Annotated in this window: 45 protein-coding genes (1 of these 45 running past the window's edge); 22 read left to right on the top strand and 23 right to left on the bottom strand. The window is 75.0% G+C overall.

The window, feature by feature from the left end:
• Positions 1-1241, top strand: the 3' portion of a protein-coding gene (locus ACZ6S8_RS16525) for a glycosyl hydrolase family 28-related protein (RefSeq protein ID WP_469456278.1). It extends 745 nt beyond the left edge of the window; only the last 1241 of its 1986 coding nucleotides appear in the window; its start codon lies off the left edge, out of view; the stop codon is at positions 1239-1241.
• Between the two features lie 3 nt (positions 1242-1244).
• Here the strand turns inward: ACZ6S8_RS16525 and ACZ6S8_RS16520 are convergent, their stop codons facing one another.
• Positions 1245-2849 (bottom strand): MFS transporter, encoded by a 1605-nt coding sequence (locus ACZ6S8_RS16520; RefSeq protein WP_469456276.1) that lies wholly within the window; start codon positions 2847-2849, stop codon positions 1245-1247.
• 186 nt (positions 2850-3035) lie between these two features.
• Here ACZ6S8_RS16520 and ACZ6S8_RS16515 point away from each other — a divergent pair, with 186 nt between their 5' ends.
• The 5 genes from ACZ6S8_RS16515 (at position 3036) to ACZ6S8_RS16495 (ending at position 10597) form a co-directional block, all read left to right on the top strand.
• Positions 3036-6596, top strand: a complete 3561-nt coding sequence (locus ACZ6S8_RS16515; protein WP_469456274.1) for a S8 family serine peptidase — start codon at positions 3036-3038, stop codon at positions 6594-6596.
• Between the two features lie 152 nt (positions 6597-6748).
• Positions 6749-7558 (top strand): hypothetical protein, encoded by an 810-nt coding sequence (locus ACZ6S8_RS16510; RefSeq protein WP_469456272.1) that lies wholly within the window; start codon positions 6749-6751, stop codon positions 7556-7558.
• Positions 7559-7614: 56 nt separating this feature from the next.
• A complete protein-coding gene (locus tag ACZ6S8_RS16505; RefSeq protein ID WP_469456270.1) occupies positions 7615-8130 on the top strand; it encodes a protein-tyrosine phosphatase family protein in 516 nt (171 codons plus the stop codon).
• Between the two features lie 84 nt (positions 8131-8214).
• Positions 8215-9495: a cytochrome P450 gene (locus ACZ6S8_RS16500; RefSeq protein ID WP_469456268.1), complete on the top strand. Its 1281-nt coding sequence runs from the start codon at positions 8215-8217 to the stop codon at positions 9493-9495.
• A 61-nt stretch (positions 9496-9556) separates the two neighbouring features.
• Positions 9557-10597, top strand: coding sequence for a hypothetical protein (locus tag ACZ6S8_RS16495; protein WP_469456266.1), 1041 nt, complete (start codon positions 9557-9559; stop codon positions 10595-10597).
• A gap of 97 nt (positions 10598-10694) precedes the next feature.
• Here ACZ6S8_RS16495 and ACZ6S8_RS16490 read toward each other — a convergent pair whose 3' ends face one another.
• On the bottom strand, positions 10695-12092 hold the full coding sequence (locus tag ACZ6S8_RS16490) for a GntT/GntP/DsdX family permease (RefSeq protein WP_469456264.1): 1398 nt from the start codon (positions 12090-12092) through the stop codon (positions 10695-10697).
• A 12-nt stretch (positions 12093-12104) separates the two neighbouring features.
• Positions 12105-12671 carry a gluconokinase gene (locus ACZ6S8_RS16485; protein WP_469456513.1) on the bottom strand — a complete coding sequence of 189 codons (567 nt, stop codon included), beginning with the start codon at positions 12669-12671 and terminating at the stop codon, positions 12105-12107.
• Between the two features lie 125 nt (positions 12672-12796).
• Here ACZ6S8_RS16485 and ACZ6S8_RS16480 point away from each other — a divergent pair, with 125 nt between their 5' ends.
• Both ACZ6S8_RS16480 and ACZ6S8_RS16475 read left to right on the top strand, forming a co-directional pair.
• Complete coding sequence (locus ACZ6S8_RS16480; protein ID WP_469456262.1) at positions 12797-13507, top strand: FadR/GntR family transcriptional regulator; 711 nt, start codon at positions 12797-12799, stop codon at positions 13505-13507.
• A gap of 34 nt (positions 13508-13541) precedes the next feature.
• Positions 13542-15638 carry an ATP-binding protein gene (locus ACZ6S8_RS16475; protein WP_469456259.1) on the top strand — a complete coding sequence of 699 codons (2097 nt, stop codon included), beginning with the start codon at positions 13542-13544 and terminating at the stop codon, positions 15636-15638.
• 7 nt (positions 15639-15645) lie between these two features.
• Here ACZ6S8_RS16475 and ACZ6S8_RS16470 read toward each other — a convergent pair whose 3' ends face one another.
• Both ACZ6S8_RS16470 and ACZ6S8_RS16465 read right to left on the bottom strand, forming a co-directional pair.
• On the bottom strand, positions 15646-16932 hold the full coding sequence (locus ACZ6S8_RS16470; RefSeq protein ID WP_469456257.1) for a hypothetical protein: 1287 nt from the start codon (positions 16930-16932) through the stop codon (positions 15646-15648).
• Between the two features lie 96 nt (positions 16933-17028).
• On the bottom strand, positions 17029-17595 hold the full coding sequence (locus ACZ6S8_RS16465) for a YdeI/OmpD-associated family protein (RefSeq protein WP_469456255.1): 567 nt from the start codon (positions 17593-17595) through the stop codon (positions 17029-17031).
• 192 nt (positions 17596-17787) lie between these two features.
• Between ACZ6S8_RS16465 and ACZ6S8_RS16460 the strand changes: the two genes are divergently transcribed.
• On the top strand, positions 17788-18168 hold the full coding sequence (locus ACZ6S8_RS16460) for a hypothetical protein (RefSeq protein WP_469456253.1): 381 nt from the start codon (positions 17788-17790) through the stop codon (positions 18166-18168).
• A 3-nt stretch (positions 18169-18171) separates the two neighbouring features.
• On the opposite strand, the gene ACZ6S8_RS16455 is transcribed toward ACZ6S8_RS16460, so the two are convergent.
• The 3 genes from ACZ6S8_RS16455 to ACZ6S8_RS16445 form a co-directional block, all read right to left on the bottom strand.
• On the bottom strand, positions 18172-18834 hold the full coding sequence (locus ACZ6S8_RS16455; protein WP_469456251.1) for a hypothetical protein: 663 nt from the start codon (positions 18832-18834) through the stop codon (positions 18172-18174).
• A 14-nt stretch (positions 18835-18848) separates the two neighbouring features.
• Positions 18849-19916: a DNA polymerase III subunit beta family protein gene (locus ACZ6S8_RS16450; RefSeq protein WP_469456250.1), complete on the bottom strand. Its 1068-nt coding sequence runs from the start codon at positions 19914-19916 to the stop codon at positions 18849-18851.
• Positions 19917-19990: 74 nt separating this feature from the next.
• The gene (locus ACZ6S8_RS16445; RefSeq protein ID WP_386526135.1) at positions 19991-20305 is read right to left on the bottom strand and encodes an ArsR/SmtB family transcription factor; all 315 of its coding nucleotides are present in this window, start codon (positions 20303-20305) and stop codon (positions 19991-19993) included.
• Between the two features lie 121 nt (positions 20306-20426).
• On the opposite strand from ACZ6S8_RS16445, the gene ACZ6S8_RS16440 reads away from it, so the two are divergent.
• The 4 genes from ACZ6S8_RS16440 (at position 20427) to ACZ6S8_RS16425 (ending at position 27579) form a co-directional block, all read left to right on the top strand.
• A complete protein-coding gene (locus ACZ6S8_RS16440; RefSeq protein WP_469456247.1) occupies positions 20427-21164 on the top strand; it encodes an SDR family oxidoreductase in 738 nt (245 codons plus the stop codon).
• Positions 21165-21286: 122 nt separating this feature from the next.
• On the top strand, positions 21287-22693 hold the full coding sequence (locus ACZ6S8_RS16435; protein WP_469456246.1) for an MFS transporter: 1407 nt from the start codon (positions 21287-21289) through the stop codon (positions 22691-22693).
• Entirely contained in the window at positions 22683-24161 is a 1479-nt protein-coding gene (locus tag ACZ6S8_RS16430; RefSeq protein WP_469456244.1) for a pyridoxal phosphate-dependent decarboxylase family protein, read from the top strand. The genes ACZ6S8_RS16435 and ACZ6S8_RS16430 overlap by 11 nt, the downstream gene beginning before the upstream one ends.
• A 205-nt stretch (positions 24162-24366) precedes the next feature.
• Positions 24367-27579, top strand: coding sequence for a penicillin acylase family protein (locus ACZ6S8_RS16425; RefSeq protein ID WP_469456243.1), 3213 nt, complete (start codon positions 24367-24369; stop codon positions 27577-27579).
• A gap of 89 nt (positions 27580-27668) precedes the next feature.
• Here the strand turns inward: ACZ6S8_RS16425 and ACZ6S8_RS16420 are convergent, their stop codons facing one another.
• Together ACZ6S8_RS16420 and ACZ6S8_RS16415 are read right to left on the bottom strand one after the other, a co-directional pair.
• Positions 27669-28331, bottom strand: a complete 663-nt coding sequence (locus ACZ6S8_RS16420) for an SDR family oxidoreductase (protein WP_469456241.1) — start codon at positions 28329-28331, stop codon at positions 27669-27671.
• Positions 28332-28467: 136 nt separating this feature from the next.
• Positions 28468-30369, bottom strand: a complete 1902-nt coding sequence (locus ACZ6S8_RS16415) for an ABC transporter ATP-binding protein (protein WP_469456239.1) — start codon at positions 30367-30369, stop codon at positions 28468-28470.
• 147 nt (positions 30370-30516) lie between these two features.
• Here ACZ6S8_RS16415 and ACZ6S8_RS16410 point away from each other — a divergent pair, with 147 nt between their 5' ends.
• Complete coding sequence (locus ACZ6S8_RS16410; RefSeq protein ID WP_469456237.1) at positions 30517-32550, top strand: AMP-binding protein; 2034 nt, start codon at positions 30517-30519, stop codon at positions 32548-32550.
• 102 nt (positions 32551-32652) lie between these two features.
• Here the strand turns inward: ACZ6S8_RS16410 and ACZ6S8_RS16405 are convergent, their stop codons facing one another.
• Positions 32653-34515 carry a GNAT family N-acetyltransferase gene (locus ACZ6S8_RS16405; protein ID WP_469456235.1) on the bottom strand — a complete coding sequence of 621 codons (1863 nt, stop codon included), beginning with the start codon at positions 34513-34515 and terminating at the stop codon, positions 32653-32655.
• Positions 34516-34616: 101 nt separating this feature from the next.
• On the opposite strand from ACZ6S8_RS16405, the gene ACZ6S8_RS16400 reads away from it, so the two are divergent.
• Positions 34617-35039 (top strand): DUF350 domain-containing protein, encoded by a 423-nt coding sequence (locus ACZ6S8_RS16400; RefSeq protein ID WP_351283691.1) that lies wholly within the window; start codon positions 34617-34619, stop codon positions 35037-35039.
• An 83-nt stretch (positions 35040-35122) separates the two neighbouring features.
• On the opposite strand, the gene ACZ6S8_RS16395 is transcribed toward ACZ6S8_RS16400, so the two are convergent.
• From ACZ6S8_RS16395 to ACZ6S8_RS16380, 4 genes are all read right to left on the bottom strand, one after another.
• Positions 35123-36349, bottom strand: a complete 1227-nt coding sequence (locus tag ACZ6S8_RS16395; protein ID WP_469456233.1) for an acyltransferase family protein — start codon at positions 36347-36349, stop codon at positions 35123-35125.
• The gene (locus ACZ6S8_RS16390) at positions 36346-37389 is read right to left on the bottom strand and encodes an alpha/beta hydrolase (RefSeq protein WP_469456231.1); all 1044 of its coding nucleotides are present in this window, start codon (positions 37387-37389) and stop codon (positions 36346-36348) included. The genes ACZ6S8_RS16395 and ACZ6S8_RS16390 overlap by 4 nt, the downstream gene beginning before the upstream one ends.
• Before the next feature lie 216 nt (positions 37390-37605).
• Entirely contained in the window at positions 37606-38286 is a 681-nt protein-coding gene (locus ACZ6S8_RS16385; protein ID WP_469456230.1) for a response regulator, read from the bottom strand.
• Entirely contained in the window at positions 38283-39623 is a 1341-nt protein-coding gene (locus ACZ6S8_RS16380; RefSeq protein WP_469456228.1) for a sensor histidine kinase, read from the bottom strand. The genes ACZ6S8_RS16385 and ACZ6S8_RS16380 overlap by 4 nt, the downstream gene beginning before the upstream one ends.
• Positions 39624-39694: 71 nt before the next feature.
• On the opposite strand from ACZ6S8_RS16380, the gene ACZ6S8_RS16375 reads away from it, so the two are divergent.
• Positions 39695-40639, top strand: a complete 945-nt coding sequence (locus tag ACZ6S8_RS16375; RefSeq protein ID WP_469456226.1) for an AEC family transporter — start codon at positions 39695-39697, stop codon at positions 40637-40639.
• A gap of 112 nt (positions 40640-40751) precedes the next feature.
• Positions 40752-41309, top strand: coding sequence for an SMI1/KNR4 family protein (locus ACZ6S8_RS16370; RefSeq protein ID WP_469456224.1), 558 nt, complete (start codon positions 40752-40754; stop codon positions 41307-41309).
• Between the two features lie 98 nt (positions 41310-41407).
• On the opposite strand, the gene ACZ6S8_RS16365 is transcribed toward ACZ6S8_RS16370, so the two are convergent.
• The 4 genes from ACZ6S8_RS16365 to ACZ6S8_RS16350 form a co-directional block, all read right to left on the bottom strand.
• Complete coding sequence (locus ACZ6S8_RS16365) at positions 41408-42616, bottom strand: hypothetical protein (RefSeq protein WP_469456222.1); 1209 nt, start codon at positions 42614-42616, stop codon at positions 41408-41410.
• A 551-nt stretch (positions 42617-43167) separates the two neighbouring features.
• A complete protein-coding gene (locus ACZ6S8_RS16360) occupies positions 43168-44676 on the bottom strand; it encodes an FAD-binding oxidoreductase (protein WP_469456220.1) in 1509 nt (502 codons plus the stop codon).
• Between the two features lie 99 nt (positions 44677-44775).
• On the bottom strand, positions 44776-45450 hold the full coding sequence (locus ACZ6S8_RS16355) for a class I SAM-dependent DNA methyltransferase (protein WP_469456218.1): 675 nt from the start codon (positions 45448-45450) through the stop codon (positions 44776-44778).
• A 134-nt stretch (positions 45451-45584) separates the two neighbouring features.
• Entirely contained in the window at positions 45585-47114 is a 1530-nt protein-coding gene (locus tag ACZ6S8_RS16350) for an IucA/IucC family protein (protein WP_469456216.1), read from the bottom strand.
• Between the two features lie 118 nt (positions 47115-47232).
• On the opposite strand from ACZ6S8_RS16350, the gene ACZ6S8_RS16345 reads away from it, so the two are divergent.
• Both ACZ6S8_RS16345 and ACZ6S8_RS16340 read left to right on the top strand, forming a co-directional pair.
• Positions 47233-48765, top strand: coding sequence for an IucA/IucC family protein (locus tag ACZ6S8_RS16345; RefSeq protein ID WP_469456214.1), 1533 nt, complete (start codon positions 47233-47235; stop codon positions 48763-48765).
• 242 nt (positions 48766-49007) lie between these two features.
• Positions 49008-49829 carry a GntR family transcriptional regulator gene (locus ACZ6S8_RS16340; RefSeq protein WP_469456212.1) on the top strand — a complete coding sequence of 274 codons (822 nt, stop codon included), beginning with the start codon at positions 49008-49010 and terminating at the stop codon, positions 49827-49829.
• Between the two features lie 70 nt (positions 49830-49899).
• Here the strand turns inward: ACZ6S8_RS16340 and ACZ6S8_RS16335 are convergent, their stop codons facing one another.
• The 3 genes from ACZ6S8_RS16335 to ACZ6S8_RS16325 all read right to left on the bottom strand — a co-directional run bounded on the left by ACZ6S8_RS16335 (position 49900) and on the right by ACZ6S8_RS16325 (position 52513).
• Positions 49900-50799 (bottom strand): hypothetical protein, encoded by a 900-nt coding sequence (locus ACZ6S8_RS16335; protein WP_469456210.1) that lies wholly within the window; start codon positions 50797-50799, stop codon positions 49900-49902.
• Positions 50796-51809 carry an SPFH domain-containing protein gene (locus ACZ6S8_RS16330; RefSeq protein WP_469456208.1) on the bottom strand — a complete coding sequence of 338 codons (1014 nt, stop codon included), beginning with the start codon at positions 51807-51809 and terminating at the stop codon, positions 50796-50798. Before ACZ6S8_RS16330 ends, ACZ6S8_RS16335 begins: the two co-directional genes overlap by 4 nt.
• Before the next feature lie 269 nt (positions 51810-52078).
• Positions 52079-52513 (bottom strand): helix-turn-helix transcriptional regulator, encoded by a 435-nt coding sequence (locus tag ACZ6S8_RS16325; protein ID WP_469456206.1) that lies wholly within the window; start codon positions 52511-52513, stop codon positions 52079-52081.
• 145 nt (positions 52514-52658) lie between these two features.
• On the opposite strand from ACZ6S8_RS16325, the gene ACZ6S8_RS16320 reads away from it, so the two are divergent.
• Complete coding sequence (locus ACZ6S8_RS16320; protein ID WP_469456204.1) at positions 52659-53615, top strand: SigB/SigF/SigG family RNA polymerase sigma factor; 957 nt, start codon at positions 52659-52661, stop codon at positions 53613-53615.
• 17 nt (positions 53616-53632) lie between these two features.
• Here ACZ6S8_RS16320 and ACZ6S8_RS16315 read toward each other — a convergent pair whose 3' ends face one another.
• Entirely contained in the window at positions 53633-54319 is a 687-nt protein-coding gene (locus ACZ6S8_RS16315) for a VanZ family protein (protein WP_469456202.1), read from the bottom strand.
• 362 nt (positions 54320-54681) lie between these two features.
• On the opposite strand from ACZ6S8_RS16315, the gene ACZ6S8_RS16310 reads away from it, so the two are divergent.
• Both ACZ6S8_RS16310 and ACZ6S8_RS16305 read left to right on the top strand, forming a co-directional pair.
• Positions 54682-55734, top strand: a complete 1053-nt coding sequence (locus tag ACZ6S8_RS16310; RefSeq protein WP_469456199.1) for a quaternary amine ABC transporter ATP-binding protein — start codon at positions 54682-54684, stop codon at positions 55732-55734.
• Positions 55734-57524: an ABC transporter permease/substrate binding protein gene (locus ACZ6S8_RS16305; RefSeq protein ID WP_469456197.1), complete on the top strand. Its 1791-nt coding sequence runs from the start codon at positions 55734-55736 to the stop codon at positions 57522-57524. Before ACZ6S8_RS16310 ends, ACZ6S8_RS16305 begins: the two co-directional genes overlap by 1 nt.
• The last annotated feature ends 147 nt before the right edge of the window (positions 57525-57671 follow it).

Raw genomic sequence — 57671 nt, 5'->3', positions numbered from 1 at the left:
TCGCCGCCAACGTGCTCCTCTTCGGCGCCGACCCGACCGGCCGCCGCGACTCGGCCGCCGCCTTCGACCGGGCGATCGCCTTCGCACAGCGCCACCGGCTGCCCGTCTACCTGCCGCCCGGCACCTTCCAGGTGAACCGCCACGTCATCGTGGACCGGGTCACGATCACGGGCGCCGGCAGCTGGTACACCACGGTCAAGGGCAAGGGCGTCGGCTTCTACGGCAAGGACGCCCCGGCCGGCGGCAGTCGCGACGTGCACCTCTCCCGCTTCGCCGTCGAGGGCGACGTCCGCGAGCGCGTCGACACCGACCAGGTCAATGCCGTGGGCGGCGCGATGAGCGACTCGACCGTGGACCGCATGTACCTCCACCACACCAAGGTGGGCATTTGGTTCGACGGCCCCATGAGCAACGTCAGGGTCACGCGCAACGTGATCACCGACCAGATCGCCGACGGGCTCAACTTCCACACCGGCGTCACCGACTCGCTGGTCCGGGACAACTTCGTCCGGGGCACCGGCGACGACGGCCTCGCCATGTGGTCGGAGAAGACGGCGAACGCCCGCAACACCTTCGACCGCAACACCGTGCAGAGCCCGAGCCTCGCCAACGGCATCGCCGTCTACGGCGGCGCGGACACCACCCTCTCCGCCAACCTCGTCGCCGACCCCGTCCGCGAGGGCAGCGCCCTGCACGTGGGCGCCCGGTTCGGCGCCGAGCCCTTCACCGGGTCCCTGCGGATCGCGGACAACACCACCGTCCGCGCGGGCACGTACGAACTGAACTGGAACATCGGACTCGGCGCGATCTGGTTCTACGCCCTGGACCGCAGCATCGACGGGGCCGACGTCCGGGCCGACGGGAACGCCTTCCTCGACAACACCTACAACGCGATCATGCTGGTCACCGACTGGCCGGTGAAGGACACGCACCGCATCGAACACGTCCACTTCAAGGACACCCGCGTCGACGGCACCGGTACCTCCGTGGTCAGCGCCCGCTCGGCCGGCTCCGCGACGTTCGAGAACGTCGACGCCCGCAACGTCGGCGCGGTGGGGGTCAACAACTGCGGCTCCTTCAACTTCCCCGCCACCGGATCGGAGTTCTCCCTCACCGACCTCGGGGGCAACGACGGGGGCGGCACCACCGGCCCCTGGCTCGCCGCCTGGGAGCTACCGAACACGCTCACCTGTGACGACCGCCCGCCGGTGGTGCCCCCGCCGCCGCCCTCCCGCTGGTAGGGCTCACCGCTCCGCCGCGCCGCGGGGTTCGAGCGGCGGAGCGGTGACCGCGCACTGCATACGGCACTGCGGCCGCGGGCGCGGCGTCCCGGGTGCCGGCTTCCGTACGGTCGCCCAGGCCAGTACGGAGCCGGCCACCAGGATGCCCGCGCACCAGGGCATCGCCCGGTCGAACGCCGCGTCGAACTGTTCCGCCGAGCGGTAGGCCTCGGGACCCATCCCGGCCAGCAGCGGCAGCGCCGCGACCGCGAGCAGCCCGGCCGCCCGGGCCGCGGCGTTGTTGATGCCGCTGGCCAGTCCGGCCCGGCCCGGGTCCACCGAGGCCAGCACGGTCGACGTCAGCGGCGCCACCAGGGTCACCATGCCCGCGCCCATCACCAGCAGCCCGGGCAGCACGTCCGGTACGTACGCGGCGTCCGGCCCCACCCGCAGCATCAGCAGCATTCCGGCCGCGCACAGCAGCGGCCCCACCGTGAGCGGGATCCGCGGCCCGATCCGTTCCCCGAGCTCCCCCGACCGGGCGGAGAGCAGCAGCATCAGCACGGTGGTCGGCAGCAGCGCGGCGCCGGACGCCAGGGCCGAATAGCCCGCCACGACCTGGAGCTGGAGCACGACGAGGAAGAAGAACCCGCCGAAGGCGGCGTACACGCACAGGGTGACCAGGTTGACGGCCGTGAACTGCCGGGAGGCGAAGATCTCCGGCGGCACCATCGGGTGGGCCCGCTTGTGCTCCACGTAGACGAACGCACAGGCCAGCAGGACCCCGCCGACAGCGGCGGCCGGCACCAGGGGGCTGCCGGACCGCGCCTCGATCAGCGCGTAGGTCATCAGTGCGAGCGCCGCCGCGGCCAGCACCGCGCCCATGACGTCGAACCGCCCGTGCGCCCGCGGGTCACGGGACTCCGGTACGTGCCGCAGCGCCACCGGGACGCACAGCGCGGCCACCGGCACGTTCAGCAGGAACACCCAGCGCCAGCCGGGCCCGTCCACCAGCCAGCCGCCGAGGAAGGGCCCGACGGCCGCTCCCACCCCGCCGAGTCCCGACCACAGGCCCACCGCGCGGCCCCGGTCGCCGGCCCGGATCGAGGCCTGGATCAGGGCGAGGGAGCCGGGGGTGAGCAGGGCCCCGCCGATTCCCTGCAGGGCCCGGGCGGCGATCAGCACCCCGGCGTTCGGCGCGATCCCGCACAGCAGGGAGGCCGCCGCGAACCACACCACGCCCAGCACGAAGACGCGCCTGCGCCCGAAGCGGTCGCCGAGGGCGCCGCCGACCAGGATCAGGCCCGCCAGGGTCAGCAGGTAGGCGTTGACCGTCCACTGCAGCACGGCCAGGTCGGCGCCGAGGTCCTCGCCGATGGCGGGAAGGGCCACGTTCACCACGGTGGAGTCCAGCAGGGCCATGGCGGAACCGAGCACGGTGGTCAGCAGGATCCACCGGCCGCGCGCGGAGGCCAGCCGGACGCCGGGGACCTGGTCGGGGGGCCCGACGGAGGGTCCGGCGGGGGAGCCGCCGGGGGGTCCGGACGGCGGATCGGCGGGATGCCCCGCCGTCGGGCCGACGGGGGGTTCCACGGGCGGGTCGGCGGGCGGGTCGGCGGGGGCTGTCATGCCTTCAGGCTGGCCCGCGCGGCCGGGAAGGGCCACCGGGCCGCCGCACCGGCCGCTCCACCGGCGGCCACTACGGCTCATTAGGCCCTCTTGTAATGAGCATGGCACCTCGATCACCATGACCCGCGCACGTCACACGCACATCTTTCCCGCACATCCCGCACATGGCGTACGAGGAGACAACACGTGGCACAACTCGCCAGACGACCCTTGCGCGCGGCGCTCGCCGCTCTCACCGCGGTCCTGCTCTTACCCGTCGGCGCGGGCGTCGCCGCGGCCGCGCCGGAACCCGGCCCCGCGCCGAGCGCGGCCGAGCGCAAGATCGAGCCGAAGCTCCGTGCCCAGCTCGACGAATCCGCCAAGGCCGTCTTCTGGGTCTACCTGGACAGCGCCGCCGACCTGACCGCCGCGGGTAAACAGCAGACCCGCGCCGCCAAGGCCGAGACCGTGCTGCGGACCAAGAAGGCCCACGCGGCCCGCAGCCAGGCCGACGTCCTCAAGGCCCTGGACGGCGCCAAGGCCGAGTACACCTCGTACTGGATCGTCAACGCCGTCCGTGTCGTCGGCAGCGAGAAGCTCGCCGGTACCCTCGCCCAGCGCCCCGAGGTCGCCCGGATCGACGCCGACGACAAGGTCGCCCTCCCGAAGCCCGCCGACGGCAAGCGGGAGAAGGCGGCGGCCGACGCCGTCGAGTGGAACATCGACCGGATCAAGGCCCCCCAGGTGTGGGACCAGGCCGGCGTGCGGGGCGAGGGCATCGTCGTCGCCAACATCGACAGCGGCGTGGACCACACCCACCCGGCGGTCAACAACCAGTACCGCGGCAAGAGCGCGGACGGGACCTACGACCACAACTACAACTGGTTCGACCCGGCCGGCGTCTGCACCACCGCCGCCCCCTGCGACAACAACGACCACGGCACCCACACCATGGGCACCATGGTCGGCGACGACGGCGGCGCCAACAAGATCGGCGTGGCACCGGGGGCCAAGTGGATCGCCGCCAAGGGCTGCGAGACCAACTCCTGCTCCGAGGCCTCCCTGCTCGCCTCCGGCCAGTGGATCGTCGCCCCGACCGACCTCAACGGCCAGAACCCCCGGCCCGACCTGGCCCCGCACATCGTGAACAACTCGTGGGGCAGCTCGGCGCACGACGACTGGTACCAGCAGATCGTCGACACCTGGCGCGCCGCCGGCATCTTCCCGGCGTTCAGCAACGGCAACGCCGGCCCCGGCTGCTCCACCAGCGGCTCACCCGGTGACTACGCGAGCTCCTACAGCTCCGGCGCCTTCGACATCAACAACACCATCGCCTCGTTCTCCTCGCGCGGCGCGGGTCCCGGCGGCATCATCAAGCCGAACATCGCCGCCCCCGGCGTGAACGTCCGCTCCTCCGTGCCCGGCGGCGGCTACGAGGCCTTCTCCGGTACGTCCATGGCCTCCCCGCACACCGCGGCCACCGTGGCCCTGCTCTGGTCCGCCGCGCCCGCCCTCGAAGGGGACATCGCGCAGACCGAGGCGCTCCTGGACGGCACCGCCCAGGACACCGACAACGGACAGTGCGGCGGCACGGCCGCGGACAACAACGTCTTCGGCGAGGGCAAGCTCGACGCCCTCGCCGCCGTGAACGCCGCCCCGCGCGGCGCGATCGGCGCGCTCGGCGGCACCGTCCGCTCCGGCGGCGAGCCCGTCGCGGGCGTGAAGGTCACCGCCGACGGCCCGATCGACCGGACGACGACCACGGGCGCCGACGGCAGCTACGCCTTCGCCTCCCTCTCGGTCGGCGAGTACGCCCTGACGGCCTCCAAGTTCGGCTACGGACAGCAGAGCGCCACCGCGACGGTGACCGAGAACGCCACCGCCACCGGCGACTTCACCCTCACCCAGGCCGCCTCCGGCAAGCTCACCGGCACGGTCTCCTCCGCCGCCGGCCCCGCCGCGGGCGCCACCGTCACCGTCGCCGACACCCCGGTGACGGCGACGACCGACGCGCAGGGCCGCTTCGAGGTCACCCTCCCGCACGGCACGTACACCGTGAACGCCACCCACACCTCGCGGTGCGTGACCGGCGGCTCGGCGCAGGTGACCGTCGCGGGCGACACGACCGTCGCGGTCGGCCTGCCCGAACGCACCGACGGCTACGGCTACGCCTGCGCCGCCGCCGGCGATCGCCCGTACACCCCGGGCAGCCGTCAGCTCGCCCTGACCGGCGACAACACCACCGAGCGCGTCGACCTGCCGTTCCCGCTGCCGCTGTACGGAAAGACGTACGGGCAGGCCTGGATCGGCACCAACGGCACCGTCAGCTTCGGCGGCAACAACACCGGTGACATCAACGGGGACATCCCGAGCACGGCCACGCCCAACGCGGCCCTCTACCCGTTCTGGGACGACCTCGTCGTCGGCGCGGCGGGCAGCGGCTCCGGCGTCTTCACCGCGGTCACCGGCACCGCCCCGCACCGCAGCTACGTGATCGAGTGGCGCGAGGTGTCCCACTGGTCGGCGCAGGCCGACAAGTTCTCCTTCTCGGCGGCCATCGGCGAGGACGGCACCGTCACCTACGCCTACAAGGGCACCGGCGGCACCGGCATCAAGGGCGGCTCCACGGCCACCGTCGGCGTGGAGAACGCGACCGGAAGCGACGCGTTCAAGTACTCCTTCAACACCCCCGTCATCACCGACGGCCTCTCCATCGCCTTCCGCACCACCAGGAGCGGTGTGGTGGCGGGCCGGGTGCTCGACGCCAACGACGGCAACGGGATCGCCGGCGCCACGGTGAGCGTCGGCACGGGCGACGCGGCGGTCTCGGCGACCACGGCGGCGGACGGCGGGTACGTCGTCCAGAGCCCCTCGGGCCCGACCTCCGTCGCCGTCTCCGCACCCCAGTACGAAGCCGTCACCGCGGCGGTGGTCGTCAAGGCCGCCGACGTCACGGCGGTGACGCAGTCCCTGCGCACGGGGCGCGTGACCGCGTCCCAGCCGGCCGTGGAGGTCGTCCTGCCGACCGACCGGAAGCGGACCCGGACCCTCGACCTGACGAACCCCGGCCTCGGCACGGCGTTCGGCGTGGCCGAGGACGCGGCCTGGCTGACGGCGACCCCCGCCACCGGGAACCTCCCGACCGGCGGCAAGGTGCCGGTCACGCTCGCCGTCGACACCGCCGGCCTGGCCCCGGGCACGGTCCTGACCGCCGACCTGCGGATCACCTCGGCGAGCGGCCGCAACCCGGTCCTCACCGTTCCGGTCAAGGTCGTCGTCCCGCGCTACCAGGTCGCCCTGGACGCGGGCTCCGACTACGCGGGCACGGACGCCCTGGGCGACCCCTGGTCCCCGGACCGCAAGTACACCGCCGGCTCCTACGGCTACCAGGGCAACGCCTCCGTCCAGGCCACCGGCCGCACCATCGCCGGCACGGCCGACCAGAAGCTGTACCGCAACGCCCGTGAGGGCATGTACGAGTACCGCTTCGACAACGTCCCGAACGGGACCTACACGGTCGAGCTGGGCTTCGCCGAGCTCTCCTCCACCAAGCCGAACAAGCGCGTCTTCGACGTCCTGGCCGAGGGCGCGCAGGTCCTGCCCTCCCTCGACATCTCGCTGGAGGCGGGCACCTACACGGCCCTGACCCGCACTTACACGGTCACGGTCACCGACGGGGTCCTCAACATCCGCTTCGTCACGCACGGCGGGTTCGGCAAGCCCCTGCTGAACGCCCTCCGGGTGACGGACCGCCCCGACAAGAGCTGACCGCACCGGTCGTGACGGGGGGCGGGGTGCCGGTCGGCACCCCGCCCCTCCCGTACGCCCCGCACCGCACGGCCCGGCATTCGGGTGGCGGGGCCGGGCCTGCGGCGTGACGCAGCGGGCGGACCGGTGCCGGTTCGCTAGCGTGACCGACCATGACGCTCCTGAGCGACCAGGCCGAGGACATCCGCGCGCTCGTGGAGTCCGCCGACCCCGGCGCGGTCTGGGCCGTCGGCGGACCCGAAGGCGTCCACGCGGCGTCCCACGGCCGGACCGGCGGACCCGCCGCGGCCACCGCGGCCTCCCCACGCGCTCCGGACGATGACGATGACGATGACGATGACAACGACGACGCCGCCGGAGCGGAGCCGGAGGACCTCGACGTCGACGGCCTCGCCACCGTCCTGGCCCTGTGGCCGGCCCTCGGCAGCCTCGTCGCCGACGGCGCGCTCCACCTGCACACCCCCCTGACCGCGTACGGGGACACCACGTCCGTCCCCGGCACCACCGCACACCACCTGCTGACCCACCCCGAGGGGACCGCCGCCCTCACCCGGCTCGCCGAGACCCTCGCGGGCACTTCCCTCGCCGAACTCGCCGCGACCCGCGTCTGGCAGCCCCTCGGCATGACCCGCACCCGCTTCGCCGACGGCACCCTCCGGGCCCCGCTCGCCGACCTCGTCCGCTTCCCGTGCCACCTCCTGGCCCCGGACGGGCCGGGCGTCGCCCCCGCCTGGACCGCCGAGTCCCTCCGCATCCGCACCGGTGAACTCACCCCCGCCCGCGGCCTCCTCTGGCACCCGGCGCCCCACGGGGTCTGGGCCCACCACGCTCCGGCGGCCGACGCCCCCGCCCTCTGGGTCGCCCCGCGCCTGCGCCGCTGGGCGGTCCTCCTCCCGGCCTCCGCCCCCACCCCCCTCCGCACCGCCTTCCGCGAAGCCGCCTTCACCCCACCACCAGGCTGAGCACCGCGGGCGGGCCGGGATACGCTTCCGCCATCGCGCCCGGGAGGTCCCGTCCCATGAGCAAGACCCGTCAGCGGGACCACGGGGTCCCCGACCCGACCACTCCCTGGGACGAGATCATCCCGGGGCTCTGGATGGGCGGCCACTTCTGGACCGGCCCCTCAGGCACGCTCCGGCCCGCCGTCGTGACCGACGAGTTCGACCTCGTCGTCAGCCTGCACACCCGACCCGGACACGGCCCCGGCCCGCGCGCCGAACACGTGGTCGCGGAGTTGCCGGACGCGCCGCTCACCGCCGAGCAACTGCACCGCGTCCAGCACCTCGCCCGCGCGGTCTCCCTCGCCCTCGACCTGGGCCTCACCACGCTCGTCCGCTGCCACTCGGGCTACAACCGGTCCGGCCTCGTCGTCGCCGAGTGCCTGGTGAGCCGTGGTCTGCCGCCCGACCGGGCCGTCGCACTCGTCCGGAGCAGGAGGTCCCCCCACGCCCTGCACAACGAGACCTTCACCGCCTACCTGGCCGACGGCCTGGACATCGCCGCCCTGCTCAACGGGCTGGATCCGTCGGCGTAGCGCTCGGGGCGCGGGGTGTGCCCGGGGGACGTACGGTGATCCCGATGTCACCGACCGTCCCCTTCCGGCCGTGGAGGTACACGCATGCGCACGGTCCAGGAGGCCGCCCTCGGCGGCCTCGGCGCCCTCGTCCGCGGGCTGGTCGGCACCCGGCCGCGGCGCGCCGACACGGTCCGCGCCTCCGCCGGAACCCTGCACGCCCTGCGGGCGCGCCACGGGTACGCGCCGCAGCTGCTGCGGACCCGGGCCGGCCGGACGGTCCTCGTCCTCCTCGACCCGCGGGACCTCGGCCGCTTCTACGCCGAACCCCCGAGCGTGCTCGCGGCCGAGCCTCCCGAGAAGTGCCGGGGCCCGTACGCCGCAGACCCCGCCGGCGCCGACTGCGGGCACGGGGAACCAGGCCCGGAGCGGCGCCGGATCGACGCGGAGGCGCTGGTGCCGGGGTTTCCCGTACACCCCTCGTACGAGGCGCTCCTCACCCTCCTCGCCGAGGAGGCCCGGCAGCTGACGGCCGCCGGGACCCTCGAACTCGCCCGCGCCCGGCACACCGTGGACCGGGTCGCGCGCCGGATCGTGCTCGGCCACGCGGCCGCCGGAGACGAGCAGCTCACCGGGTGGCTCCGGCAGCTGCGCGCCGGCGGCGGCCGTCCCGCACCCGGTGCGGGGCCGGGCTCGCGTGGCGGCAGGCCCCGCGCCACGGACGGCTCGCTGCGGGCGAAGGCCGACGACCGCATCCGGGAGTACGCCCGCCGCGCCGACCGCGACACCCTCCTCGGCCGGGCCGCCCTCCACCCCGGCGCCCTCGGCCGGGCACACCAGTGGCTCGCCGCGCTGGACGCCCTCCCCGAGACGCTGCTGCGCACCCTCCTGCTGCTCGGCGCGCACCCGGCGGAGCAGCGCCGGGCCGCCACGGAAGCCGCCGCCGCGGCGGCTCCGGGGGAACTGCCGTGGCTGCGGGCCTGCGTCCGGGAATCCCTGCGGCTGTACCCGGTGGTCCCCGACCTGATCCGCGTCACCCGCACCGAAACCGTCTGGCACGGCGTGCGCCACCCCGCGGGCACCGCCGTGCTGCTGCCCGCCGCCTTCCACCAGCGGGACCCGGAGCACGTACCGGCCGCGCACGCCTTCGTCCCGGGCCGCTGGAAGGACCAGGGGGCCGACCAGGACACCCGGATGGCGCCGTTCGGCCACGGCGGCGGACGCTGCCCCGGTGACCAGCTCGGCCTGATGGTGACCGCCGCGCTCTGCGCCGAAGTGCTGCGCAGCCACCGGATCGAGGCCGGGAGACCGCTCCTGGACCCCGTCGGACCGCTGCCCGAGACGCTCGATCCGCACGGGATCCGGCTGACCCTGGCCCGCCGCTGACGCCGTGCCACCGGCCCGGCCCCCGCCCTTCCGTACCCCTGCCGAACCTCCAGAGGACCCCATGCCCGACGCCGCGACCTCCGCGTCCACCGCCCCGGACGTCGTCCTGCTCGACACGCTGTGCCGCGAACTCGCCGAGACCGCCGACGCGGTGGGCAAGGCCGCCCGCTACGCCTCCGGACTGGCCCTCGGCGCCCGGCTGCCCGCGGCGGCCCTCGCCCGGGGCGGCCGTCGCCGACTGGCCTGGCGCACCCTGCTGCGCACCCTCACCGATCCGGGGGGCCTCGGCTGGGCGCCCCGGGGCCGTGGCGTCGCCGGCGCCGGCCGGTGCGCGGGGCTGCTGGCGCGCCGGGAGAGCCTCGCGGTCAGTGTCGCCGTCTGCGGTCTGCGGGTCCGCATCGGCGCCGCGAGCGCGGGCCGTCCCGAACTGCTGCTCGACCCGGGGGCCGCGGGCGTCCTCGCCGCGGCCGGCGCGGGCCGTCAGGGCGAGGCCGTCCGCCTCTTCCGGGCGATCGTGCGCGACCGGGGCGAGGGGCCCGCCTACGCGCTGCTGGCCCCGGCGTTCGCCGATGTGCTCGCCTGGAACGCGCTGACCGACGCGAACCCCTTCAACGACCACGCGGGCTGGCAGGTGGCCACCGGCCGGGCCGTGACCGCCGATCCGCTCCTCGGACTCGGCGCGGCCTTCCTGGCCCTGTGCGACCGAGACCAGGGCCTCGACCCCGCGGGCGGGGGCGGTCGGGGCGGCCGGGGCGTGCCCGACCGGGCCGCCGATCGTCCCGCGGTCCGTCCCGCCGCCCGTCCAGAGCCGCCGCGCAGCCCGGACGCGGGGGAGCCGCAGCGCCCCGCCGCGCGTCCGGCGCGGGCGGCGGCCCCGTACCGGCCCGCACCCGCGGCCGGGCTGGGGGGCCACGCGGACGCGCTGCGGGCGCGCGCCCGGCGGTTGCACGCGACCGTCACCCCGGCCGTCGCGGTCTGGCCGGGCTTGCGCTCCGAGGCGCTGCGCGCCGAGGTGACCACCTTCGCCGACCGCTGTGCCACCGCGGCCAACGGCCTCGCCCTCGCCGCCGCCCAGCTCGACGCCGACGGCGCGCCGCGCTGACGCGCCGGCGCGCCGGGTGGGTCGGCCGCCCTGTCACGTGCCGACGATCCCGGGCACGGCCGCTTCCACGGCCGCTTCCACGGCCGCGCCCGGAGGTTCACAGGACGAGCGACAGCAGCATGACGAAGCCCAGCCCGACCACGGAGATGATGGTCTCCATCACCGACCAGGTCTTCAGGGTCTGCCCGACCGTCATCCCGAAGTACTCCTTGACCAGCCAGAAGCCCGCGTCGTTGACGTGGCTGAAGAACAGCGAACCCGATCCGATCGCGAGGACCAGGAGCGCGGTCTCGGTCGTCGACATCCCCGCGGCGAGCGGGGCGACCAGGCCGGCCGCCGAGATGGTGGCCACCGTCGCCGACCCGGTCGCGAGGCGGATGGCCACCGCGATCAGCCAGGCCAGCAGCAGGGCGGGGATCGACCAGCTCTTCGACAGGTCGAGGATCATCTGCCCGACTCCGGCGTCGATCAGGGTCTGCTTGAAGCCGCCGCCCGCCCCCACGATCAGCAGAATCCCCGCGATCGGGGCCAGGGACTTCTCGACCGTCGTCGAGAGCCTCGCCCGGGTGAAGCCGGCCGCGCGGCCCAGGGTGAACATGCCCACCAGCACCGCCGCGAGGAGGGCGATCAGCGGGGAGCCCGCGACGTCGGTGACCCGCTGGACCGGGTCGGCGGGGTCGTCCACGACGATGTCGACCAGCGCCTTGACCAGCATCAGGGCCACAGGCAGCAGCACCGTGAAGACGGTGGCGCCGAACCGGGGCCGGTGCTCCAGCTCCTCGGAGGGACGCTGCGGGATCATGTGCTCCGGCGCCGGGATGTCGACCCACCGGGCCGCGTACCGGGAGAACAGCGGCCCGGCGATGATCACGGTGGGGATCGCGACGACCACGCCCAGCGCGAGGGTGACGCCCAGGTTCGCGCCGAGCGCGTCGATGGCGACGAGCGGCCCGGGGTGGGGCGGTATGAGTCCGTGCATCACGGACAGGCCCGCCAGCGCGGGGATGCCGATCCGCATGAGCGAGTAGTTGCCGCGCTTGGCCACGAGCAGGACCACCGGGATCAGCAGCACGATGCCGACCTCGAAGAACAGCGGCAGCCCGATGACCGAGGCGATCAGCACCATCGCCCACGGCATGGCCCGGCCCTTGGCCCGGGCGAGGATCGTGTCCACGATCTCGTCGGCGCCGCCGGAGTCCGCCAGCAGTTTGCCGAGGATCGCACCGAGCGCGATCAGGACGCCGACGCCGGCGACGGTGGCGCCCAGCCCGGCGGTGAAGCTCGTGATGGTCTTGGACAGGGGTGCGCCCGCGAAGACCCCGAGGGCCAGTGAGCCCAGGGTCAGGGCCAGGAAGGCGTGCATCTTGAGGCGGGTGATGAGCAGGACGATGACGGCTATGGCCGCGAGCACGGCGATCCCGAGCTGGGTGTTCCCGGCCGAGGTGATCGGTTCGCTGCCCGCCGCTGCCAGTGTCTCGACGCTGAGACCGGTCACGGTGACGATTCCTTAGTTCTGGGGGGTGCTGGGGTTCTCGGGCGCGCCGAGCCGGCGCAGGGCGGCCAGCGCCCGCGCGGTGATGTCCTCGGGCGAGCCGGACACGTCGACGACGACGCCCGCCTCGTCCGGCTGGAGGGGTTCCAGGGTGGCGAACTGCGAGTCCAGCAGGGCGGGCGGCATGAAGTGGCCCTTGCGCGCCGCCATCCGCTCCTCGATCAGCGGCCGGTCCCCGGTGAGGTGGACGAAGACCGTCCGCGGGCCCGCCGCGCGCAGCCGGTCGCGGTAGGCGCGCTTGAGCGAAGAGGCGGCGACCACCCCGCCGCCGCGTCCGGCCCGGGTGCGGATCCACACGCCGATGGCGTCCAGCCACGGCCACCGGTCCGCGTCCTCCAGGGGGATGCCGTCCGACATCTTGGCGACGTTGGCCGCCGGGTGGAACGCGTCGCCCTCCGCGTACGGAAGGGAGAGCGCCTCGGCGAGCAGCCGGCCCACGGTCGTCTTGCCCGTACCGGCCACGCCCATCACCACAATGACGCGCTGGGAGCTCACGCCGTACCTCGCTGTCCTCGTCGACATCGGTTCGTGTGGCACCACTGAAGCCTATTAAGTAGTACGTATTCAAGTAGTAGGCAGAAAACGTCGCATCTTTTGTTCCCCGGCGTACACCGGCGCGCTCCGTGCCGTCACCTACGCTTACGCCCATGACGACCGACGGAGGCCCCGGGCAGGGGCTCCACTCCCGTGTGCTGGACACCCTCGGCCTCGCCATCACGGCCGGGGAGTACCGACCGGGCAGCGTCTTGCGGACCGACGAGATCGCCGAACGGTTCGACGCCTCCCGCACCGTCGTGCGGGAGGTCGTCCGGGTCCTGGAATCGATGCAGCTGGTCGAGTCCCGCCGCCGGGTCGGCGTCACGGTGCGTCCCACGGACGAGTGGAACGTGTACGACCCCCGCGTCATCGTCTGGCGGCTGGCCGGCACCGACCGCCCCCGCCAGCTGCGCTCCCTCACCGTGCTGCGCTCCGCGGTCGAGCCGGTCGCCGCCGGGCTCGCGGCGACCCTGGCCACCCCGGAGCAGTGCGCCGAACTCACCGAAGCGGCCCTCGGCATGGTGCGCACCTCGCGCGGACACCAGCTCGACGGCTACCTCCGCCACGACGTCGCCTTCCACCGCGTCGTCCTGAACGCCTCCGGGAACGAGATGTTCGCCCGGCTCGGCGACGTCGTCGAGGCGGTGCTGACCGGCCGGACCCGCCACGAGGTGATGTTCCACGACCCCGACCCGGCCGCCGTCACCCTGCACGTCCAGGTCGCGGAAGCCGTCCGGGAGGGCGATGCGGCACGAGCCGAGGCACTGACCCGGCAGATCGCGGTGGGCGCCCTGGAGGAGCTGGACGTCCTCGCTCCGTAGGACGCGCACCCGCCCCGTAGGCCACACTGGACACGTGCTGGGACTTGGCGGGGCGAATGACGGCGGGGGCGCCACCTTCGTGGGGCGGGGCGGTGAACTGGCCGCACTGAAAGCGGCCTTGACCGACGGTCGGCTGACCACCCTGACCGGACCGGGCGGTGTCGGCAAGACCCGCCTGGTGCAGGAGGCGCTGGACGGGGCGCGCGGACTCGCAGGTCCCGACGGGCCGTTCCCCGACGGGATCCACTGGGCCGACCTCTCGCCGCTGCCCGACGACCGGCTGCTCGTCGACACCGTCGCCGACGCGCTCGACCTCGCCGACCACACCCCCCGCACCCTCGCCGAAGCCGTCCGCGAGTGGATCGGCGACCGCCGGCTGCTCCTCGTACTGGACTGCTGCGAGCACCTGGTGCCCGCCGTGCGGGCCCTCGTACGGGACCTGCTCGACGCCGCTCCGCACCTCGCCCTGCTGCTGACCAGCCGTCAGCCCCTCGGCTGCGCCCGGGAGCGGGTGCTGGAGCTCGGGCCGCTGCCGCACCCCGCGGGCGGCGGCGAGGCGCTGGCGCTGTTCACCGCCCGGGCCGCCGACGCCCCGCCGCGACGGCGGCCGCCGTGGTCGGACGGGGCGCTCGCCGCCGCGCGGGCCGTCTGCGCCCGCCTCGAAGGGGTCCCCCTCGCGCTGGAACTCGCCGCCGCGCAGCTGGCGGACCACACCGTCGAGGAACTCGCCGACCGGCTCGCCCGCCGGATCGGGCCGCTGGCCACCACCCGTCCCGTCCGGCCGCTCCGCCACCGGGCCCTGCGGACCGCGATCGGGTGGAGCCACGAGTGGTGCGAACCGCGCGAACGGCTGCTGTGGCTGCGGCTTTCCGTCTTCGGAGGGGCCTTCGACGAGGCCGCCGCCCGCGCCGTCTGCTCCGCCCCGCCGCTCACCGGGGCGCAGGTCCCGCCGCTGCTGGCCGCCCTCGTGGCCAAGTCCGTCGTACGCTCCGCCGGGGACGGGACGTACCGGATGCTCGACACGATCCGGGAGTACGGGGCCATGTGGCTCGCCGGGCTGGGCGAGGCCGACGCGCTGCGGGACCGGCACGCGGCGTACTTCCTGCACCTCGTGCGCACCGCCGAACGGGACTGGCTCGGGCCGGGGCAGCGCGATTCCTACCGGCGCGTCGCCGCGGTGCACGGAGACGTCTGCGCCGCCCTGGACCACTACCAGGGCACCGTCCCGGCCCGGGCCCTGGAGCTCGCCGGCCGGGTCGGCTTCTTCTGGGCCTGCTGCGGCCACCTGCACGCCGCCCGGCGCTACCTGGAGCGGGCCCTGGCCGCGACCCGGCCGGAGGAGGTCGACCGGGCGGGCCGCGGCCGCGCCCTGTGGGCCCTCGGGGTGACCCTGTTGCTGCAGGGCGAGCACGAGGAGGCGCACCGGCTCGCGGTCGGCTGCGAGGCCCTGGCCGCGGAGGGCGGGCCGGGCGGCGGTTCGGCGGACGAGCTGCGGCCGGCCCTGGACGCCGCGTACCTGCTGGGCCTGAGCCACCTGCTGGCCGGACGTCCGCTCGCCGCGCGGATCGTGGCCGACAACGTCCTGGAGGCCTTCCCCGCCTCGCCCTTCGCATCCGGCCCGCGCCTGCGCTGCCACCTCGTCCGGGTGTTCGCCCTGACCGGGATGGGCCTCTTCCACGACGCCCGCGCCGAGGCCGAGCTGCTGAGGTCGGGATGCGCGGCCCGGGGCGAGCACTGGACCCGCGCCTACGCCGACTACCAACTGGCCCTGATCTGCCTGTTCGAGAGCCGTCCCGCCGAGTCCGCCGTGCACGCCCGCGCCATGCTGGACGGCAAGCGCGAGCTGGGCGACAGCTTCGGCACCGCCCTCGGCCTCGACCTGCTCGCGGCCGCGCGGGCCGCCGGCGGCGACGAGGCGGGCGCGGTCCGCGCGTACGGCACCGGACACGCGTACTGGCAGGCGGTCGGCCACCCCCAGCGCGGGACCCCGGAACTGGGGCCGGTCCGCGCCGAACTGGAGCGCACGGCCCGCGGCGCGCTCGGCGACCAGGCGTACGAGGAGGCCTTCCGCGAGGGAGTCCGCCACGGCCACGCCCAGCGGACCCGCGACCATCCGTACGACGGCGGGTGACCGCCGGTCAGCTGCAGCCGCCGCACCCCCCGCCGTCCCCGCATCCGACGTCCCCGCCGCAGCCCCCGGAGGAGTCGGGGCGGTTCTCCCGGGAGGCGTTCGCCCGGGCGCGCTCCGCCCGTGCCTGCTGCCGTTCGTGCGCGGCCTTCGCGATCCGTGCCTCCTCGGCCCGGAGCTGACGGCGGTGGGAGACCTGGGCCCGCTTCCAGGGGCCCGGCATCCGGTGGACGCGGTACGGGAGCAGCCGGGCGGCGGTGAGCCGGGTGACGATCCGGGTGTCGCCCTCGTACACGGCGTACGCGAGGACGACCTCGGCCCCCTCGACGGGGGCGCCGTACACGATCGCCTCGAACGGCTCCGCGAAGACGTCGATGTCGTGGTGCTCGGTGCGCAGGACGGCCGCGGAGCCGGAGACGAGCAGCCGCGTCGTCCGGTGGTTGTCGGCGTCTCCGGGAGCGAAGCCGATCAGCGGGCGCGCGGCAGGGGTGTCGGCGTCCGGGTACAGCCACTGGAACCCGGTCGGAGCCGTCCGTACGCCGACGCGCAGCGCGGGCTGCGGCGCGCGGTGCAGCCGCCGGGCCGCCCGGCGCGCGCTGAGCCCGCGGCCGAGCAGGGTGGTGCCGGTGAGCAGCAGCGGCAGGGCGATGAACTGCTGCCAGAAGGCGTCGTACGGCTGACCGGGGCCGTCGTCCAGGTCCGCGAGGAGACCGTGCGCGAGCACGGCCGCGCCCGCGAGGCAGGAGCAGGCGCCGGCGAGCACCGCCCGGGCGCCGCGCCGCCCGTGCAGGAGGGGCAGCGGACCCGGCAGGGCGTGACGGGCCGGGCCGGCGGCGCGGAGAACGGCCGCGCGCTGGAGGCGCCGGGAGAGGAGACGTCCGGCGGCTCCGGCCGCGGCGCACACGCAGAGGGCCACCGTCAGCCCGTACGCGAAGCGGTCGCCCGTGTCGGGGGCGGGGGCCGGGGCAAGGGACGCGTACGAGAACACGGCGAGCACGGGAGCCGACAGCAGGGCGAGGACGGGGAGGAAGCGGAACCACAGCGGAAGCGCGAGGAGCAGGGCGACCTCCGTGTAGGCCCGCCAGGCGGAGCCGAGACCGGCGGGCTCCGGCGCGCTCCAGGCGCGCAGCAGGATCGCGCCGAGCGCCAGGACGGCCAGGCCCCGGCTGCCGGGTACGGGGGCGAGGACCGCCGGGACGCGGACCAGGTGCCAGCGCTCGGTGTCGGGGACGTTCCAGGTTGCGGGGCCGGGCGCGGGGATCGCCGCCGGTGGCAGGTGCTTGACGTGGTCGGTCACGGCGCCAGTATGCAAGCGCGGCGCCGGGCATCATAGGGGCCGGGAGTTGAACTCCCTTGGTGGGCAACGCTGTTCGGGCAGCATGGCGCGCCGGACTCAGCCGTGCGTGAGCGAGGCCACCGCCTTGTCGAGGCGGGCCTGCCGGGCGGCGGGCGTGAGGGCCTGGAGCAGCGGAAGGATCAGCCGGTACTGCCCGGTCCGGTCGAGGGCGTCGAACGCCCTCCTGGCCTCCGGGCGGGCGTCGAGCGCCGCCGCGAGGTCGGGCGGCACCGTCGCCGTCTGCTGCGACGCGTAGGCCGCCGCCCAGCGGCCGTCCGCCTGGGCCCTGCGGACCTCGGCCAGCCCCGCTTCGCGCATCCGCCCGGCGGCCGTCAGTGCGGCGACCTTGTCGACGTTCACCTGTGACCACAGGCTCCTGGGCCGGCGCGGCACGTACTTCTGCAGGTAGTACCGGTCGTCGAGGCTGCGGCGTTGGCCGGAGATCCAGCCGTGGCAGAGCCCGGCGTCGACCAGTTCGTCGGAGGTCACCGACGCGATGCCGGACCCCTGCTTGGCCACCTTGACCCACACTCCCGCCGCGCGGGTGTGGTGTCCGGCCAGCCACGCGTCGAACGCCGCCGCGTCCGCGAAGGCGATGATCTCCACACCGTCGAGCTCGTCCATGCGGTGCAGGGTAACCCCCGGGTCCGCCGGGACCGGGAGCGTGACCACAGGGAGCCGGCGCCCGCACGGCGCGGGCGGTCCTCCCCCGGGGACGCGTCGGCGGGGTCGTCGTCCACTGGCGGATAATGACGCCGTACAGCTGACGATCAAGATGCCGGAACCCGTGGCGGACCGGCAGGAGCGGAGCCCCTGATGGACGTGCAGCACTTCGAGCGGATCACCGCGTTCATCGAAGCGCGGCTCACCCCGCTGTTCGCGGCCGAGACCGGCAGCGAGAACGGCTTCGGCATGGACGACACCTCCCGCGCGCTGCGCGCCCTGCGCAACGCCGTACTGGAGGCCTCGGTGACGAAGGGCCTCCTCCCGACGCGCGCGACGGCCGAGCCGGCCCTGCGCCGCGTCATCGACCAGACCGTGGAGCTCCACTGGGACGTCCTGCGGGGGATCGCCCGTCAGTGGGAAGACCACGCCGACTTCCGGAGGGAGTTCAAGCGTCACGCCTGGGAGCTCGACGCGGCGCCCGCTGCGGTACCGGCCCCCGCTGCCGCCGCCAACGCGGCCGCGCAGGGCTGACGCCTACGCGGCGCCGGCGCCCGTCCGGCGCCCGACGGCCTCGCCGAGCAGCGCTTGTTCGGCCTCCGGGAGGCGCCGCTCGGCCTGCAGCATGCGCAGCACGGCGGTGAGCCGCTCCTCGTCCTCCGGCCGGTGGAGGTTGCCCGTGTACGGGGGCAGGAGCAGGCTCAGGGCCTCCAGGTCGGCCCGCTCGCACAGCAGGGCGAGCAGCGAGCGGAGCGGCCCGGGCCCGTACCCGGGCGCCTCCCCGGCCGCGGTGGCGCGCAGGCCGCGGGCCACGCACAGCCGCAGCCAGTCGGCGTACGGCCCGGCGGGCAGGGTGTCCAGCGCGTCGGCGGCCGCCTCGAAGTGCCCCCGGGCCTCGGCCGGCCGGCCGAGGTCGAGGAGGGAGCGGCCGATCGTCCCGTGCAGGGAGGGGTAGAAGCCCGCGACGCGCGCGTCGCCCACCCGGTCGGCCCGCTCCAGACAGATCAGGTTCCAGTGGAGCGCGGCGTCGGGCGTCGGCTGCTGCCGGGCGAGGTAGTGCGCGGCGACGCAGGCCTCGTAGTCGTCGCCCGCCCGGTCCCAGGCTTCCCGGAAGAGGCCCCGGGCCTCGTCGTCGCGCCCCTCGGCCTCGGCGGCCATGCCCTCGGCGCACAGCCTGACGGTCTGCTGATCGGTGTTCACGTGAGCGGTCTCCTTCAGGCTCGGCGGTCGGGCAGGGCGACGGGCATCACCAGCGCGGTGAAACTGCCCTGGTCGGCGGAGCGCACCAGCACGGGCAGGGTGGGCTCCGAGATCTCCAGCAGCACGTCCGGGCCGACGCTCGCCTCCAGGACGGGCGCGAGCACCGCCGGGTCGAAGCCGAGGCGCACGGGCTCGGCCTCCGCGCGCAGGGCGGGCAGGGTGCGGCCCGCCACCAGCAGCCGGTCCCGTCCCAGTTCGAGGGCGGCGGCGGGGTCGTCTCCGCAGCCCTCCAGGGCGACGAGGAGCGCGGCCCGGTCCACGATCACGCGGTGCCGGGGCGCGGGCAGCGCGGCGAGCATGTCCCGGTAGGCGGGGTACGGCCCGGGTGTGGCCGCCGCCTCGCGCGAGCCGCCGGGGTGGCGCACCGTCAGCGAGGCCCCGGCCGGTCCGGCGACCAGGGTCACCTCGGCCGTCCGGGCGGCCCACGCCCCGAGCCCGAGGAGGGCGTCGGCGTCCACGAGCACGCGGCCGGCCGGCCCGGTCAGCGCGGCCGGCCGCAGGGTGCGCAGCGCGAGCCGGTACCGGTCGGTGGCCACGAAGCGGACCTCGTCCTCCTCGAACTCCACCAGCACGCAGCCCAGTTCCGGGTACGCGGGATCACGTCCCGCCGCCGGGGTGACCTGCCGGGCCGCGCTGGCCAGCTCCGCCCCGCCCAGGGTGAACTCGGTGGTCCGCGGGGCCCCGGGAAGGCCGTCGAGCACCGCCGCGATGGCCGCGTCGGCGGCGCGCCCGCGCTCCCGGGCCGCCGCCCGGTGCCGTTCCAGCACCTCCCGGGCCCGGTCCGGGGGCCCGTCCAGTACGGCGGTCACGTCCGCCAGCGCCAGCCCGGTCTCGCGGAGCGCGCGCAGCAGCCGGGCGCGGGCCTCCTGGGCGGGGGAGTAGGAGCGGTAGCCGGTGGCGCCGTCCACGTGGGCGGGGGGCAGCACGCGGCAGTCGTCGTAGAAGCGCAGGGCGCTCGGCGCGAGTCCGACCCGCCGGGCGAACGCGCTGATGCTCATCAGCTCGGGTGAGGCGTCGTTCATGTTGCCGATCGTCGACCCTCATCCCACTTGAAGGTCAAACCGGGAGGCGATCCGGGGCGAATCGGCGTCCTCGCTCAGCCCGCGGTCGGCGGGGTGGCGGCGAGCACGGCGTCCAGCAGGCCCGGGAACCGGCGCTGAAGGTCCTCGCGGCGCAGCGACACCGCCTTGTAGCGGCCGACCTTGTGCTCCTGGGTGACCCCGGACTCGCGCAGGACCCGCCAGTGGTGGGTGGCCGTGGCCTTGGTGACCTCCAGGGGGAGGCTGCCGCAGGTCCGCCCGTCGGGGGAGGAGGCGAGCTCGCGGACGATGCCGAGGCGTACGGGGTTGCCGAGGGCGGCGAGCACGTCCTCGACGAGGAGCTGTTCGCGGACGGGGTGGTACGTGGCCATGGGTCCGATGGTACGTCGCACGCGGTGCCCGCCGGCCCCGGCCGCCCGGTTTGCCGGACCTTCTGTACGACTGTACGGTGAATCCCGTACAGTAATCCGAACGAAAGCAGCAGGCACCAACGTGAGCACCCCCACCGCCACCCCCGCGCACCCCGCCGGCGAAGGCCCCGTCGCCATCGTCACCGCCGCAGGTTCCGGCATCGGCCGCGGCATCGCCACCGAACTGGCCGCCGCGGGCCATCGCGTCTCGCTGCTCGACATCGACCCCGGCATCGGGGACCTCGCCGCGGAGCTCGGCGGCACGGCCACCGTCGGCTCCCTCACCGAGCCCGCCGACCTGGCCCGCCTCGTCGAGGCCACCCTCGCCCGCCACGGACGCATCGACGCCGTGGTGAACGGCGCCGGACACGCGCGCAACGACGAACTCCTCCAGGTCACCGACGAGGACTGGCACGACGGCCTGGACATGCTGCTGCTCAGCGTGGTCCGCATGGCGCGGCTCGTGACCCCGCACATGGAGGCGGCCGGCGGAGGGGCCTTCGTCAACCTCTCCTCGTACACGGCCTTCGAGCCGATGGGCCTGATCCCCGTCAACTCCAGCCTCCGCGCCGCCCTGACCTCGTTCACCAAGCTGTACGCGGACCGGTACGCGGCCCGCGGCATCCGCATGAACAGCGTCATGCCCGGCTTCGTCGACAGCCGGCCCGAGGATCCCGCCTTCCTCGCGAAGATCCCCGCCGGGCGCTACGCCACGGTCCGGGAGATCGGCAGCCTCACCCGTTTCCTCGTCTCGCCGGACGCCGCCTACATCAACGGCGAGTCCATCCGCATCGACGGCGGCGCGGCCCGCTCCCTGTAGGGCGGCGCCGGCGGGCCCGGCCCGGTCGGGAGCGGTGTGCGGCGGGCGGCGTCCGCACAGTTCATGCCGCCGTCATGCTCACCCCTTGCCACCCCGTCACCCGCTCGCCGATGATCTGCGCCATGCCAGCAGCTCTCCGCGCCGACCGCGCCCCGGCTCCACCCCTGCCGCGCCGCGTGCGGATCGGGTACGGCCTCGGCTCCCTGTGCACCGGTACGTTCGCCACCGTGCCGGGGCTCATCCTGCTCTACTACCTGACCAACATCCTCGCGGTCCCGGCAGCCGTCGCCGGGGCGGCGGTCTTCCTTCCCAAGGCCTGGGACGTCCTGATCAACCCCCTGGTCGGCGTGGTGTCCGACCGCAGCCGGCTGCGCGGCGGGCCCCGACGGCCCTTCCTGCTCATCGGCGCCTGCACCCTGCCGCCGCTCTTCTTCCTGCTGTTCGCGGCCCCGCCGCTGCGCGGTGCGGCCGCCGCCGGGTACGTGGCCGCGGCCTTCCTGCTGGCCGCCACCGCGTACGCCGTCTTCCAGGTGCCGTACGTGACGATGCCCGCGGAGATGACCGAGGACCCCGCCGAACGCGGCCGGATCCTCGGCTGGCGGGTCGGCTTCCTCGGCGTCGCGATCCTGCTGTCCGGAGCGCTCGCCCCCGCCCTCGCGCACGCCGACGGCGGCAGCCCCGCGAGCTACCGGCTGATGGGCGCCGCCGTCGCCCTCCTGCTCGCCCTCGGCATGTTCGGCGCCTGGTTCACCACCCGGTGGGCCCCGCAGGCCGCCCACAGCGAGGCCGAGCCGTCGCTGCGCGCCCAGCTGGCCACCGCCCGCTCCCACCGGCCGTTCCTGTACCTGGCCGGTATGTGGACGCTCCAGGCCCTCGCCGTCGGGGTGATGCTCGCGGGCGTCCAGTACTTCGCCACGTACACCCTCGGCTCGCCCACCGCCGTCACCCCGCTCTTCGCCTGCCTGATCGGCCCGCTCGTCCTCGTCATGCCGCTGTGGAACCGGCTGTCCCGGCGGTGGGGGGTCAAGAACGCCCAGTGGGCCGCCTCCCTGCTGTTCCTCGCCGGCGCCCTGCTGCTCGCGCTGACCCCGACGGCCGGAGCCGGCCTCGGATACGCGGCCGTCGCGGTCGTCGGAGTGGCCTACGCCGGACTCCAATTGCTCCCGCTGACCATGCTGGCGGACACCCTCGCCGCGGACGCGGCCCGCACCGGCAAGCGCCGCGCCGCGACCTTCACCGGACTGTGGACGGCTGCCGAAACCCTGGCCTTCGCGCTCGGCGCGGGCGTCTTCGCCCTCGTCCTCACCGTGACGGGGTTCCGCTCCTCCGACGCCGACCACCGGGCGGCCCAGCCGGAGGCGGCCCTCACCGGCATCACGGCGGGCATGAGCGTGCTGCCCGCCGTCCTCACCGCCGCCAGTCTGTGGCTGCTGCACCGCTACCGCGAGGACCCGGCCACCGACCCCGTACCCGTACCCGCACCGTCCGGACCGTCCCGGCAGGAAGAGAAGAACACCCGTGTCGACTGAACCCACCCGCGCCCTGCCGGGCGGCCGCACCCCGCAGGACGTGCTCGCCGAACTCCGCTCCCTGCGGCGGGCCGACGCGCCCACCCGCGGCGGCCGCACCTTCGCCTACGTCTACGACGCCGGCCTCGACGGCCTCGACGAGCTGGCCGCCGACGCGTACGCCGCGTACGCCACCGTCAACGGACTCGACCCGACCGTGTTCCCGAGCGTGGCCCGGCTGGAGAACGACGTGGTCGGCGCCGTCGCGGCGCTGCTCGGCGCACCCGGCGCCCAGGGCACCTTCACCAGCGGCGGGACGGAAAGCATCCTGCTCGCCGTGAAGACCGCGCGGGACCACGCGCGAGCGGTGCGGGGGATCACGGCGCCGCAACTCGTGCTGCCGTCCACCGCGCACGCCGCCTTCCACAAGGCCGCCCACTACCTGGGCCTGGAAACCGTCGTCGTGCCCGTCGACCCGGTCACCTTCCGCGCCGACGCCGACGCGGTGGAGGCCGCGCTCACCGAGCGCACGGCACTCGTCGTCGCCTCGACGCCCTCGTACGCCCACGGGGTGATCGACCCGGTGCCCGAGATCGCCGCGGCCGCCGCCCGGCGCGGCGTGCTCTGCCACGTCGACGCCTGCATCGGCGGCTGGCTCCTGCCCCACCTGCGGCGCGCCGGACGCGAGGTGCCGCCGTTCGACCTGTCCGTGCCCGGCGTCACCTCGCTCTCGGTGGACCTGCACAAGTACGGGTACGCCGACAAGGGCGCCTCCGTCGTCCTGTACCGGGACGCCGGGCTGCGCCGGTACCAGTACTTCGCCCACGCGGGCTGGCCCGGCTACCCGGTCGTCAACCCGACCGTCCAGGGCACGAAGTCCGGCGGCCTGCTGGCCCAGGCGTGGGCGGTGCTCCGGTACGTCGGCGAGGACGGCTACACCGCCCTGGCCGCCCGCGTCGCCGAGGCGTCCGACCGGCTGCTCGCGGGCCTGCGCGGGATCGACGGCGTGCGGATCCTGGGCGAACCGGCCGCGGGCCTGGTGGCGTTCACCCTCGCGGGCCCGGAGGCCGGGGCGGTGCCCGACCTCGGCCTGCTGCTGCACCTCGCCGACGAGATGCGGGACCGCGGCTGGTACCTGCAGCCCCAGCTCTCCTTCGACGGCCTGCCGCCCAACCTCCACCTCACCCTCACCCCGGCCACCGTCGGCCAGGTGGACGCCCTGCTCGCGGACCTCGTCGCCGCGCTCGCGGCGGCCCGCGCGCTGCCGCCGGTGACCGTCGACCCCGGCCTGGCCGAACTCGCCGCCGGGCTCGACCCGGAGGCCCTCGGGCCCGAGGAGATCGCCGGCGTCCTGGCCTTCGCGGGCCTCGGCGGCGACGCGGGTCTGCCCGCCCGGACGGCCCCCGTCCTCGCGCTGCTGGACGCGCTGCCGCGGCCGCTGCAGGAACGGCTCCTGGCGGAGTTCGTGGGGTCGGTCTTCCGGGTCTGACCGACGAAGGGTGACGGGGCGTCATATGGCTTGACAAGGAAGCGACTTGACGCCCCTTTCGGGTGAACGGGAGTCATGTGTGAAGGCCGTGTTGCAGTCGTGCGGCCGGACCACCGCGAGGGCTCCTGGACCGTGCCGCGGACCCGTAGTGTTCCCGCGCACCCCACGCCACCCCCCACGTGACTCCCCTGCTGAAGAGGCCCCGGTGACCCCTGCCCCCGTCCCCCCTCCGGCGCGCCGTGCGAGACTGCGCACCGCCGTCGTGTCCGTCCTCGCGTCGTCCGCGCTGCTCGCCTCGCTGATCGTCGCGGCCCCCGCACAGGCCGCCCCGGGCGTCGACCCCGTACCCACCGCGGGCGACCCCTGCCTCGGCCAGTGCCAGGACATCCTCCCGGCCGGCCAGAACGGCCACGCCACGCTCGCCGGGATCCTGCTGCACCAGACCGTCGGCACCCGGCCCAAGCACTCCGCGGACCAGGTCGAGCCGTACGACAACCTGCTGCACCAGTACTCCGGACTGACCGAGGACCAGCTCGCCGCCTACTTCAACGACGCCTCCCTCGGCGTACCCGCCGACCAGGTCGAGAGCACCAAGTCCCCCCGCCCCGACGTCACGATCACCCGCGACCGGGCCACCGGCACCCCGCACATCAAGGGCACGACCCGGGCCGGCACCGAGTTCGGCGCCGGGTACGCGGCCGGCGAGGACAAGCTGTGGCTGATGGACGTGCTGCGGCACGTCGGCCGCGGCGAGCTGTCGTCCTTCGCGGGCGGGGCCGCCGGCAACCGGGCCCTGGAACAGAGCCTGTGGGCGGTGGCCCCCTACACCGAGGGCGACCTGCGCGGCCAGCTGGACCGCGTCCGCGCCTCGGGCGCCAGGGGCGCGCAGGCGTACCAGGACATCGAGAACTACGTCGCGGGCATCAACGCGTGGATCGACGACACCGTCGGCGCCAACAGCCACCCCGGCGAGTACGAGCTGACCGGACACGGCTCCGCGATCCAGGACTTCACCGCCACCGACGTCGTCGCCATCGCCTCGGTCGTCGGCGCGATCTTCGGCGGAGGCGGGGGCGGCGAGGTCGAGAACGCCCTCGCCAAGCTGGAGTTCCAGCAGCGGTACGGAGCCACGGCCGGCGCCGCCGCGTACACCGCGTGGCGGGCGCAGACCGACTCCGAAGCCGTGACCACCCAACGCGGCGTTGCCTTCCCCTACGCCGTCACCCCGGCCGCACCGACCGGGGTCGCCGTACCGGACCGGGGCACCGTCCGGGCCTTCGCCCACGCACAGAACGGCACCGGCACGGGCGCCACCACGGCCTCGGCGCAGGCGGCGTCCGCGCCGGGCGTCCTGCCCGCCGACCTCATCACCGCCGAGAAGGGCATGTCCAACGCCCTCGTCGTGTCCGGCGCGCACACCGCCTCCGGCCACCCCGTCGCCGTCTACGGCCCGCAGACCGGCTACTACGCGCCGCAGCTGCTCATGGTCCAGGAGCTCGACGGACCCGGGCTCCGCGCCCGCGGCGCCTCGTTCCCCGGACTCAGCTTCTACGTGGAGATCGGCCGCGGGATCGACTACTCCTGGAGCGCCACCTCCGCCAACCAGGACATCACCGACACCTTCGCCGTCGACCTGTGCGAGCCCTCGGGCGCCACACCCACCACCGCCTCCGCGCACTACCTGCTGCGCGGGGTCTGCACCCCCTTCGAGACCCTCGCCAAGCGCAACAGCTGGTCCCCGACCACCGCGGACGCCACCGCCGCCGGCGCCTACGACCTCGTCAGCCGGCGCAGTGCGTACGGCCTGGTCAGCCATACCGGAGAGGTGGGCGGCAAGCCCGTCGCGTTCACCGCGCTGCGCTCCACCTACCACCACGACCTGGACTCGGTGATCGGCTTCCAGCAGTTCAACGACCCGGCCGAGATCACCTCCGCGCAGAGCTTCCAGAACGCCGCCCGCAACGTCGGCTACACCTTCAACTGGTTCTACGCGGACGCCGACCACACCGCGTACTACAACTCCGGGACCAACCCCGTCCGGGCGGCCGGCACGGACCCGGACCAGCCGGTCCTGGCCCGGCCCGCGCACGAGTGGCGGGACTGGAACCCGGTCCTCAACACCTCCGCCGTCACCCCGCCGGCCGAGCACCCCCAGTCCGTGGACCAGGACTACTACGTCAGCTGGAACAACAAGCAGGCCGAGGGATTCGCCTCCGGCTGGGGCAACGGCTCGGTGCACCGCGCGGACCTCCTCGACCGGCGGGTGTCCGCACTGGTCCGTACCGGCGGGGTCACCCGTACCCAGCTGGTCAAGGCCATGCAGGAGGCCGCCGTCACCGACCTGCGCGCCGAGCGCGTCCTGCCGGCCGCCCTGGACGTCATCGCCGCCGCCCCCGTCACCGACCCCGCACTGGCCGCCACCGTGCGCGGCCTGCGCGACTGGGTCGCGGCCGGCGGCACCCGCAAGGAGACCGCGAAGGGTTCGCGCACCTACGCCCACGCCGAAGCGGTCCGCGTCCTCGACGCCTGGTGGCCGCTGCTGGTCGAAGGCACGTTCAAACCGGCCCTCGGCGACGGGCTCTACCAGGCGCTCACCGCCGTCGCCCCGGTCAACGAGTCGCCGTCCGGAGGTCAGAACGGCACCGGCGGCCCCGCCGGCGGGGTGAAGGGCGAGGCACACAAGGGCTCCGCCTTCCAGCACGGCTGGTGGTCCTACCTCGACAAGGACCTCCGGTCCGTCCTCGGCCGGCCCGTCGGCTCCCCGCTGGACCGCACGTACTGCGGTGGCGGCCTTCCGTCCGACTGCCGCCGGGTGCTGCTCTCCACCCTGTCGGCCGCCGCGGCCACGCCGGCCACGGCCGTGTACCCCGCGGACAGGTTCTGCGCCGCGGGCGAGCAGGTCTGCGCCGACTCGATCGTCCACCGGGCGATGGGTGGCATCACCGTGCCCCGGATCGCCTGGCAGAACCGGCCGACCTACCAGCAGGTGGTCGAGTTCCCGGCCCGCCGCACCGACGACCTGGCCGACCTCGCGGCCGGTGCGCGCGTCACCGCCTCCGACCACCAGGACGCGATCGTGGTGTCGTACCCGCCGAAGAACGCCGTGGACGGCGATCCCGGCACGCGCTGGGCCAGCAAGACCGTGGCCACCGCGTGGATCACGGTGGACCTCGGGGCGGCCCGCCAGGTCGGCCGGGTGACGCTGAACTGGTCCGACCAGTTCGCGCTGCGCTACCGGATCGACGTGTCACCGGACAACGCGACCTGGCGGACGGTGCACACCACGACGGCGGGCAGGGGAGGGGTGGAGAACCGCGGCTTCGCCCCCACCACGGCCCGCTACGTACGCGTCACGGGGCTCGAACGGGGCACCGACAACCGGTACTCGATCCGCGAGATCGGCGTCCACGGCCGCTGACCCCCGGCCCCCGCCGGCCGCCGACGGCCCGTCCCGCACGCGGGGACGGGCCGTTCGCGGCGCTCCGGCCCCGGCCGCGGCCGGCCGGACTACAGGGAACGGCCCGTGAGGGCGTCCACCGCGGCGGGCAGCGGCGTCGTACCGCCGGTCAGTTCCAGGACCAGGCCCGCCGTCGCCGGGGTGTCGATCAGGCGGACGAGGACCGCCGCCACGTCGTCGCGGGGGACCTCGCCGCGCCCGGTGCTCGCCTCCAGGCGGACCAGCCCGGTTCCCGCCGCGTCGGTGAGGGCGCCGGGGCGCAGGATCGTCCAGTCGAGGCCGGAGCGGAACCGCAGGTCGTCGTCGGCCGCGCCCTTGGCCCGCAGGTACGCGTCGAAGACCTCGTCGCCCGGGTGCTCCACGTCCGCGCCCATGGCGGAGACGGTGAGGTAGCGGCGTACGCCGGCCCGCTCGGCGGCGTTCGCGAAGAGGACGGCGGCGCCTCGGTCCACGGTGTCCTTGCGCGCGTGGCCGCTGCCGGGGCCGGCGCCCGCGGCGAAGACCACGGCGTCGGCGCCCCGCAGCACCGCGGCCACCGACCGGACGGGGGCCGACTCCAGGTCGAGTACGACGGGTTCGGCGCCGGCCGCCCGTAGGGCGTCGGCCTGTTCCTCCGACCGGATGATGCCCGCGACCTCGTCCCCGCGCGCGGCGAGGAGGCGCTCCAGCCTCAGTGCGATCCGTCCGTGTCCACCTGCGATGACAATGCGCATGACGCCGACCGTACGCGGGCGGCGGCCGGTTCGCCGCATCGGCGCCGTCCGCCCCCGCCCGGCGGGCCGCCGGCCCGCACTCGCCGCACCCGCCGCACCCGCCTCCGCCGCCCGTACCGGCCCGGACGGCGCCCCCTCATGCTCCCGGAGCCGCCGGCACGCCGCCGGAACCTGCGGGCGACGCCGCGAACTGGGTGCGGTACAGCTCCTCGTACCGGCCGCCCGCGGCCAGCAGCTCGCCGTGCGTCCCGCGCTCCACGATCCGGCCGTCCTCCACGACCAGGATCAGGTCCGCCGCCTGCACGGTCGACAGCCGGTGCGCGATCACCACCGCGGTCCGCCCCGACAGGGCCTCGCCCAGGGCCTCCTGGACCGCGGCCTCCGACGTGGAGTCCAGGTGCGCCGTGGCCTCGTCGAGGATCACCACCCGCTGCCGGGCCAGCAGCAGCCGCGCGATGGTCAGCCGCTGCCGCTCCCCGCCGGACAGCCGGTACCCGCGCTCGCCGACGACGGTGTCCAGCCCGTCCGGCAGCGAGGCCACCAGCCCGTCCAGCCGGGAGCGGCGCAGGGCCTCCCACACCTCGGCCTCCGTCGCCCCGGGCCGGGCCAGCAGCAGGTTCGCGCGCACCGACTCGTGGAAGAGGTGCCCGTCCTGCGTGACCATGCCGAGCGTCTCGCGGATGGAGTCGGCCGTCAGGTCCCGTACGTCCACCCCGCCCAGGCGGACCGCTCCCGCGTCGGCGTCGTACAGCCGCGGCAGCAGCTGCGCGATGGTCGACTTGCCGGCGCCGGACGAGCCGACGAGGGCGATCATCTGGCCCGGCTCGGCGCGGAAGGACACCTCGTGCAGCACCTCGGTGCCGCCGCGGGCGTCGAGGGCGGCGACCTCCTCCAGGGAGGCGAGGGAGACCTTGTCGGCGGAGGGGTAGCCGAAGGTGACCCGGTCGAACTCGACGGCCACCGGACCCTCCGGGACCCGGCGGGCGTCCGGCTTCTGGTCGATCAGCGGTTTCAGGTCGAGGATCTCGAAGACCCGCTCGAAGCTCACCATCGCGCTCATCACCTCGACGCGGGCCCCCGCCAGCGAGGTCAGCGGGGCGTACAGCCGGGTCAGGAGCAGGGCGAGGGCGACGACCGCGCCCGCGTCCAGGCTCCCGCGCAGGGCGTAGTACCCGCCGAGCCCGTAGACGAGCGCGAGGGCCAGGGCCGACACGAGGGTCAGGGCCGTGATGAACACCGACTGGGCCATCGCCGTACGGACGCCGATGTCCCGGACCCTCCGCGCCCGGGCGGCGAACTCGGCGGACTCGTCGGCGGGCCGTCCGAACAGTTTGACCAGCGTCGCGCCGGGGGCGGAGAACCGCTCGGTCATCTGGGTGCCCATCGCCGCGTTCAGCGTCGACGCCTCGCGCTGCATCGCGGCCATCCGCGCCCCCATCCGGCGGGCGGGCAGCACGAACACGGGCAGCAGCACCAGCGCCAGCAGGGTGATCTGCCACGAGATGCCCAGCATCACGACGAGCGTCAGCAACAGGGTCACCGTGTTGGCCACCACCCCCGACAGGGTGTTGCTGAAGGCCCGCTGGGCTCCGATCACGTCGTTGTTGAGCCGGCTGACCAGGGCGCCGGTCCTGGTCCGGGTGAAGAAGGCGACCGGCATCCGCTGCACGTGGTCGAAGACCGCGGTCCGCAGGTCCAGGATCAGGCTCTCGCCGAGGGTGGCGGACAGCTTGCGGGTCAGCAGGCCCAGACCCGCCTCGGCCACCGCGATCAGCGCGATGAGGAGGGCGAGCCGGGTGACCGTGCCGTTCTCCCGGCCGTCCACGATGGTGTCGACGATCCGGCTGGCGAGCACCGGGGTGGCCACCGCCAGCAGCGCGCCGACCACGCTGAGCAGCAGGAAGAAGAGGAGGCCCCGGCGGTGCGGGCGGGCGAAGGCGGCGATGCGGTGCAGGGTCGCCCGGGAGAACGGGCGCCGGTCCTGCTCGGCGTTGATCGCGCTGTGGAGCGAGGTCCAGGCGGTGACTTCCATGTCCATGGATCGAACCGTAGAACCTCAATCAAGGTCGAGGTCAAGGATTCCGCTCCCGCACGTTCTTTCGCCTCGGCAACTCCCGCCCCCGTGAGGGGTGTTCGAGTTTTCCGTTCCCCGTTCCCTGTCAGTGCCCGGTGGCATCATCGGTTCATGACGCAGGGATCCGAGTCCACCGGCTCCGACCGGCAGCCCACCGAAGACAGCCACGACACCGTCCTGCACCGCTTCGAACGCTGGGCACGGGACACCCCCGACGCCCCCGCGCTGATCGCCGGACCCGACAGCCTCACGTACGGGCAGCTCGACACCCGGGCCAACCGGCTGGCCCACCACCTGCTCGACACCGGCCTGCCGGACGGCGCCCTCGTGGCCGTGGGCACCGCCCGGCAGGCCGAGACCGTCGTCGGCGTGCTCGCCGCGCTCAAGGCCGGCGCGGCCTACACGGTGGTCGACGTCGAGGTCCCGCGCACCGGACAGCGGCAGCTCGCCGCCGCGCAGCCGTCCGTGCTGCTGACGCACGCCGCGCACCAGGCCGCCCTCGACGACGGCAGCGGCCTCCCGGTGGTCCGGCTGGGCGCGGACGCCGCCGGCATCGCCGAACGGCCCGCGGGACGGCCCGCCCGCTCCCGCCCCGGGCCCGGCGCCGTCCTGTACACCGGAGGCCCGCAGCCGCGCGCCGTCCCCGTCGGCCACCCCCGGCTGCTCGCCGCGTACGAGGGCTGGGCGACGGTGGCCCGGCTGACCCCGGGGGACCGGCACCTGATCACCTGCGCCGCCTCCGTCACCGCCTTCGCCGCGGGGTGGACCCGGGCGCTGTGCTCCGGCGGCTCGCTCGTCCTGGCCGGGCGCTCCCCCTGGAAGCCCGAGGGGGTGCGCCGCGCCGTGGACGCCGAGCGGGTGACCCTCGTCCACACCGACCCGGAGGGTGCCGCCCGGCTGCTCCTGCACCGGGGGCCCACCGCAGCCGCACGGCCGTCCGTTCCCGCCGCCCGCCGGCCGGACCCGCCCGAGCTGCGCGCGCTGCGGCTGGTCAGCGTCACGGGGGACCGCCTCCACCTCGACGAACAGGCCGCGCTCGCCACCCGGCTGCGGGCGGGCGTCCGCCTGCTCAACGTCTACGGGACCACCGAGTCGGCCGGTACGGGAACCTGGTTCGAACTGCCCCAGCTGTCCGGCCCGTTGGACGACCCGGAACGCCACGCCCTCGTCGGAGTCCCCTTTCCCGGCTGCCGTGCGGACCTGCGCGACGGGGAGATCCGCCTGACCCCGCCGGACGGCGGCGACGCGATCGCCACCGGGGACCTGGGCCTGCTGCGCGAGGACGGGCTGCTGGAGTTCCGCGGCCGGATCCGGGACCGCATCACCCTGGACGGCGTCCCCCTCGACCCGTACGCCGTCGAATCGGTGATCCGCGGCCACGAGGGCATCGGCGCGGTCATCGTTGCCGGGGTGCCCGGATTCCGCGGCGTGCCCCGCCTGGTCGCCTACGTGGCCCCGCCGGCCGCCGCCGTCGCCGAACCGTACGGGACCGCGGGCGCGGACCTGCCGGACATCGACGAACTGCGCGAGCATCTGGCGGACCGGCTGCCCTCCGCGCAGCGGCCCCGCGCGGTGGTGCGGTTGCGCGCCCTGCCGCGCAACCGGGCCGGCCAGGAGGACCGGGAGGCCCTGCCGAAGCCCGCGCAGGGCGTGCCGGGACTCCCCGCGCGGAGCGCCGGCAAGTACGGCGGCGCGGTGGGCGACGCCGACCTCTCCCTGACCTGCGTCGTGGTCTGCGCGGCGGCGGCCCTGGGTCTGGTCGCCCGGGTGTTCACGGACGTCATCTGGCCGGGATCGACCGACCTGACCGGCGTACCGCAGCCGTGGGCGTTCCTCTTCGGCGTCCTCTACCTGATCGAGTGCCTGGCCTTCGGCATCGGCGTGGTGTTCCTCTTCGAGGGCCGCGGCCGCATGCTCGCCCGGGGCGGCGGCCGGACCCTGGCCACGGCCGCGCATCTGGCGCTCGTGTACCTGATGGTCGCGTGGTGGCCCCAGGACAACCTCTACCGGCTGGCCGCCAAGCAGGACTGGCCGCGCCAGGCCGCCCTCGTCTACGTCTTCAACGTCCCGCTGATGATCGCGGCCGTCGTCGTCGCCTGCCACGCGGCGCGCAGGCGGACCGACGCCTTCGACTCCGAGAACTGACCGCGCGGGCCGGTTCCCGGCCGGTTCAGGGCCCGGGAACTGACCTCGGGGGCCGGTTCACGGCCCGGGACCGGCCCGGGCCGGCCGCGGGCGACCCGCGGGTCAGGCCCGGCCGCCCTCCCGCACCCCCAGGAACTCCGCCCCGCAGGCCAGGGCCCGCTCCCGTACGAGTGCCTCGGCGGCGTCCAGCACGTCCAGGCCGTGCGCGGCCACCAGCACCCCCAGCCAGGGCTCCGGTTCGAAGGCGCCGGTCGGGATCGCCGGCACGAACACCGCGCCGAGGGCCGCGCAGTCGCGGGCCAGCTCCGCGCACAGCTCGTCGAACCGGGCGTCCGGCAACCGCGCGCCCAGCTCCACCCGGTCGGCGATCCGTACGAAGTGCCCCGCGCCGCGCAGCTCGTCGAGACGGGCCGCGACCATGAAGGCCACCGAGGGCCCGGTCAGCCGCAGGTTCACCTCGGTCGGCGCGAGCCGCCCCGCTCCGTCGGCGACGAAGTCCACGTCGAACCAGCCCCGGTAGCCGGAGCCGGCGAGCTCCCGGCCCACCGCCTCCCCGAAGGCCGACAGCGGCCCGCGCGCCCACCGCGGCACGATCCCCGGTCCCACGGTGGCCCCCCGGTAGCCGGCCCCCTCCACGTCCATCACGGCCCCGCCCACCGCGTGCGGCCGGCCTGCCCCGTCCACGAACCCGTCGTACGTCAGGTCCCGCGGGCCGTGCCCCGGCGCCGGGCCGTCCACGTACTCCTCCACCAGCAGCGGGCCCCGCGGCAGCCGCCGCAGCACCGCGCGGGCTCCGCCCGCCGCCCGCACCCGGGCGGGGGTGAGCACCGTCGTGCCCGAACCGCCGACCCCGTGCTCCGATTTGAGGACGGTGCTCCTTCCGGCGGCCGTCCGGGCGGCCAGCAGCCGTACCGCCGCCCGCCGGGTGCCGGCCCGCCACTGTGCGGGCAGCACGACCGCGGGGTGCCCGCCGCCTGCGAGGATCCGGCCGAAGAGCGCGTGCGCCGCGGACTTCGCCTCGTAGCGGAGCTCGCCGGGCCGCCACGGCCGCCCCGCCAGCCGCCCGAAGGCCCGCGTCCGCCCCCACGGTACGAGGGGCAGCCCGCCCCCGGTGAGCCGCGCGACCAGCGCGGCGCGGGCCCGCACGGCGTCCGACAGGCCGGGGCCCCGTTCCTGCGCCAGCCCGTCGTACACCTCGACACCGGTCCACCCGAGCTGCCGGCCGACCAGCCCGGCCCAGCCCGGGGGGACCGCCCGGGGCAGCACGAGGGCCGCCGGGGAGGGGCTGTAGAACGCCGCGAGGCAGCTGTAGTGGTGGGCGGGCAGCTGGTCCCGGTCCAGGGACGCGTCGGCGAACTGGGCGTTGAACTCCGCGACGTTGCCCAGGTGCACGGCCCGCCCGCCGCCGGTCCAGGCCCGCGCCCAGCCGGCGAGCGGGACGGGGGCCACCTCGAACCGGACCAGGCCGCCGGGTGCGCCCGGGCCGCCCGGTGCGCCGCGGTTGCTGGGCTCATCGGTTCCGGCGGGGTCGCCCGGCCGGCCCGGGCCCTCGCCGCCGTCCCGGGCCCCGGGCACCGCCACCGCTCCCATGGCCCGGTAGAACCCGGCCGCGTGCGGATCGGAGTCGATCACCAGGGTGCGCATTCCGAGCCCGGCGGCCCGGCGCACCGCGTCCCGGTACAGCAGCCGGCCCACGCCGAGTCCGATGGCCGACGGTTCCACGAACAGCAGTCCCAGCGCCGCCCGGGGCGCGGTCCCCTCCAGGGACGCGAGCCCCAGCAGCAGCCCGTCGCCGTCCTCGGCCACCACGATCCGGCGGGACGCCGGGTCTCCCGGCCGGACCCGCAGTTCCCCGGCGCAGGCCTCAAGGAACGCGGCGTCGTACCCCCAGTGCGCCTTGGACCGCATCACGAGGGCGCTCAGGGCCCGCTCCTCGCCGGGCCGCGCGGCCCTGAGCTTTACCACTTGCTGACCTCCCCATGGTCCGGGGCAAGGGTGTGCGATAGATTCGGCCAGCCTCCCCACGGCACATCCTTCCCAACCACCACGCGGAGACAGGCTTCCCCATGAGCGACATCATCAACGGACTAGGCCGCACCAGCGCCTTCGGCGCCCTCGGTCTGGTGCTGCTGATCCTCGGCATCGTCCTCGTCGACGTGCTGACGCCCGGGAAGCTCCCGAAGCAGATCTGGGAGGAGCGCAACCGCAACGCGGCGCTCCTGCTCAGCTCCGCTCTCCTGGGCATCGGCGGCATCGTCTTCACCTCGATCTGGACCACGTACGACGACTTCGGCAAGGGCCTGCTGTCCACCGCGGCCTTCGGCCTCCTCGGCCTGGTCCTGATGGCGGTGGCCTTCCTGGTGCTGGACCTGGTCACCCCGGGCAAGCTCGGCGCCATCGTCGTCGACCCCGAGCCCCACCCGGCGGTCTGGGTCACCGCCTGCTGCAACCTCGCCGTCGCCGCCATCGTCGCGGCCTCGATCGCCTGACGGCGGATCACCCGTACACGTCGAGAGCGCCGCTCCCTCGAGGGAGCGGCGCTCTCGACGTTTCGAGCGGCCCTGCGGCGCCGCTACGCCAGCCCCAGCGCGAACACCGCGAACCCCGCCGCCAGGACGCCCGCCACCGCCCGGCGCAGCACGGTCCCCCCGCGCCCCTCCCGCGGCGGACCCTCGAACCGGCGCGCGTACCGGGCGATGACGACCAGCAGCACCGCGAACACCGGCATCCACGCCACCCGCGCCGCGATCCACCCCAAGCTGTCCGGCGCCGTCGTCAGTCCCGCCACGGCGCCCGCGAACGAACCGGGCACGGCCGCGGCCAGCATCGCCGTCTGGTGCCAGCACAGGACGGTCATCGCGCACAGGTTGACCACCACCACCGGGGCCCACAGCGCGGGCCGCGCCAGCAGCTTCGCGATCCGGTCGCGCAGCAGGACCGCGGCCCCGGACTGGGCCGCCGCCAGCGCGAGCACCAGCAGCGACGGCGGGTGCGAGTTGGTCCGCACGGCGCCCGGCACGCCGACCATGGACGCCGGGTAGTGGAAGACCACCAGCAGCGCCGCGAACAGCAGCGCCCCGCCCGCCAGCAGCAGCCGGCCGCCGCGCCGCCCGATCCGCCCCTCGCCCCAGGAGACGCCCAGCTGGTACGCGAACAGCCAGCCCGGGAGGACGTTCACCAGCGCCAGCCAGGACGGCACCGCGTCGGCGAGCGGCCCGTACCGCAGGAAGTCCACCACCGCGACCGAGGCGAGCAGCGGCGCCGCCGCCCAACCGCCGAGCCGGCGCGCCGCCCGCACGCAGTACGGGGTCAGCGCGGTGACCACCACGTACACACCGACGAACCACAGCGGCTGGACGACCAGCGTGGCCCCGGTCCGCAGCGTCGCCTCCGGCACCCCCGCCGCGTACAGCACGGGCGCCGCCAGCGCCCACACCGCCGTGACCCCGAGCACCGGCCGCCCCAGGCGTACCATCCGGCCCTTGAGCCACGCCCTGGTCGAGCCCCGGCGGCGCCCGTACGACAGGGCGGAGGCGTAGCCCCCGACGAGGAAGAAGATGCCGAGCATCTGGAGCACCCAGCTCGCCGGGGCGAGGCCGCCGAAGGCGGTCAGCGGGCTGGCGTTGTGGAGCCCGCCGTCCGCGTCGAGCGTGAACCCGCCGAGCAGCCAGTGCCCGGTCGGCACCGCGAGCAGGGCCAGGGCGCGCAGCCCGTCCACCGCCCGGTCGCGGTGGGCGGGGGTCCGCGCGTCGATCCGGTCGGCGGCCTTCCGCAGCGTGGTGAGGGTGCTCGTCCTCATCGGACCTCTCCGTTCGCGATCGCGGCGAACGCCGCCAGGGACTGGGTTCCGGGAGCGAAGTAGCCGGTGTGGCCCCGCACGTCGGCGGCGGGTACGCGGCGGGCGCCGAAGGAGGCGGACGTCGGGTCGGCGCCGTGGCCGAGCCCGGCGAACTCGACGTTCGGGATGTCGGCGATCCAGTCGGAAGGGCTCCGGGCCGCCCAGACGCGGGCCCGGGTGCGCAACGCGGCCGAGGTGTCGGCGCGCATGCCGGGGGACCCGAGGACCACGATGTCGGCGGCGTCCGTGTGCCGGGCGGCCAGCCCGCAGACGACCGAGCCGTAGCTGTGGCAGAACAGCACCGGATCGGGCGCGCCGACCGCGTCGAGGCCCGCGGTGAACCGGGCCAGGCGCTCGGCGCCGGCGTCCGCCAGCCGCCCGACGGCCGCGTCCAGGCCCACGCCGACCGGGGTGGTGTACCCGGTCCAGGCGATCACCGCGGTGCCCTCTCCGGCCGCCGCGCGCAGGGTACGGGCCATCCCGGCCGGTCCGGTGTGGGGCGCGCGCCGGGCGTCGTGGGTGGAGGCGTCGTTGTCGGCGCCGGGCACGACCACCGAGACGTGCGCCGCGTGCTCCAGGTCGCCGAAGACCTCGGCGACCTGGCCGCGCCCGCGCGGATCGAAGACCAGGACCTGCCGGTCGGGCGCGGCGAGGGAGGCGTACCGCGCGTCGCCCGTGGCGGTGACGGCGATCCGGTTGGCCTCGTACCGCAGGGGGAGCGGCGCCCCCTCCAGGTTGCCCACCACCAGCGGGTGGGCCCGTACGAGGTACCGCTGCGCGGCGGTGTCGAGGCCGGCGAAGAACCGGGCCACCTCGGCCGGCCGGGCGCTCGCCGGATCGGGCGGCGTACGGCCGGCGACGCTGTCGGCCCGCCAGGCCGCGGTGCCGGGCGGCGGCCCGGTGACCGCCCGCTGGCTGTCCCCCGAGGCCCAGCCGGCGGTCCCCGCGACAACGGCCACCGCCAGCGCGGCCGTGACCACTGTCCTTCCGAAGCGGCGCATGCCCCTTCTCCTCTCCTCGTGTCGAGGAGGAAGGTAGGAAGGAGGTACCCGGCCGCACGTCGGACCGTGGAGCCAAGCCGCATGTCATACCCCGGTAGGGGGTGGAGGAGACGACCGCCGACAACAGCCGCTCCGGACGGTCGCGGCAGGCGTGTTCGGCCCGTCAGGGGCAGCAGCGGGGGACGAACCGGTGTCGACGGGTGCGAAAGGGAACGGTCAGCCGGCGTCGCCGGGCCGCACCAGCCCCGCCTCGTACGCGAAGATCACCGCCTGGGCGCGGTCGCGCAGGTCCAGTTTGGCCAGCACCCGGCCGATGTGCGTCTTGACCGTCTGCTCCGCGAGGACCAGATGGCCGGCGATCTCCTGGTTCGACAGGCCGCGCGCGATGAGTTCCAGTACCTCGGTCTCACGCGGCGTCAGACCCTTCAGCCGCAGCGCCGGGTCCTTCCGCGGAGCCGGCCGCTGCTGGACGAAGTCGGCGATCAGCCGCCGGGTCACCGACGGCGCCAGCAGCGCCTCGCCCGAGGCCACCACCCGGACCGCCGCGATCAGGTCCGCCGGCGGGGCGTCCTTCAGCAGGAACCCGGAGGCACCGGCGCGCAGCGCCTCGTACACGTAGTCGTCGATGTCGAAGGTGGTCAGCATCAGGACCTTCGGCCGGTGCACCACGCCGCGCGGCGGATCCAGGAGCTCCCGGGCCGCCGTCAGCCCGTCCATCTCCGGCATCCGCACGTCCATCAGCACCACGTCCGGATGGGTGGAGCGGGAGACCCGCACCCCCTCCCGCCCGTCGGGGGCCTCGCCCACCACGTCGATGTCGGCCTGCGCCGACAGCAGCGCGGCGAACCCCGCCCGCACCATGGCCTGGTCGTCGACGATGATCACGCGGATGGTCAACTGGAGTCCTCGGTCGGGTGGTCCAACGGCAGGCGGGCGGCGACCCGGAAGCCGCCGTCGGGCAGCGGACCCGTGTCCAGCGTCCCGCCCGTCAACCGTACGCGTTCCCGCATCCCGACCAGACCGTGGCCCGTGCCCGAACCCTCCAGCGCCACCACGGCGTCGCGGGCCGGGCCGTTCACCACGAGCACGAGGACCTCCCGCGCGTCCACGGTCACCGACACGGTGGTCGGCGCGCCCGGTGCGTGCCGCACCACGTTCGCCAGCGCCTCCTGCACGATCCGGTACGCCGACAGGTCCACGGCCGGCGGCGCCGCCCCCGCCGCCCGCGCCGCGAGCGACAACTCCACCGGCTGGCCCGCCCGTACGGTCGCCTCCACCAGCTGCTGGAGCCGGTCGATCCCCGGCTGCGGGCCCCGTTCCCCGTCCGCGCCGCCGTCCCCGCGCAGCACCGTCAGCAGCCGCCGCATCTCGCCCAGCGACTCGCGGGCGCTCGCCGCGATCGCCGTGAACTCCTCCCGCACCGGATCCGGCATGCCCGGCAGCCGGTAGGGCGCGGAATCGGCCTGGACCGTGATCACCGACATGTGGTGCGCCACCACGTCGTGCAACTCCCGTGCGATCCGGGCCCGTTCCTCCAGCAGCGTCCGCCGGGACCGCTCCGCCTCGCTGATGCTCTCCTGCTCCGCGATCCGCTGCTGGGCGTCCCCGAGCCCGCGCAGCGCCCCGGTCAGCGCCAGCACCACCCCGCTGAGGACGAAGAGGAGCGCGGCCGTGTTCATGACCCCTGACGGCGGGAAGAAGCCGAGCAGCGCGCCCACCGCCCCGGTCGCCAGCCACACCCCGACCAGGGTCCGGATGGACTCGCGCAGCCCCAGGCAGGCCATCAGCGCCAGATAGCCGATGATCACCATCGGGGTCCAGGGCCAGGCGCGCCCGGCCACGTCATCGGCCTGGATCAGCAGCAGCGCGCCGAAGACGTCCGCGAGCAGCACCATCACCCACGCGTGCATCGGCCGGGTCACGGCGAGGAGCAGCGGCACGGTCTGGGCCACCCCGAGCGCGCCCGACCAGCCGCCGCCCGCCTTGTAGACGTTGGTCAGCACCGCGATCGTCACCGGCAGCAGCGTCAGCGTGAACAGGCCGACGACGACGAACGGCAGCACGCGCTGCCACGGCCTGGGCGCCCGCGCGAGCAGGGGCTCCGCCGCCCTCGCGGGCGTGCGCAGGACCACGGCCAGCTGCGCCAGTGCGCCGGGCACGCGGGCGTCGGCGGCCGGGGCGGCGGTGCTTCCACTGGGCCGGCCGCGCGGCCGGGTGCGGGCTCTGTCACTCATGATCGGCCCAGCCTATGCGCCCCGGGCGGCGCGGGTAGGCTGCCGAGGGTCGATCACGGGGAGCGGGACGCATGGGCGGGGCAGCCGCACTGGAGAAACTGGTGCCGGTGATGGCGGCCTTCGGCGCCGGCGTGCTGCTCGCCCGCCGCAAGGCCGTTCCCGCCGAGGCCTCGAAGGCCTTCTCCGACTACGCCTTCCTCTTCGCCGTCCCCTGCTACCTCTTCGGCAACATCTACCGCAGCGACCTGGCCGCCCTGTTCCACTGGCGGGCGCTCGGCGGCTACGCGACCGCTGCCGCCCTCGCGGTGACCGCCGTCGCGCTGGCGGCGGTCGCCCACGGCATACGCGAGCCTCGCGCCGTCGCGCTGCGCGTGATGGCCGGGGTGCAGGTGAACACCGCCTACTTCGCCGTTCCCGTCTTCATCACCGTGTTCGGCACGGCCGCCCCGCTCTTCCCCGTCCTGCTCTTCCAGGTCTGCGTCCTGTCCCTGGTGGTCATCTCCCTCATGGAACTGGGCCGCCCAGGCCCTGCCCCCGGCGGCCCCGGCCGCCGCCTCGCGCGCGCCGTCGGTGCCTCCCTCGCGACCCCGCTGGTCCTGGCCTGCAATGCCGGGATCCTGCTCAACCTGCTCTCCGTGCACGTGCCCGGGGTGCTCCTGGACGCGGCCGACTTCGTCGGCGACAGCGCCTCCCCGGTGGCGCTGTTCGCCCTCGGCCTCCACCTCGGGGGCCTCGGCCTCGACCTGCGGGGCACCACGCGCGAGGAGCTGGCGCTGATCGGCTTCAAGTGCCTGGCCTTCCCCCTGCTCGCCTGGGCGGTGTGCGGGCCGCTGCTCGGGGTCGGGGGACCGTGGCTCGCGTACCTGGTCGTGATCGCCGCGATGCCCACGCCGCAGAACCTGTTCGTCTTCGCCCAGCGCTACGACGTGGGCGTCGACCTCTCGGCCTCCCTCGTCATCAAGACCTCGCTGGCCTCGCTCCTGCTGCTGCCGCTGTGGCTGCACGCCGTCACGTGACGGCCGGGAACCGGAGCACCGGAACGGGCCCGTCGTCACCTGACCCCGGGTGTCCGGCCGGCGGCCACGGTCGCCGACGGCTCCGTCGGCGGGCTCTGCAAGCATCAGGGGCATGACCGACCTTGATGACGTGGTGCGACGTGTCGCCAACCGGGCCGCAGCGGACAGCGAGGACCTTCCCGGGCCTGTCGACGATGCCCGGATCGTGGAGGCGCAGGAGCGGCTGGGCATCGCGTTGCACCCCCTGCTTGCGCGCCTGTATCGCGAGGTCGCTGACGGCGGCTTCGGCCCTGACCACCGGCTGCTGCCCCTGCTCGGTCCGGGCTCCAGCGTCGTCGGCGAATATCTGACGCGCCGTGAGGCGTCCCTCGGAGTGGAGCATCCGGAGTGGCCCGACGGCGTCGTACCGATTCTCACGTGGGGCTGCGCCATGTATGCAGGCGTCGACTGTTTCAGCGAGGAAGGTCAGGTCCTGCTCTTCGAGCCGAACCCGTACAGCGGCGGATCGTGGGAGGGGTGTTGGTTCCTCGACTCCCACAGCCTCGCAGCCTGGCTGGAGACCTGGCTCGACGGGACGGGCTGGTTCGAGGAGGATGCCTTCGACAGCGACGACCTGGTCGAGCCTCAGCCGTGGGAGGAGGCCGCAGCCCGGCTCTCGTCCGGTGCGTAGCGGCCCGCCCGATGCCGCCGGCGGACGTGCTGGGCGCCGGCCGGCCCGCCGACGCCCAGGACCGGGGCGCCCCGCGGCGGAGCCGCCGGGGCCGGGGGTCACCCTGCCTTCGACCCGGCGACCGCCTTCGCGTACAGCTTCCTGATGTCCGCGCCGAAGTAGGAGCTGTAGGACGTGTCGGCCGTGTCGCCGCCGGTCTTCCAGCCGCCGATCACCCCGATCACGTCACCGGTCCCGCGCTTGGCGTCCAGGCGGAGCAGGAACGGTCCGCCGCTGGTCCCGCCGGGATAGCCGGTGCAGTGGATGCGCAGGAACGAACCGGGGATCCGTGCGTCGGAGCTGGTGAACTTCGTCGTCCGGTTGACGCACAGGCGCGGTCGGGCGGCGGAGGCCGGGTACCCGATCAGCGACACCCGGCTCTGCGCGTAGGCGGCGCCGGTGACGAGGCGGTTGCCGCCGACCACGTCCTGCACCCGGCGGCCGCGGGAGTCCGGCCCGACCTGGGCGAAGGCCACGTCGAGGGAGGCGGCGCGGTTCGGCCCCCGGGAGCGGTAGCGCGGGTCGATCCAGATCTTGGGGCGCTTGCCCGCGTCCCGCAGGACGGGGAACAGGCCGTACGGCCGGGGCTTGGCGCGCGTGTACCGGGGTACGAAGGCCACCTGCCGGGAGTCCGGGCCGAGCAGGCAGTGGGCGGCGCTGAGCACCAGGTTACGGCCGGGGGAGGCGACGACGCTGGCGGTGCAGAAGTACGCCCCGCCCGCCTTCATGACGAACATCCGGCCGACGACGGGGAGCCCGCCGAAGTCCTGCCCGACTCCCGGACCGGCCGTGGCGGGAAGCTCCGGAACGGCCGGGACCAGGGGCGACTTCGGGGCCACGGGCGGCGGCGGTTCGGACGGTTCGGTCGGTTCCGACGGGGCCGACGAGGGCGCCGTCCCCGGTACGGGGGTGGCCGGGGCCGCGGTCCCCGACTCCGCGGGGGGCGCCACCGGCGCCGGGGCCGACGCGCCGGGTACCGGCGGTTCGGCGGCGACCGGCGGTACGCCCCCGTCCGCGACGGGCGGAGCGGCAGGCTCCGGCTGGGGCCCGGGGCTCGCGGGGGCCGCGGCGTCGCCGGCGCCGGGAGCCGGGTCCGGCAGCGGCAGCGCCGAGGCCATCCGCTCGGCGGTCCAGAAGGCCGACGCCTCGCGGGCGGACCGGAGTCCGACGGCCGCCGTACCGGGGCTCCCGGCTTCGGCGACGGGCAGCGGCCCGGCGGAGACCAACAGCGCGGCGGCCGTGGCGGCCAGGATCAACGTACGTCGCATGCGCAGCTCCAGGGGGAAGAGGATCTCGGACGAGGAGGGCGGGCGCCGCCCGGGCCGGGTCGTCGGGGGGCGTTCCGCCGCCCGCAGGCCGCAGCCGCCCCGTGGTGTCCGGCGCCGGGCTCCCCGGGGGCGGCTGCCCGGCCGGGCTCAGCCGGCCCGGCGGGACGGGCGTGGGCGCCGGGCGGACCGGTGCCGGGCGGTGGGACGGCACGTCTGGGCCGTGTCTTCGGATCAGGGCGGGTCCGGTGGGTCCGGCACCGCGCCGCGCGGCGTTCTCGTCGGTCGCCGACACACCACGTCGGCTCCCTCCTATGGGCTGTCGTGGAAGTCGTTTCGTACGCCCGGAGGGCGGGCCGTGCGGTGTCCGGTGCGTGCGCTCGCAAGGCGGAGGGTCGCCCGTGTACCGGATGTACACGGGCGATCCCGACAACGCGGCGAGCGTGCGTGCCGGGCGCCGCACGGCAGGAACGAAGGTGACGACACCCCCTAGGCCTCGCGACGCACGGCACCGGACGCCCCGGGCCGATCCGCCCTGATCCGAAGGGCACGGCCTAGACGGCCTGGGGGAAGCGGAAGAGACGGTCGGGGTCGTAGGCACGGCGAACGGCCTCCAGGCGTGGGAGGTTCGGCCCGTAGTAGGCCTCGCGCCAGCCGGAAAGCTTCGGATCGGCGTAGTTCTGGTACGCGCGGCCGCTCGCCCAGGGGCGCAGTCCCTCCCAGAGCCCGTCCAGCCAGGCCTGGTGGCGGGCGGCCTCGGCTGCCGGGGCGGAGTCCGGCCAGGAGACGAGGTACTGGGCGAGGAAGGCGGCGCCGCGGTGCACGAAGGCGGTGTCGGCGGCTCCGGCCCGGTTCACGGCGCCCCCGCACACCCCGTCGAACTGTACGACCCCCGTGCCGTCCCGGGGGACCTCGGACGGGTGGCGCCGGACGGCGTCGAGGACCGCGCCGACGGCCGCGTCCGTCAGCCCGGCGCCCGCCCAGAAGTCGGAGCGGGCCGCGTACGACTCCCGGCCGAGCCGCCCCCGCGGGTCCCTCCCGGGCAGCGTGCCCGGGAGGCGGCACTGCGCGGGAGTCCGGTCCAGGCAGCCCGACATGGCCCGTACGGTGTCGCCGTAGCCGCGGACGACGACCCAGCTGTCCCGGACCGGGCGGCCGACCAGGTCGGACAGCCGGGTCAGCTGCCGCTCCAGCTCCGCGCGCCCGTCGAGGCACACGACCCGTACGGCCGGGGGAGCCGCGGACCCCGGGCCGACCGTGAACTCCACCTGGCTCCAGAACGGGTCGGGCAGCCCGCCGAGCCAGCGCTGCCAGCCGCGCAGGAGCGCGGCCGAGTCCGCGTCGGGCCAGTGGAGTTCGGCGAAGGCGCAGTCGCCGACCGGGTGCGCGGCGAACCGGAACTCGGTGACCACCCCGAAGTTGCCGCCCCCGCCGCCCCGCAGGGCCCAGTACAGCCCGTCGTCCCGGTCGGGGCCGACCTCGCGCAAGGCGCCGTCGGGGGTGACCACCCGGGCTCCGGTGAGCCGGTCGGACGTGGTGCCGTGGGCCCGGGAAGCCAGGCCCAGGCCGCCGCCGAGCGCCAGCCCGGCGATGCCGACCGAGGGGCACAGCCCGGTGGGGATGCCGAGCCCCCGTGCGGCGAGGACGGCGTTCACGTCCCCGAGCCGGGCGCCCGCGCCGACGCGTACGCCGTTCCCGTCGACGGAGACCGCGGCCATGGCCCCGGTGTCGACGACCAGCCCGGCGGCGCGGGTGGACCAGCCGGCGTAGCTGTGGCCGCCGCCGCGCGGAACCACCGGCACGCCGGAGCGGCGGGCGAAGTCCAGGCAGACGGCCACGTCGCCGGCGTGCGCCGGGTAGGCGACCGCGGCGGGTGCGACGGCGTCGTAGCGGGGCTGGAAGAGCTGTCGTGCCTCGGGGTAGTCCCGGTCCCCCGGCAGCACCACCCGCCCGTCGAGCCCGCGGGCCAGCGCGCCGAGGTCCGGCCCCCGGGCCGCCGCCCCGACGGACGCGAGGACGGCCGCGGCGGCGGTTCCCAGGACCCGGCGGCGATGGAGGCTCATGCCCCCTTCCTGCCACCGCGCGGGCCGAACGGCGCGAAGGCGGGCCCACGCGGCCCCGGCTGCCCCCCGAACGGCGCACAGTCGAAACGATTCGGCTCGTCATATATCCGGAGCGGAGCCGGGCTCCGGGCCCGTTCTGCGGGCCAGCAGGAAGCCCCGGGGGGACGGTTCGCCGTCGACGGGCTCCCGGATCAGACGGGCGGTCTCGGCCAGGCCCGCCCCGGCCAGCAGGGAGGCGATCAGGTCCGGCGGGGTCCGGTACACGTCGAGCTCGACCGGATGGCCGTACGCGTGGTCCAGCCGGACCCGCTCGTCGCCCACCTCGAACGCGACCAGCACCTGGCCGCCCGGAGCCAGCACCCGCGCGAACTCCGCGAAGAGCAGCGGTAGCTCCGAAGGTGGTGCGTGCACCGTCGAGTACCAGGCCAGCACCCCGCCGAGGACGCCGTCCGCCACGTCGAGGGCGGCCATCGACCCCACCTCGAAGCGCAGCCCCGGATGGCTCCGGCGCGCCACCGCCACCATCGCGGGCGAGAGGTCGACGCCGAAGGCCCGTATCCCGATCCCGTCCAGATGCGCCGTCATCCGGCCGGGACCGCACCCCACGTCGGCGACCGCACGGCCGCCGCCTGCCCGCACGGACCCGGCGAACGCGGCCAGCACGGCCCGGTCCAGCGGCCTGCCGGCGAGACCGGCGCCGACCAGGCGCGCGTAGTCCACGGCGACGGCGTCGTACGACGCCCGGACGCTGTTCAGGTACGAGGTCGCTGTCATGCCCCTGGAGACTAGCCCGTCCCGTACGGACGCGGCCGGGGCCGCGCAGCGGAACGGCACGGTCGGGCAGGGAGGGCGATCCGGGCAGGGAAGGCGATCCGGTCGGGAAGGGCGGTCCGGGCGGTCCGCGCGGTTCAGTGCGGCGCCGCCGGGCGGGCCGACAGCGGATTGGGCAGCCGGGCCCACTGGTCGCCCGGCACGCCCGGGCTCAGCCGCATCAGCGTGAGGGCCTTGGTGGGCAGCGGGCCGGTCAGGAGGGCGTCGGTGTCGGCGGTGGCGGGCAGGCCGGCCGCCTCCGCGAAGGCCTCGGCGAACGCCCCGGCCGAGCCGGCCGTCGCACCGAGGGTTCCCGTCAGCAGGGAGCCGAAGAGCTTGCGCCGCAGGACGGCGACGTCGTCGGTGACCAGCCGCCCGGACAGCGGCGGCACCGGAAGGCCGTGCCGGCGCAGCCGGGCCGGACTGATCCGGATGTCCGCGAGGTCCCGGTAGACCAGCCTGACCGGGGCGCCGGCGGGGGAGAGGACGACGAGGAGGTTCTGCCCGTGGGCCTCCAGGGCCACCCCGAGGTCCAGGACGCGCAGGCACACCGACAGCGCGAGCCGGGCGAACTCCGCCCGCCAGGCGGCCGACCGCGCCGGCGGGTACCCGGCCAGCGCCGCGACCGGAAGCACCCGTTCGCCGGCGGCGGCGTCCGCGTACGCCTCGGGGGGCTCGCGGAGCACGGCCGCCAGGTCCGGACTGTGCGCGGCCGCCGCACCCAGGGTGCGGGTGATGTGCAGCCGCCCGTCGAGGCGTTCGGACAGGCTCTGCGCGAAGGCGGAGACGGCCGCTGCGGTCTCGATCGAGTAGCCGGAGATGTCGCGCACCGAGGAGGTGAGCCGGGTGCTCAGCGCCGTCTTGACGTGCGGGCCGCCCGCCGCGGGCGCCAGGGTGCGCAGGGCCATCAGCGGGTGCGCCGCGAACCCGGCCCCCACCCGCTCCTTGCCCAGGACGTGCGCGGCCTGCCACGGGTGCACCGGGACCAGGATCCGTCCCGCGTCCCGCAGCCGGTCCGGCCAGTCCCCGGTCACCAGGCACTCCTCGGCCCGTACCGCGACCAGCCCGAGCTCCACCACCGGCCGGTGCTCCGGGGCGTACGCCAGCTCCTCGGCCACCGAGAACCCGGGCCGGGAGCGGCAGTTCGGGTGGTACGGGTGCCCGTCGACCACCCGCTGCTCCCACTCCCGGGTGGTCAGCGCGGCCGTGTCGGAGCCGGCGGGCGGCTGTCCGGCACGGGAGAGCGCGAGGGAGGCCGTACTGCCGTCCAGCTCGGCGGCGAAACCCTCCCCGTGCGGCACCTCCAGGGCGCCGACGAGCCGGGCGGCCTGCCGGTAGGGCCTCCCGTCGAGCAGCAGCTCCTCCACGTACGACCTGGTCGCGTAGGCGTCCGGCGCGGGCCCCTCCAGCCGCGAGCCCCCGGCGAGCAGGACGGCCAGCGAGCCCGGCCCCGGCTCCCGGGCCGCCACCCACGGCAGCGGTTCGAAGGCCAGCGCGCGCCACAACCGGGTCAGCACGGCCGCCCGGGCGCCGCCGAGGGCGTCGGCGTACGCGGTGCCGAGCGCCGGGCGGACGGCGTCCAGCCCTGCGGCGACGGCCTCTTCGGCGGGGGAGGCGGGTACGTGCACGGGGCGGCTCCGGGGGTCGGAATGGCGCTTTACAGGATGATCAAGCCATCATCGCGGATACTGAAGATCACAGCCGCCGGTACGCCCCGCGAACCTCCGGCGCACCGGATGGACCGAAATGGAACCAGTGGACCTCAACGCCGCCGCCGACGCCTACGCCACCACCCCGCTCCTGAACTGCCTGCTCAGGGAGGCCGCCGAACCCCGTGGCGCGGGCGTCCACCGGCTGCGGGGCAGCGGTCGGCTGCTGCGGGTGCGGGGCGGGCGCCGGCCCGGACGCCCCGAGCTGCGCACGGCGGACGGCTGGCGTCCGCTCGGCCACACGGACCTCGTCAAGCTCACCGCCGACGAACTGGGCCGGTACACGGGGACCGCGAACGACGAACTCCCGGTCGAGATCGCCGACAGCCGCGCCGCCGTCGCCGCGCTGCTGGCGGCCCGGGTCCGCGCGGAGCCCTCCGCGGACCCGTTCGTCCGCTCCGAGCAGTCCCTGATCATGGGCCACCCGCACCATCCGGCCCCCAAGTCCCGCGGCGGGGCGCCGGTGGCGAGCTGGCTGCCGTACGCGCCGGAGGCCCACGCCCGCTTCCCGCTGGTCTTCCTGGGCGTGCGCGAGGACCAGGTGCTGGAAGAGGGCGGCGCGGCCGCGGCCGGGGCGATCGACTCGCTCGCGGACGTGCTCGACGGCCCCCGCCCGCCCGCGGGCTACCGGCTGCTGCCGGCCCACCCGTGGCAGCTGGAGCTGGTCGGCGCCCGTCCCGGAGTGGGCGAGGCCTTCGCCGACGGGCGGCTGCTGCGCCTGGGGGAGGGCCGGCGGCCGGTCTGGCCGACCGCCTCGATCCGCACCGTGTACGCACCGGATCCGGCCGCCGACCTGTTCGTGAAGTTCAGCCTCGACGTCCGGATCACCAACGACGTGCGCCGCCTGTGGCGCCACGACCTGCTCCGGCTGCGCGGGACCGACGCCGCGGTCGAGGCGGGCTTCGCCGCCCTGCGCCGGACCGGGTCCACGGCGGCGTGGCTGGCCGACCGCGGCTACCGGACCGCCGGGTTCGCCTTCGAGGAGCTCGCCGTCCTGGTCCGCGACGGCCTGCACGCGCACGTACGGCCCGGGGCGACCCCGCTCGCGGCGGCCGCGCTCGCGGAGGGCTGGCCCGGGAGCCCGCTCGCCGGCGCGGCGGACCCGGAGGGCTGGTGGCGGGCGTACCTGCGTCAGGTGGTGCCACCGGTGCTGGAGCTGTTCGCCCGGCACGGGGTGGTCCTGGAGGCGCACCTGCAGAACACCGTGGTGGCGGTGGACGCGTCGGGCGTGCCCGTGCAGGCCCTCTTCCGCGACGCGGAGGGCGTGAAACTCCTCGCCGAACTCGGGCGGGCGGACGCCTGGCGGCGGTTGGTGTACTGCCTGGTGGTCAACCACCTCATGGAGGTCGCCGGGGCGCTGGCCGAGCACCATCCGGCCACCGAGCCGTACGTGTGGCCCGCGGTGCGGGAGGAGTTCCTGCGCTACGACGCCACGCGCGGGCTTCCCGAGATCGCGGAGCTGCTGAACGGGCCGTCCCTGCCGGCCAAGACCAACCTCCTGCTGCGCTGGACGCGGGCGGACGGGGCGGACGCCCGCTACCTGCCGCTGCCGAACCCGCTGCGGGGATAGGCCGTTTGCGGAGGGTGGACGCGCGCCGCCGGGGTCCCGGGCGGGGGCGTACGGGCCGGGCGTGCGGTCGGCGTAGGGACCGGAGGTACGGGCGGGGGTACGGGCCAGGGGTACGGGTGCCGGGGTACGGAATCGGCCAACGTGTACCACGATGCCGGTCCCCTCTCACTCAGAGGTATAGACCAATGCTACGTTGGTCGAGCAGACCGAGCAGTCCTTGACCACCCGTCAGAGGAGAAGCCATGCCCTCCCCTTCGCGGGGCGGCGGCCCGGCCGCCATGCCCAAGTACCAGCGGATCGCCGCAGCCCTGCGCGGCGATCTCGACCGCGCCGCGCACACCCCCGGCGGCAAGCTCCCCTCCGAGCGCAGCCTCGCCGCCCGCTACCAGGTCAACCGGCAGACCATCAGGGCCGCGCTCCAGCAACTGCGGGAGGACGGGCTCATCGTCACCGGGCGCCGCGGGACCCGGCCCGCGGCGGACACGCAGGCGCCGGCGGACTCCGCGTCCGGGCCGGGACGGGGAACGGCCGCCGGCGGGCCGCCGGACGTGTCCCCGCCGGCTCCGGGGGTCGCGCCCGTGGCGGCCGCGGCCTTCACACAGAGCTGGCTCACCCTGGTCACCGTGCCGCCCTCGCTCGCGGTGCTCCTCGGGATGGGCGGCGGAGCCCGCACCCTGGTCCACCACCAGCGCGACCACGGCACGGCGGGGGAGACGCTGCGGCACGCGGCGACCTACCTCAGCCCGGCGGTGACCGCCGCCAGCCCCGAACTCGCCGCCTACCGGGAGCGGGCCGCCGACGCCCGCGACGAGGACCTCGAACCGCTGCACTGCTGGCTCGACCGGGTCCAGACGGAGGGACGGGTCGCCGAAACCATCACCATGACCCGCACCACCCACCCGCCGAGTGCTTCCCCGGTGTGCGGGCTGACCGTCCGGCGCACCCTGCACGACACCGACGGCCGGCTGGTCGCCGTCACCGACCTGTCCTTCCCGACCTGGGACCGGCTGACCTTCCACCGGGACCGCCGCGACCACGCGGCCACCGGCTTCCGGGTCACATGAGGGCAGCCCTCGGGCACCTCGGCGCGGCGGCCTCCGGTGGGTCCGCAGGGCCGACGGCCGGCCGGGGCGCTCACGTCACCAGGTGCAGCGACGTCTCCGCGATGCCCAGCCGTACGCTCTGGCCCCAGGTCAGCTCCAGGGAGTCGCCCTCCATCCCGTCGCCGAAGGCCACGATGCGGTCCGACTCCACCGTCAGGCGCAGCTCCTGCCCCCGTCCCAGCTCGCCGGCGACCTTCGTCGTACCGGTCGTCGGGGAGGGCCAGGCCTCGCGGACGAACCACAGGAGCCGCCGCTCGCAGGGGGCGGGCAGCCCCGCCGCGCTGCCGCGCTCCAGCCACAGGGAACGCAGCCAGCCGGTGGCGCCCGTGCCGGTGCCCACCAGTACCCCGGAGGACGCCTGGGCCTCGTCGGGACCCTGCTCGCCGCCGGAGCCCAGGCGGTAACGGGCCGTCTGGTGGCCGACCGATCCCAGATAGATCTCGTTCAGCGCGAGTAGGCGCTGGGTGTCGTCGGCGACGGCCTCCACCATGGTCAGCTCCTCCGCCCGGCCGCCGGCGGCGGTCGCCGCGCGCAGCAGTGCGCCCGTGTCGGCGCAGCGGTGACGGACCAGGACCCCCGGGTTGCGCCCCGGATCGCTGTCGATGCCCACCACCGGCTGCCCGCGGAGGTACTTCGCGGTGTTGGCGACCAGGCCGTCCTGGCCGACCACGACCACCACGTCCTCCGGGGCGAACAGGAAGCGGTCCAGGTCCGCCCGCTCCACCCGGGAACTGCGCCAGGTGAGCGGCACCGCCGCCGCAACCTCGCGCAGCGCCTGCCGCGTGCGGTCGTGGCGGCGGACCACCTCGTCGATCGAGCGGCCGCGGCTGGAAAGGAAGAACGCGGCCTGCCCGTGCGTCCCGTGCCGGGCGAGCAGCTCCTCGTACTCGGTCCTGCGGTGCACGAGCACCGCCCGCGGGGCCAGGCTCACGTGCCCGCGCCGCCTTCCGGGCGCCCGAGCCTGCTCAGGAGTCCCGTGAGGACGTCGGGGGAGAGCGTGATGCTCTCGATCCGCGGCAGGTTCTCCGCCAGCCGGGTCGCGGCCAGGGCGTGCAGCGTGCCCGGACCGGCCTCGTCGTGCACGCGCAGCCAGGCGGCCTGGACTTCGGCGCTCGCCGCGCCCGTCTCGCGCGCCGCCTCGGCGTCGGCGCGGGCGAGGCGGACCTTGCGGGCCGCCTCGGCCTCGGTCCTCACCCCGTCCGCCGTCGCCTTCTCCTCGGCCTCGCGGCGGGCGTTGATGCCGCGCTGCTCGACCAACTGCTCCTCGCGTCGGGCCAGTTCGATCTGACTCGCCAACTCGTTCTCGGCGATGGTGCGCTCGCGCTCGACGGCGACGGCCCGCCGTTCATAGGTGGCCCGGTCCGCCTCCTGCTGGATCTGCTCGCGGGCCGGTGTGCGCAGGGCCCGCTCCACATCGGCCTCGGGGCGGATCGCCACGACCCTCACGGCCACCACGTCGATGCCGGTGGCCGGGAGCCTGGGCTCGTCGGCGAGACCGGCGGCGACCCGCTCCCGAACGGAGGCGACGCCGTCCACCAGGGCGACGGCCAGCGGGGTCCGCGCCAGCACGTCCAGCGTGTGCTGCTGCGCGGTCTCGGTGAGGAGGGTGGCGATCTGTTCCAGGGGCGCGCCGCGCCAGCTCCCGGTGTCGGGGTCGACGGAGAAGTCGAGCCGGTCCGCCGCCTCGGCCGGGTCGCTGATCCGGTAGGTGACGGTGGCCTGCACGGCGACGTCCTGGAAGTCGGCCGTACGGGCGTGGAACGCCATGGCCAGCTCCCGGTCGTCGACCGGTACTTCGGAGAGCGCGGCCGACAGCGACCGGTACCAGAAGCTGAGCCCCCGCCCGTCGTGGACGAGCCGGCCGCGCTTGTGGTGGCGGATGTGAACGGTGGGCGCGGAGCGCAGATGACGCCAACCGAAGCGCCTTTTGATGTCGGCCATGGCGAACCCCCTCTATTTCGTCGGCACGACGATAACGAGGCGCGTTCATATCGTCAAGGGGACGAGAAGGGGGCGGTGAGGGTGTCCGCTGCGGAGTCGGAGTGCGTCCGGTGACGTGCGGGAGTAGGTTCGGCCGTACGGGGTGCGGCCTCGGCCAGAAGGGCCGCGACGGGGGTCGCACCCCGACGGCCCGCCCGCACCGGCCCGCTCCGTCGACCGGGCCGCGGCGCACCGGGGCGCCCGCGTTCGCGGGTGAGGTTTCCCACAGGTCAGGCGACCGGCGACACCCGGTCCGGGGCGGAGTCGGTGAGGGTCGCGGGGGCGCCGTCGTCAGCCGGCGTGTCGTCCTCGTCCGGGGCGTCGTCGAGCTCGTCCAGGCCGGCGACGAGGGCCGGGGCGTCGGGATCGGCGGCCGCGCCGGTCAGCAGGGCGAGCAGGCCCGCTACCTGGACTCCGGCCTCCGCGGGGTGGCGGAACACGGCGCCGGTGGAGATCTCGTAGCGGTTGCGCCGTCCGTCGCGGACGCGGCTCAGGTACCCGTCCGCCTCCAGGTCGGTGACGATCGTCTGGACCGTGCGCTCGGTCAGCCCGCACATGGCGGCGACATCCCTGAGCCGAACCGCCGGGTCCCGGGCGATGGCCACCAGAACGCGGGCGTGATTCGTCAGGAATGTCCAATTTTGTCGCTGAGACGTGCTCCCCATGCGTTCATGATGCGTTAAATGATTCAGGTGACGCAAGACGTGAAAAGCGTTTCCGGTATTTCTTGACGTACGAGCAGATGCGGTCCACCATCTACGGCAGTCAAGGTCCCGCGCCGCAAGCCGACCAGCCCAAGGAGCGAACCCCATGCCGGTCCCTTACCCCTCCACCCGTACTTCCATCCCCACCGACACCTTCGTTCCCCATCCCCGCCCCAGCGCCGAAGCCGCCCGCCAGGCGGGTCTGCCCCGCATCGCGGAGCCCCGAGAAGTGGCCCCGGGTGACGCGAGGGAACTGTCGAAGGTCTTCTTCCTGCGCCTGCGCGGGCTGACCGAGGGAACCCCGGAGTACCAGTACGTCCGCAACACGCTCATCGAGATGAACGCCTCGCTCGTGCAGTACGCCGTGCGCCGTTTCCGCAACCGCGCCGACGGCGGCGACATCGAGGACATCGTCCAGGTGGGCACGATCGGCCTGATCAAGGCCATCGACCGGTTCGACCCGTCCCGGGAGAACGAGTTCTCCACGCTGGCCATGCCCTACATCACCGGCGAGATCAAGCGGCACTTCCGCGACACCTCCTGGGCCGTGCGCGTCCCGCGCCGCCTCCAGGAACTGCGCATCGACATAGCCAAGGCGAAGGAAGAGCTGACGACCACGCTCGACCGCGCGCCCACGGTCGCGGACCTCGCCGGTCACCTCGGCCTCTCCGACGAGGAGGTCATAGAGGGCCTCGTCGCCGCCAACGGCCACACCAGCGGCTCGCTCGACGCGCCGCACGCCGAACACGGAGACGGCCCCACCGAGGGCCACACCCTCGCCGACGTCATGGGCGAGGAGGAGCCGGCCATGGAACTGGTCGAGGACATCCAGAGCCTGGCGCCGCTGCTGGAGCAGCTCACCGACCGCGAGCGCCGGATGCTGCAGATGCGATTCGGCGAGGAGCTGACCCAGGCGCAGATCGGCGCCGCGCTCGGCATCTCCCAGATGCAGGTCTCCCGTCTGCTGACCCGACTCCTGGCCCACCTGCGCACCTCGATGCTGGAGGACCGGAACACGGACGCCCGGCCGACGGCGGGAACCGCCTCCGCCGACCGGGTCTGATGCGCCCGCAGGCCCCTTCACCCGGCGGCAGGCCGCCGGGTGAAGCGGTGCCACCAGTGCCGCCGCCGCGGATGCACGGCGCGGCCCAGCCGCCGCCCGAGGAACAGGTACCCGAGCAGCGCGCCCGCCGTGTTGAGGATCACGTCGTCGATGTCGAAGGCCCGGCCCGTGACGAGCGCCCCCTGCACCAGTTCCACGAGCACCATCACGACCGTCGTGCACACCGCCACCCGCGCCAGTCCGCGGGCCTGCGGCACCAGGACCGGCAGCAGCACCCCGAACGGCACGCCCAGCAGCAGGTTCCCGCCGACCTGGCGCACCGCCTCGCGCGCCGTGCCGTGGTCCAGGTAGGCGCGGATCGACTGGCCCGGGTGCACATTGCTGTACGTGAGGGCCACCGAGGCCGGTGACGGCTCCAGGGTCAACCGCGCCAGGACCACGCTGAACGCGACCGTCCCGGCCAGCGCCGCGAGCATCGCCGCCGCCCGCACCACCGGGTGGGCCGGCGCCATGTACGCGGATTCGGTCCCGTCCTCCCGGGCGGCCGTCAGCCGCTCGTTCACCGCCCGCCGCTCCTCCGCGTCGCGCGACCCCTCCGGCCCCCGCGGCTCGTCCGGCCCGCGCACCGCTCGCGGATCCGCCGCCTCGCGCGGTGAGGCCTGCGCCGGCTCCGCCACCCGCTTCATGCCTGTCGGCCGCGTCACATCCGGTGCGAGCGTCCCGGGCCCGGCGGCCCCCGCTCCGGCGGTCCGCCCCGCGCGCAGTCGGCTTCCCCAACTGGGCTTCGTCATCGCCTTGCTGAACGGTTTCATGGCCCCCGCTTACCCGAAGACCGCTGTTCAACCCCTGCGGCGGCCGGAAATCGGGGGCGTTCGGTTCCCTGCGTGAGGTGGATCACCTCGCCGTTTGCCGGTGTGAATACCGGGCAGGGTGGCCGCCGGAGCGGAACCACGTCCTCCGGCGCCGCGCGCCGGGCGCGCGGCGCACGCGGGTCGATCCCGTCCCGCTCCACGGCCCGCCGGCCTGCCCGGCGCCCGCCGTACCCGGTACGACCCGTGAGGTGTATGTGTCCACGCTCCAGGCCGAACACGTCTACAAGGTGTTCGGAAGACGACCCGCCGACGCCGTGCGCGCGCTCGAAAGCGGCTCCGGCCGCGACGAGCTCCGCGCCGACGGCACGACGGCCGCGGTCATCGACGCTTCGTTCAGCGTCGAGCCCGGTCAGATCTTCGTCGTCATGGGTCTGTCGGGGTCCGGCAAGTCCACGCTGCTGCGCATGCTGAACGGACTGCTCGAGCCCACCGCGGGGCGCATCCTCTTCGACGGCCAGGACCTCACGGCGCTCAGCGCGCGCGAGCTGCGCCACGTGCGCTCCACGAAGATCTCCATGGTCTTCCAGCACTTCGCGCTCTTTCCGCACCGCAACGTCCTGGAGAACGCCGCCTACGGGCTGGAAGTCCAGGGCGTGGACCGCGCCGAGCGCGAGCGCCGCGCGGCCGAGGCCCTGGCCCTGTGCGGGCTCGAAGGCTGGGAGAAGTCCTGGCCCGACGAGCTCTCCGGCGGCATGCAGCAGCGCGTCGGTCTCGCCCGCGCCCTGGCGACCGACGCCGACCTGCTGCTGATGGACGAGTCCTTCAGCGCCCTGGACCCGCTGATCCGCCGCGACATGCAGGACCAGCTGCTGGAGCTCCAGCGACGCCTGAAGAAGACCATCGTCTTCATCACCCACGACCTCAACGAGGCCATGCGCCTCGGCGACGGCATCGCCGTCATGCGCGACGGGCGCATCGTCCAGCAGGGCACCGCGGAGGACATCCTCATCCGCCCCGCCGACGAGTACGTCGCCTCCTTCATCCAGGACGTCGACCGCTCGCGCGTGCTGACGGCCGACGCCGTCATGGACGTCGCCGACGCCGATGCCGACGCCTGTGACTGCCCCACCGTCACGGCCGACACCCCGCTCGCCGACCTGTGCGCCGTCAGTGCCCGGGTCCCGCACCCGGTCGCCGTCACCGACGGGGACGGCGCCGTCGTGGGCTCCGTGCCGCAGGACCGGCTCATCGCCTTCATCGGTGACGAGCAACGGCCGCCGATGGCCTGCGCGGAGGTGGCGGCCTGATGCCCCGTCTGCACCTCGGCGCCTGGGTCGACAGCGGTGTCGACTTCCTCCAGCGCCACCTGACCTGGCTCTTCGACGCGATCAGCGCGCTCGTCACCGGCCTCTACGACGGCATCGACGCCGTCCTCTCCGCTCCCCACCCGCTGCTGTTCGCGGGCATCCTGGCCGTCGCCGCCTGGTGGCTGCGCGGACTCCTCGCGGGGCTCCTCGCGTTCGCCGGCCTCGCGCTCATCGATTCCGTCGACCTGTGGTCCGACGCCATGTCCACGCTGTCGCTGGTCCTGGTGGCCACGCTCGTCACGCTGGTGATCGCGATCCCGCTCGGCATCTGGGCCTCCCGCTCCGACCGGGTGAGCGCCGTCCTGCGGCCCGTCCTGGACTTCATGCAGACCATGCCGGCCATGGTCTACCTCATCCCCGGCATCATCTTCTTCGGGGTGGGCGTCGTGCCCGGCATCATCGCGACCATCATCTTCTCGCTGCCGCCGGGCGTCCGGATGACCGAGCTCGGCATCCGCCAGGTCGACTCCGACCTGGTCGAGGCCGCCGACGCCTTCGGCACCACCCCCCGCGACACCCTGGTCCGCGTCCAGCTGCCGCTGGCGCTGCCCACCATCATGGCGGGCATCAACCAGGTCATCATGCTGGGCCTGTCCATGGTCGTCATCGCCGGCATGGTCGGCGGCGGCGGACTCGGCGGGGCCGTCTACCGCGCCATCGGCAACGTCGACATCGGCCTCGGCTTCGAGGCGGGCATCTCCATCGTCATCCTCGCCATGTACCTGGACCGGATGACCGGGGCGCTGGGCCGCCACGTCTCCCCTCTCGGCCGGCGCGCCCTGGCCAAGGCCCGGTCCGCCGCGACCGGCGCCGCCAAGGTCTGGAACCACCGGCCCCAGCCCGCCTACGCGGTCTCCGGGGCCGTCGTCCTGGCGCTCGTCGCGGGCGGCCTGAACACCTTCGCCGCCGACGACGAGACCGGCCCGACCGGCGCCGCGAACATCGGCAAGGGCCGGACCGTCTCCGTCGGCTACATCCCCTGGGACGAGGGCATCGCCTCCACCTTCCTCTGGAAGGAGCTCCTGGAGCGGCGCGGCTTCAAGGTCGACGCCCGCCAGCTGGAGGCCGGCGCGCTGTACACCGGGCTGGCCGGCGGCCAGCTCGACTTCCAGACCGACGCCTGGCTGCCCGTCACGCACGCCCAGTACTGGGAGAAGTACGGGAACAAGCTGGAGGACCTCGGGTCCTGGTACGGCCCCACCTCGCTGGAGCTGTCCGTGCCCTCGTACATGAAGGACGTGCGCTCGCTCGCCGACCTCAAGGGCAAGTCCGCCCAGTTCAAGGGACGGATCATCGGCATCGAGCCGAGCGCCGGCGCCATGTCGATCCTGAAGGACGAGGTCCTCAAGGAGTACGGCCTCGAAGGCGAGTACCAGGTCGTCGACGGCTCCACCCCCGGCATGCTCGCCGAGCTCAAGCGGGCCTACGACAAGAAGGAGCCGGTCCTGGCCGTGCTCTGGTCGCCGCACTGGGCGTACTCCTCCTACGAGCTGACCAAGCTCGAGGACCCGAAGGGCGCCTGGGGCAAGGGCGACGGCATCCACACCCTCGCCCGCAAGGGCTTCGCCGCCGACGAGCCCGAGGTGGCCGAGTGGCTGCGCTCCTTCAAGCTCACCGAGGAGCAGCTCACCGGCCTGGAGGCGAAGATCCAGCAGACCGGCAAGGGCAAGGAGCAGGAGGCGGTCCGCGCCTGGCTGGCCGACCACCCGGAGATCGACAAGCTCGCCTGAGCCGAGCCCACGACGAGCGCCGGGGGGGGGGGGGGGGGGGGGGGGGGGGCGGGCGCCGGGGCGGGGGCGGGGGGGGGGGGGGGGGGGGGCGCGGGCGCCGCGGGCGGCGGGGGGGGGGGGGGGGGGGGGGTGGGGGGCGGGGGGCTC

The sequence above is a fragment of the Streptomyces sp. NPDC048461 genome (genome assembly GCF_055587105.1).
This window is presented reverse-complemented; position numbering and strand designations above follow the sequence as displayed.

Coding starts and splice junctions, on each gene's coding strand:
- ACZ6S8_RS16320 (WP_469456204.1), top strand. CDS start 52,659: ATGCCGGTCCCTTACCCCTCCACCCGTACTTCCATCCCCACCGACACC.
- ACZ6S8_RS16395 (WP_469456233.1), bottom strand. CDS start 36,349: ATGAGGACGAGCACCCTCACCACGCTGCGGAAGGCCGCCGACCGGATC.
- ACZ6S8_RS16460 (WP_469456253.1), top strand. CDS start 17,788: ATGGACGTGCAGCACTTCGAGCGGATCACCGCGTTCATCGAAGCGCGG.
- ACZ6S8_RS16450 (WP_469456250.1), bottom strand. CDS start 19,916: ATGAACGACGCCTCACCCGAGCTGATGAGCATCAGCGCGTTCGCCCGG.
- ACZ6S8_RS16410 (WP_469456237.1), top strand. CDS start 30,517: ATGACGCAGGGATCCGAGTCCACCGGCTCCGACCGGCAGCCCACCGAA.
- ACZ6S8_RS16305 (WP_469456197.1), top strand. CDS start 55,734: ATGCCCCGTCTGCACCTCGGCGCCTGGGTCGACAGCGGTGTCGACTTC.
- ACZ6S8_RS16330 (WP_469456208.1), bottom strand. CDS start 51,809: ATGGCCGACATCAAAAGGCGCTTCGGTTGGCGTCATCTGCGCTCCGCG.
- ACZ6S8_RS16520 (WP_469456276.1), bottom strand. CDS start 2,849: ATGACAGCCCCCGCCGACCCGCCCGCCGACCCGCCCGTGGAACCCCCC.
- ACZ6S8_RS16345 (WP_469456214.1), top strand. CDS start 47,233: ATGGAACCAGTGGACCTCAACGCCGCCGCCGACGCCTACGCCACCACC.
- ACZ6S8_RS16485 (WP_469456513.1), bottom strand. CDS start 12,671: ATGTCGACGAGGACAGCGAGGTACGGCGTGAGCTCCCAGCGCGTCATT.
- ACZ6S8_RS16505 (WP_469456270.1), top strand. CDS start 7,615: ATGAGCAAGACCCGTCAGCGGGACCACGGGGTCCCCGACCCGACCACT.
- ACZ6S8_RS16365 (WP_469456222.1), bottom strand. CDS start 42,616: ATGCGACGTACGTTGATCCTGGCCGCCACGGCCGCCGCGCTGTTGGTC.
- ACZ6S8_RS16340 (WP_469456212.1), top strand. CDS start 49,008: ATGCCCTCCCCTTCGCGGGGCGGCGGCCCGGCCGCCATGCCCAAGTAC.
- ACZ6S8_RS16420 (WP_469456241.1), bottom strand. CDS start 28,331: ATGCGCATTGTCATCGCAGGTGGACACGGACGGATCGCACTGAGGCTG.
- ACZ6S8_RS16465 (WP_469456255.1), bottom strand. CDS start 17,595: ATGGACGAGCTCGACGGTGTGGAGATCATCGCCTTCGCGGACGCGGCG.
- ACZ6S8_RS16400 (WP_351283691.1), top strand. CDS start 34,617: ATGAGCGACATCATCAACGGACTAGGCCGCACCAGCGCCTTCGGCGCC.
- ACZ6S8_RS16480 (WP_469456262.1), top strand. CDS start 12,797: ATGACGACCGACGGAGGCCCCGGGCAGGGGCTCCACTCCCGTGTGCTG.
- ACZ6S8_RS16375 (WP_469456226.1), top strand. CDS start 39,695: ATGGGCGGGGCAGCCGCACTGGAGAAACTGGTGCCGGTGATGGCGGCC.
- ACZ6S8_RS16510 (WP_469456272.1), top strand. CDS start 6,749: ATGACGCTCCTGAGCGACCAGGCCGAGGACATCCGCGCGCTCGTGGAG.
- ACZ6S8_RS16435 (WP_469456246.1), top strand. CDS start 21,287: ATGCCAGCAGCTCTCCGCGCCGACCGCGCCCCGGCTCCACCCCTGCCG.
- ACZ6S8_RS16370 (WP_469456224.1), top strand. CDS start 40,752: ATGACCGACCTTGATGACGTGGTGCGACGTGTCGCCAACCGGGCCGCA.
- ACZ6S8_RS16325 (WP_469456206.1), bottom strand. CDS start 52,513: ATGGGGAGCACGTCTCAGCGACAAAATTGGACATTCCTGACGAATCAC.
- ACZ6S8_RS16500 (WP_469456268.1), top strand. CDS start 8,215: ATGCGCACGGTCCAGGAGGCCGCCCTCGGCGGCCTCGGCGCCCTCGTC.
- ACZ6S8_RS16380 (WP_469456228.1), bottom strand. CDS start 39,623: ATGAGTGACAGAGCCCGCACCCGGCCGCGCGGCCGGCCCAGTGGAAGC.
- ACZ6S8_RS16355 (WP_469456218.1), bottom strand. CDS start 45,450: ATGACAGCGACCTCGTACCTGAACAGCGTCCGGGCGTCGTACGACGCC.
- ACZ6S8_RS16495 (WP_469456266.1), top strand. CDS start 9,557: ATGCCCGACGCCGCGACCTCCGCGTCCACCGCCCCGGACGTCGTCCTG.
- ACZ6S8_RS16360 (WP_469456220.1), bottom strand. CDS start 44,676: ATGAGCCTCCATCGCCGCCGGGTCCTGGGAACCGCCGCCGCGGCCGTC.
- ACZ6S8_RS16390 (WP_469456231.1), bottom strand. CDS start 37,389: ATGCGCCGCTTCGGAAGGACAGTGGTCACGGCCGCGCTGGCGGTGGCC.
- ACZ6S8_RS16415 (WP_469456239.1), bottom strand. CDS start 30,369: ATGGACATGGAAGTCACCGCCTGGACCTCGCTCCACAGCGCGATCAAC.
- ACZ6S8_RS16445 (WP_386526135.1), bottom strand. CDS start 20,305: ATGGCCACGTACCACCCCGTCCGCGAACAGCTCCTCGTCGAGGACGTG.